Annotated in this window: 44 protein-coding genes, 2 tRNA genes and 3 rRNA genes; 17 read left to right on the forward strand and 32 right to left on the reverse strand. The window is 31.0% G+C overall.

Annotated features, from left to right (window positions below; translation table 11 throughout):
* Positions 1 to 103: 103 nt before the first annotated feature.
* From L8U98_RS06695 to L8U98_RS06720, 6 genes are all read right to left on the reverse strand, one after another.
* Positions 104 to 2,212, reverse strand: coding sequence for a polyribonucleotide nucleotidyltransferase (locus L8U98_RS06695; RefSeq protein ID WP_263725322.1), 2,109 nt, complete (start codon positions 2,210 to 2,212; stop codon positions 104 to 106).
* Between the two features lie 132 nt (positions 2,213 to 2,344).
* The gene (locus L8U98_RS06700; RefSeq protein ID WP_263683187.1) at positions 2,345 to 3,001 is read right to left on the reverse strand and encodes a phosphoribosyltransferase family protein; all 657 of its coding nucleotides are present in this window, start codon (positions 2,999 to 3,001) and stop codon (positions 2,345 to 2,347) included.
* Positions 3,001 to 5,037 carry an LPS-assembly protein LptD gene (locus L8U98_RS06705; RefSeq protein ID WP_263725344.1) on the reverse strand — a complete coding sequence of 679 codons (2,037 nt, stop codon included), beginning with the start codon at positions 5,035 to 5,037 and terminating at the stop codon, positions 3,001 to 3,003. Before L8U98_RS06705 ends, L8U98_RS06700 begins: the two co-directional genes overlap by 1 nt.
* Positions 5,027 to 5,485, reverse strand: coding sequence for an RDD family protein (locus tag L8U98_RS06710; RefSeq protein ID WP_263725323.1), 459 nt, complete (start codon positions 5,483 to 5,485; stop codon positions 5,027 to 5,029). Before L8U98_RS06710 ends, L8U98_RS06705 begins: the two co-directional genes overlap by 11 nt.
* Positions 5,482 to 6,732 (reverse strand): phosphoribosylamine--glycine ligase, encoded by a 1,251-nt coding sequence (gene purD / locus L8U98_RS06715; RefSeq protein ID WP_263725324.1) that lies wholly within the window; start codon positions 6,730 to 6,732, stop codon positions 5,482 to 5,484. The genes L8U98_RS06710 and purD overlap by 4 nt, the downstream gene beginning before the upstream one ends.
* A 261-nt stretch (positions 6,733 to 6,993) precedes the next feature.
* Positions 6,994 to 8,433, reverse strand: coding sequence for a hypothetical protein (locus L8U98_RS06720; RefSeq protein ID WP_263664185.1), 1,440 nt, complete (start codon positions 8,431 to 8,433; stop codon positions 6,994 to 6,996).
* A gap of 112 nt (positions 8,434 to 8,545) precedes the next feature.
* On the opposite strand from L8U98_RS06720, the gene L8U98_RS06725 reads away from it, so the two are divergent.
* Complete coding sequence (locus L8U98_RS06725; protein ID WP_263725325.1) at positions 8,546 to 9,097, forward strand: class I SAM-dependent methyltransferase; 552 nt, start codon at positions 8,546 to 8,548, stop codon at positions 9,095 to 9,097.
* Here the strand turns inward: L8U98_RS06725 and guaA are convergent, their stop codons facing one another.
* On the reverse strand, positions 9,098 to 10,633 hold the full coding sequence (guaA, locus tag L8U98_RS06730) for a glutamine-hydrolyzing GMP synthase (protein WP_263702981.1): 1,536 nt from the start codon (positions 10,631 to 10,633) through the stop codon (positions 9,098 to 9,100). It abuts the gene before it with no gap.
* A 9-nt stretch (positions 10,634 to 10,642) separates the two neighbouring features.
* On the reverse strand, positions 10,643 to 12,001 hold the full coding sequence (gene nhaD, locus L8U98_RS06735) for a sodium:proton antiporter NhaD (protein ID WP_263725326.1): 1,359 nt from the start codon (positions 11,999 to 12,001) through the stop codon (positions 10,643 to 10,645).
* Between the two features lie 134 nt (positions 12,002 to 12,135).
* Here nhaD and L8U98_RS06740 point away from each other — a divergent pair, with 134 nt between their 5' ends.
* The 3 genes from L8U98_RS06740 to L8U98_RS06750 are packed head-to-tail and all read left to right on the forward strand — an operon-like array spanning position 12,136 to position 15,399.
* Complete coding sequence (locus L8U98_RS06740) at positions 12,136 to 12,588, forward strand: hypothetical protein (RefSeq protein WP_263725327.1); 453 nt, start codon at positions 12,136 to 12,138, stop codon at positions 12,586 to 12,588.
* Positions 12,581 to 14,374, forward strand: a complete 1,794-nt coding sequence (uvrC, locus tag L8U98_RS06745) for an excinuclease ABC subunit UvrC (RefSeq protein WP_263725328.1) — start codon at positions 12,581 to 12,583, stop codon at positions 14,372 to 14,374. The genes L8U98_RS06740 and uvrC overlap by 8 nt, the downstream gene beginning before the upstream one ends.
* On the forward strand, positions 14,371 to 15,399 hold the full coding sequence (locus L8U98_RS06750) for a hypothetical protein (RefSeq protein ID WP_263725329.1): 1,029 nt from the start codon (positions 14,371 to 14,373) through the stop codon (positions 15,397 to 15,399). The genes uvrC and L8U98_RS06750 overlap by 4 nt, the downstream gene beginning before the upstream one ends.
* On the opposite strand, the gene recR is transcribed toward L8U98_RS06750, so the two are convergent.
* The 3 genes from recR to L8U98_RS06765 are packed head-to-tail and all read right to left on the reverse strand — an operon-like array spanning position 15,386 to position 17,860.
* Positions 15,386 to 15,958 (reverse strand): recombination mediator RecR, encoded by a 573-nt coding sequence (recR, locus tag L8U98_RS06755; protein WP_263679595.1) that lies wholly within the window; start codon positions 15,956 to 15,958, stop codon positions 15,386 to 15,388. The genes L8U98_RS06750 and recR overlap by 14 nt on opposite strands.
* A 1-nt stretch (position 15,959) precedes the next feature.
* Complete coding sequence (locus L8U98_RS06760; protein WP_263707213.1) at positions 15,960 to 17,192, reverse strand: ArsS family sensor histidine kinase; 1,233 nt, start codon at positions 17,190 to 17,192, stop codon at positions 15,960 to 15,962.
* Entirely contained in the window at positions 17,189 to 17,860 is a 672-nt protein-coding gene (locus tag L8U98_RS06765) for a response regulator transcription factor (protein ID WP_012661225.1), read from the reverse strand. Before L8U98_RS06765 ends, L8U98_RS06760 begins: the two co-directional genes overlap by 4 nt.
* A 113-nt stretch (positions 17,861 to 17,973) precedes the next feature.
* On the opposite strand from L8U98_RS06765, the gene dnaJ reads away from it, so the two are divergent.
* Positions 17,974 to 19,095 (forward strand): molecular chaperone DnaJ, encoded by a 1,122-nt coding sequence (gene dnaJ / locus L8U98_RS06770; RefSeq protein ID WP_263725330.1) that lies wholly within the window; start codon positions 17,974 to 17,976, stop codon positions 19,093 to 19,095.
* Here dnaJ and L8U98_RS06775 read toward each other — a convergent pair.
* Genes L8U98_RS06775 through gatC form a run of 8 tightly spaced genes read right to left on the reverse strand, consistent with a single transcriptional unit; the run spans position 19,092 to position 25,316 of the window.
* A complete protein-coding gene (locus L8U98_RS06775; protein ID WP_263725331.1) occupies positions 19,092 to 19,874 on the reverse strand; it encodes a shikimate dehydrogenase in 783 nt (260 codons plus the stop codon). The genes dnaJ and L8U98_RS06775 overlap by 4 nt on opposite strands.
* Positions 19,871 to 20,677, reverse strand: a complete 807-nt coding sequence (locus L8U98_RS06780) for an SPOR domain-containing protein (RefSeq protein WP_263725332.1) — start codon at positions 20,675 to 20,677, stop codon at positions 19,871 to 19,873. Before L8U98_RS06780 ends, L8U98_RS06775 begins: the two co-directional genes overlap by 4 nt.
* A 17-nt stretch (positions 20,678 to 20,694) precedes the next feature.
* Positions 20,695 to 21,240 carry a DUF1882 domain-containing protein gene (locus L8U98_RS06785; RefSeq protein WP_012661221.1) on the reverse strand — a complete coding sequence of 182 codons (546 nt, stop codon included), beginning with the start codon at positions 21,238 to 21,240 and terminating at the stop codon, positions 20,695 to 20,697.
* The gene (locus tag L8U98_RS06790) at positions 21,237 to 22,478 is read right to left on the reverse strand and encodes a serine hydroxymethyltransferase (RefSeq protein ID WP_263725333.1); all 1,242 of its coding nucleotides are present in this window, start codon (positions 22,476 to 22,478) and stop codon (positions 21,237 to 21,239) included. The genes L8U98_RS06785 and L8U98_RS06790 overlap by 4 nt, the downstream gene beginning before the upstream one ends.
* Complete coding sequence (gene lysS, locus L8U98_RS06795) at positions 22,479 to 23,981, reverse strand: lysine--tRNA ligase (RefSeq protein ID WP_263679600.1); 1,503 nt, start codon at positions 23,979 to 23,981, stop codon at positions 22,479 to 22,481. It abuts the gene before it with no gap.
* An 11-nt stretch (positions 23,982 to 23,992) separates the two neighbouring features.
* Positions 23,993 to 24,448, reverse strand: coding sequence for a Fur family transcriptional regulator (locus L8U98_RS06800; RefSeq protein WP_039617809.1), 456 nt, complete (start codon positions 24,446 to 24,448; stop codon positions 23,993 to 23,995).
* On the reverse strand, positions 24,438 to 25,007 hold the full coding sequence (locus L8U98_RS06805; protein WP_263702968.1) for a CvpA family protein: 570 nt from the start codon (positions 25,005 to 25,007) through the stop codon (positions 24,438 to 24,440). Before L8U98_RS06805 ends, L8U98_RS06800 begins: the two co-directional genes overlap by 11 nt.
* 21 nt (positions 25,008 to 25,028) lie before the next feature.
* Positions 25,029 to 25,316 (reverse strand): Asp-tRNA(Asn)/Glu-tRNA(Gln) amidotransferase subunit GatC, encoded by a 288-nt coding sequence (gene gatC, locus L8U98_RS06810; RefSeq protein WP_263664170.1) that lies wholly within the window; start codon positions 25,314 to 25,316, stop codon positions 25,029 to 25,031.
* A 149-nt stretch (positions 25,317 to 25,465) separates the two neighbouring features.
* Here gatC and L8U98_RS06815 point away from each other — a divergent pair, with 149 nt between their 5' ends.
* The 6 genes from L8U98_RS06815 to pyk all read left to right on the forward strand — a co-directional run bounded on the left by L8U98_RS06815 (position 25,466) and on the right by pyk (position 30,865).
* A complete protein-coding gene (locus L8U98_RS06815; protein WP_263725334.1) occupies positions 25,466 to 26,011 on the forward strand; it encodes a hypothetical protein in 546 nt (181 codons plus the stop codon).
* Entirely contained in the window at positions 26,008 to 27,003 is a 996-nt protein-coding gene (locus L8U98_RS06820; RefSeq protein WP_263707207.1) for a hypothetical protein, read from the forward strand. Before L8U98_RS06815 ends, L8U98_RS06820 begins: the two co-directional genes overlap by 4 nt.
* Before the next feature lies 1 nt (position 27,004).
* Positions 27,005 to 27,337, forward strand: a complete 333-nt coding sequence (locus L8U98_RS06825) for a hypothetical protein (protein ID WP_263679603.1) — start codon at positions 27,005 to 27,007, stop codon at positions 27,335 to 27,337.
* Positions 27,324 to 27,947 (forward strand): type III pantothenate kinase, encoded by a 624-nt coding sequence (locus tag L8U98_RS06830; RefSeq protein WP_263683203.1) that lies wholly within the window; start codon positions 27,324 to 27,326, stop codon positions 27,945 to 27,947. Before L8U98_RS06825 ends, L8U98_RS06830 begins: the two co-directional genes overlap by 14 nt.
* Before the next feature lie 107 nt (positions 27,948 to 28,054).
* Positions 28,055 to 29,401 carry an FAD-dependent oxidoreductase gene (locus L8U98_RS06835; RefSeq protein WP_263725335.1) on the forward strand — a complete coding sequence of 449 codons (1,347 nt, stop codon included), beginning with the start codon at positions 28,055 to 28,057 and terminating at the stop codon, positions 29,399 to 29,401.
* 12 nt (positions 29,402 to 29,413) lie between these two features.
* The gene (gene pyk / locus L8U98_RS06840; protein ID WP_263664164.1) at positions 29,414 to 30,865 is read left to right on the forward strand and encodes a pyruvate kinase; all 1,452 of its coding nucleotides are present in this window, start codon (positions 29,414 to 29,416) and stop codon (positions 30,863 to 30,865) included.
* Between the two features lie 7 nt (positions 30,866 to 30,872).
* Here pyk and gmhA read toward each other — a convergent pair whose 3' ends face one another.
* From gmhA to L8U98_RS06860, 4 genes are read right to left on the reverse strand one after another with little or no spacing between them, the layout of a single operon-like run.
* Complete coding sequence (gene gmhA / locus L8U98_RS06845; protein WP_263683205.1) at positions 30,873 to 31,433, reverse strand: D-sedoheptulose 7-phosphate isomerase; 561 nt, start codon at positions 31,431 to 31,433, stop codon at positions 30,873 to 30,875.
* Positions 31,423 to 32,796: a D-glycero-beta-D-manno-heptose-7-phosphate kinase gene (gene rfaE1 / locus L8U98_RS06850; protein WP_263725336.1), complete on the reverse strand. Its 1,374-nt coding sequence runs from the start codon at positions 32,794 to 32,796 to the stop codon at positions 31,423 to 31,425. Before rfaE1 ends, gmhA begins: the two co-directional genes overlap by 11 nt.
* Positions 32,789 to 33,742, reverse strand: coding sequence for an ADP-glyceromanno-heptose 6-epimerase (rfaD, locus tag L8U98_RS06855; protein WP_263725337.1), 954 nt, complete (start codon positions 33,740 to 33,742; stop codon positions 32,789 to 32,791). The genes rfaE1 and rfaD overlap by 8 nt, the downstream gene beginning before the upstream one ends.
* Entirely contained in the window at positions 33,739 to 34,254 is a 516-nt protein-coding gene (locus tag L8U98_RS06860; protein WP_263725338.1) for a D-glycero-alpha-D-manno-heptose-1,7-bisphosphate 7-phosphatase, read from the reverse strand. The genes rfaD and L8U98_RS06860 overlap by 4 nt, the downstream gene beginning before the upstream one ends.
* A gap of 130 nt (positions 34,255 to 34,384) precedes the next feature.
* Between L8U98_RS06860 and L8U98_RS06865 the strand changes: the two genes are divergently transcribed.
* A complete protein-coding gene (locus L8U98_RS06865; protein ID WP_039668143.1) occupies positions 34,385 to 34,690 on the forward strand; it encodes a cytochrome c553 in 306 nt (101 codons plus the stop codon).
* An 11-nt stretch (positions 34,691 to 34,701) separates the two neighbouring features.
* Here the strand turns inward: L8U98_RS06865 and ccoS are convergent, their stop codons facing one another.
* Together ccoS and L8U98_RS06875 are read right to left on the reverse strand one after the other, a co-directional pair.
* Complete coding sequence (ccoS, locus tag L8U98_RS06870; RefSeq protein ID WP_039668142.1) at positions 34,702 to 34,911, reverse strand: cbb3-type cytochrome oxidase assembly protein CcoS; 210 nt, start codon at positions 34,909 to 34,911, stop codon at positions 34,702 to 34,704.
* Positions 34,908 to 37,253 (reverse strand): heavy metal translocating P-type ATPase, encoded by a 2,346-nt coding sequence (locus L8U98_RS06875; RefSeq protein ID WP_263725339.1) that lies wholly within the window; start codon positions 37,251 to 37,253, stop codon positions 34,908 to 34,910. Before L8U98_RS06875 ends, ccoS begins: the two co-directional genes overlap by 4 nt.
* 175 nt (positions 37,254 to 37,428) lie before the next feature.
* Between L8U98_RS06875 and rho the strand changes: the two genes are divergently transcribed.
* Together rho and L8U98_RS06885 are read left to right on the forward strand one after the other, a co-directional pair.
* The gene (rho, locus tag L8U98_RS06880; RefSeq protein WP_039617780.1) at positions 37,429 to 38,733 is read left to right on the forward strand and encodes a transcription termination factor Rho; all 1,305 of its coding nucleotides are present in this window, start codon (positions 37,429 to 37,431) and stop codon (positions 38,731 to 38,733) included.
* Positions 38,734 to 38,735: 2 nt separating this feature from the next.
* Positions 38,736 to 40,268 carry a DNA polymerase III subunit gamma/tau gene (locus L8U98_RS06885; protein WP_263725340.1) on the forward strand — a complete coding sequence of 511 codons (1,533 nt, stop codon included), beginning with the start codon at positions 38,736 to 38,738 and terminating at the stop codon, positions 40,266 to 40,268.
* Here the strand turns inward: L8U98_RS06885 and L8U98_RS06890 are convergent.
* Complete coding sequence (locus L8U98_RS06890; RefSeq protein ID WP_263725341.1) at positions 40,265 to 42,358, reverse strand: TonB-dependent receptor domain-containing protein; 2,094 nt, start codon at positions 42,356 to 42,358, stop codon at positions 40,265 to 40,267. The genes L8U98_RS06885 and L8U98_RS06890 overlap by 4 nt on opposite strands.
* A 154-nt stretch (positions 42,359 to 42,512) precedes the next feature.
* Here L8U98_RS06890 and exbB point away from each other — a divergent pair, with 154 nt between their 5' ends.
* Genes exbB through L8U98_RS06905 form a run of 3 tightly spaced genes read left to right on the forward strand, consistent with a single transcriptional unit; the run spans position 42,513 to position 43,976 of the window.
* Entirely contained in the window at positions 42,513 to 42,944 is a 432-nt protein-coding gene (exbB, locus tag L8U98_RS06895; protein ID WP_149062773.1) for a TonB-system energizer ExbB, read from the forward strand.
* Complete coding sequence (gene exbD / locus L8U98_RS06900; protein ID WP_263702954.1) at positions 42,937 to 43,326, forward strand: TonB system transport protein ExbD; 390 nt, start codon at positions 42,937 to 42,939, stop codon at positions 43,324 to 43,326. Before exbB ends, exbD begins: the two co-directional genes overlap by 8 nt.
* Complete coding sequence (locus L8U98_RS06905) at positions 43,323 to 43,976, forward strand: energy transducer TonB (RefSeq protein WP_263725342.1); 654 nt, start codon at positions 43,323 to 43,325, stop codon at positions 43,974 to 43,976. The genes exbD and L8U98_RS06905 overlap by 4 nt, the downstream gene beginning before the upstream one ends.
* 10 nt (positions 43,977 to 43,986) lie before the next feature.
* Here L8U98_RS06905 and L8U98_RS06910 read toward each other — a convergent pair whose 3' ends face one another.
* The 6 genes from L8U98_RS06910 to L8U98_RS06935 form a co-directional block, all read right to left on the reverse strand.
* Complete coding sequence (locus L8U98_RS06910; RefSeq protein ID WP_263725343.1) at positions 43,987 to 44,439, reverse strand: DUF411 domain-containing protein; 453 nt, start codon at positions 44,437 to 44,439, stop codon at positions 43,987 to 43,989.
* Positions 44,440 to 44,802: 363 nt separating this feature from the next.
* A 5S ribosomal RNA gene (rrf, locus tag L8U98_RS06915) occupies positions 44,803 to 44,919 on the reverse strand.
* 281 nt (positions 44,920 to 45,200) lie between these two features.
* Positions 45,201 to 48,108, reverse strand: a 23S ribosomal RNA gene (locus L8U98_RS06920).
* Between the two features lie 457 nt (positions 48,109 to 48,565).
* A tRNA-Ile gene (locus L8U98_RS06925) sits at positions 48,566 to 48,642 on the reverse strand.
* A gap of 8 nt (positions 48,643 to 48,650) precedes the next feature.
* Positions 48,651 to 48,726: transfer RNA gene (locus L8U98_RS06930), tRNA-Ala, on the reverse strand.
* Between the two features lie 95 nt (positions 48,727 to 48,821).
* A 16S ribosomal RNA gene (locus L8U98_RS06935) occupies positions 48,822 to 50,335 on the reverse strand.
* The 16S, 23S and 5S rRNA genes sit together here with 2 tRNA genes alongside, the layout of an rRNA operon.
* Positions 50,336 to 50,617 lie beyond the last annotated feature (282 nt).

Here is a 50,617-nt window from a genome sequence, read left to right on the forward strand (position 1 = left end):
CTGAGCTAACGAGACAATCAAAAAACGAAATTATGCCAAAAGAATATTCTTTTGTCAAGATATAATATAAAATTTTGAGCATATTTTTTTATATACTCAAAATTTAGGCTAAGTCTAAAGATACTTTTCCGTTTTTGATTTCTGCAACTTTAACTTTAATTTCATGTCCCACTTCTAACTTTTCTTTAATCTTGGAATTATGTAATAAACCATCCACGCCTTCTTTAAGTTCTACAAAAACTCCAAATTCTACAACCTTTTGAACTCGTCCTAGAAATTCTTCACCGATATCAAATTTAGGCATTTCCTTTTTGTCACGCTTTTTGTTAGAACCTTTAGAGTGAAGTAAATTTAATATATACTCTTTACTTTGAGAAATCAAATCATGATCAATTCCTGCTATTTTAACCTCACCTTTATCTCTATCTAAATCAATATTAACTTCAAATTTTTCAATAATTTCTTTAATGGTTTTACCGCCTTGACCTATAATATCAGGAATTTTATTTGGGTCTACATTAAAAATTTCAATCTTTGGCAAAATAGCTTCATTAACAACTATGTTTTGATTAGCCTCTTCCATTAATTGCAAAATGTGCTCCCTAGCTTCTTTTGCTTGATATAAAGCCTCTTTTAAAACCTGTTGCTCTATACCACCAAGTTTTATATCCATCTGCAAAGCAGTGATTCCATCATAGCTTCCTGCTACTTTAAAATCCATATCTCCATCATGATCTTCAAGCCCCATGATATCGGTTAAAATAGCATATTTTTCATCTTCAAAAACAAGCCCCATCGCCACACCTGCTACTAGTTTTTCACTTTTTACCCCTGCAGCTCTTAAAGCCAATGCACCACCACAAACAGTAGCCATAGAACTAGAACCATTGCTTTCTAAAATTTCAGAAACCAAACGAATTGTATGAACATAATCTGTATCAACACTAGGATACAAAGCTCTTTTTGCTAAATTTCCATGGCCTAGCTCTCTTCTGCCAGGAGCTTTTATAGGGCTAGCTTCGCCCACCGAAAAACCTGGAAAATTATAATTAACCATAAATTTTTCACAAATTGGGTTTTTTTCTGTAAGCATATCTGACATTTGCGCATCATTATCATTTCCCAAGGTGGCCACAACTAAGGCTTGGGTTTGCCCTCTAGTAAAAAGACAAGATCCATGTGCACTTGGTAAAATATTTGTTTCTATGTCTATTTTTCTAACATCCTTTAAACCTCTACCATCTGCTCTTTTATTTTCATTAATAATTTGGTTTCTAATAAGTTCTCTTTTGCATGCATGTAAAGCTTTTTCAATATCTTCAAATTTCCATTCGTTTTCAATAGCTATAGATTCACTTTCAATCTCTTTTGCTATTTGTAAAATTTCACTTGCCCTTTCACTTTTTGCCATTTGATTAATAGCAATTTTGAGTTTTGTTATATAAGTATTTTTTATATAGTCAATAATTTGAATATTATCTGACTCTATTTTAAACTCAAGTTTAGAATTTTTTCTATAAGCAGCAAATGCTTTTTCATATTCATTGGAACCACGCAAGATTGCACTACTTGCAAAATCTAAAGCCTTTAAAGTATCATCTTCGCTAAGTTCATTCATACGGTGTTTATCATCTTGCTTGTTTGCCAAAGCTCTCATTTCTATCATTAAAAGCTCATCTTTAACGCCTGCTACATAAAGATCTAAAGTGCTATTTTTTAACTCGCTATTGCTTGGATTTAAAACAAAATCATTATTTATACGACCTATTCTTACACCACAAACAGGTGCTTTAATAGGGATATCACTTAAATACAAAGCAACGCTTGCAGCGTTTAAACTCATCACTTGCAAATCTACTTCAGGATCAGCAGAAAGAACCATTACAACAATTTGAGTTGGATATGCATATCCTTTTGGAAAAAGAGGTCTTAAACTTCTATCTATAATCCTAGCGCTTAATGTTTCATTGTCGCCTGGCTTAGTTTCTCTTTTTACATAACCTCCTGGAATTTTACCTGCTGCATAAGCTTTTTCTATATATTGTACTGTAAGAGGCAAAAAATCCTCTTCTACCATTTTTTCTTCTCTGGCTACAGTTGCCAAAACCACTGCATTTTTTTCTTGCATTAAAACTGCACCTGCTGCTTGTTTTGCCACTTTATCGGTATCAAATATTTCAAGGTGATTATTGATATTTATTTCATGTCGCATGATTTTCCTTTAAATTTTTATCATAGGCAAAACCAAATAAGCTTTTTAAATTTTAAAAACTAAAACTTAAAAAGCCTGTTTTTATTTTGCCTATAAATTTATATCTAAACAACTTATTGCTCAGATATAAATTTATTTTTTTAAAGGTAAATAATACCTACTTTCTTCTAAAATATCTAAAATTTCGTGAGCTTGCAAAATCGTTTTATTTTTAAAATAAAACTCAATATCTACAAAATGATCAATTTTTTGCACGCAATAAACCTCATCTGCAAAAACACTAATATAATCATATACATCACTTGGCATTAAAGCGGTGGCATAAATAATACTACTAACCTCTTCTTTTAACAAACTTTTTATACATGAAGAAGCAGTAATCCCACTCTCACACCCCTCATGCAACATTAAAATATTTTTTCCTTTTAAATCTTTTAAAAGATTACCTTTTCTATAACGATATACATTCTTTAAAATTTTTTCTTCATAAGTTCTATTTGCCTCACCATAAATATAATCTAAGCTTATATCAAAAGCCTTAACTAAGGCTTCATTGTAAACCAATTCTTTTGTTTCGCTAATCATAGCTATTTGACATTCATCATTATTAGGAGCTTTGATTTGCTCTGTAAATAAAAAATCATAGGGTATTTCTAATTTTTTTGCCAATACATCAACAAAAACTATAGATTTTAAAGAAGGAGTAATAATAATATAATCTTTTAATTTATTTAGTGGAAGTAAATCATATAATCTTTCAAGCGCATCTTTTTCATCTTCAAAAAACATTATATAGACCTTTCATTTTCTTCCAGAGAAAAATCATAAGATACACCGCCCAAAGGATAAAAATTAAACATAAAATACACACCACTTTGATCTTTAGCGCTAATCCCACCACTAGTAAGTTTAGGTGAAATATCCTTACGATACATCAAAGAATAATTCCAACACTTTCTTTGATAAGTATAACCTATCTCCCATTTTTCAGGATCTTTATTCAAATCAAACCACAAACCACCAAATATTTGATAGTTGGTATTTATATCATACTGAGCTTTAGTTCCTAAAAAATTATATTTTTCTTTTTCATATATTCTATAAGCATGATTTAAACTAACTTTCCACTCACCATAATCAAATAAGGCCTCACTAAATACTTTATCAAAGCGATTATCTACTCCTGAATATTCTGCCTCATTTCTTAAACTTATATAATCATTATAAAAATATTCCACAACATTATCAAAACCACCAAAACTACCTTCTTTGGTAAAATACTTAGCCTTTAAACTATGGTATAGCTTTTTTTTGCCTAAAGCACTATAAAAATACTGATACATCGAAAAATTAAACTGCCCAGGATCATCTTTTAATTCTATAAAATCTTCGGTAATTTTACCTGATTTGGCTCCAGGTATAAAATAATTAGCACCTAAATATAAAGTGTGATAAAAATTTTCATAAGGTTTAGAAAGATCTGTATATAAAGAAAAATTATGTGAATTTCTAAACAAATGCTCTTGATTTTTAATATCTGTATTAGAATAATCTACAAAATTTGCATAAACTCTTTCTGTAAAGGCAAAATTTAAAAAATCATCCAAAAAACTTGTATGATAAATTAAAGGCAAATCAAAATCTAAAGTTTTAGCATAAATACCCGTATGTCTATAATATCTATGAAAAGAAGCATCTAAACTATACTGTATATAGTTATCAAAAAAACCATTTAAATATCTATGATATTGAAAAGATGGATATTCTTGCATGGTATCTTTGTTGCTAATTTTAGAAGTGTCTATATAATACTTCGCATAAGCACCATAATAATTATCATCATCAGATAAGAAATAATTTATTTTTGAGGTAACCAAAGAAGCTTCAGTTTTTGCGCTAGAGCTTAAGTTCATATAATCTACATCATTTAAATAAGTAGCATCAATCCATAAGCCTTCTTGAAATTCATCACTCAAAAGGCTCTTGAATAAAGCTTCACTTGAATATTTAATCTCTAAACCATAATGTTCTTTATTTTTTAAATTTTCTTCTTTTTTGTAGCTTGATTTTTCTCCAAAAATACCACCGCTAATTTCACCTTGAGAATAAGGACTATCAATAAATCTTAAAGTTGAGTATAATCCATAGCCTCTTTTTGTCCTAATTTGAGGTTCAAATTGAATATCTGCATTATCATCAATAACATAATAGATTGGTTGGTTATAATATAACCCCTCGCTTTGTTTTAAAACCACCTGAGGAATTAACAAACCACTTTTCCTTTTAGTGTCTACACTAAAGCCAAAATACGGCAAATACATTACAGGGGTATTTTTTACATACAATCTTGCATTATAAAGATGTAAAAAATTACTCTCTTTATTTAATTTACCCTCATCAAAACGAATTTCCCAATCAGGATTTTCAACATTGCAACTAGAAACAACCGACTTTTTAGTTACAACAAACTTATCATTTAAATCTGCTTGATGACATTGCAACCAAACCTCTAAATCGTTATTTGAAAAAAATAAATTTTTAAAAGCTGTTGTGTTATCTTTAAGATTAATTTTAGTATAAGTAGAATTGGTTCTTTCTTTTTGCCCTCGTAAGATATTTACATCACCAAACAATTCTAAATCTTTAGTTGTTTCATTAAATTTAGCCTCGCTTGCGGTTATTAAATACAAATCAGAAACTACAACCACATTGTTTTTTGCTTCTATAATATCATTTGTTTTTACAACATCTAAAGCATAAATGTCTACCTTAGAAGCATACAAACTCCCTACGCAAGCTAAAGAAAGCAATATTTTACGCAAGATCTGTCACCACTGTTTTGGCTGCATAATCATGCCAAGTTTTCAAAACAATATTACTCAAAGCCCAAGCAAATCCTAAACCATACAACATATCACTAATTTGTCTTACACCTGCTCTTAGAGCGCTTTGAGTAAAATTTGGTTTATCTAGCAATTCTTGATCAATCACCATGATCTTCAAAAGCATTTTTCCTAAAGTTGCGCCATATAAATAAGTAAATAAACTATGGTATGCAAACTGTAAAATCAAAATCCCACCAGCAAAACGCATTAAAAGATTATGAATTTCTTCATAAGTTTGCATAGAATTAATTTTATCAAGCAAAATAATACTTACGATGCCCAAAATTACAAAACTATCAACAACATAAGCTAAAAATCTTTTTTTAAAACTTGCTATTTTTATTTCTTCTTTTTCTAGCTTATCAAATAATTCTTGATTGGTGCTCATTTAAGAACCTGAAAGGCAATATCTTTTCTGTATTGTTTTCCTTTAAAATGGACATTTTCACAAAGCATATAAGCGTTTTTTTGAGCCTCTTCAATGCTTTTGCCAGTTCCCACACAAACCAACACGCGACCACCGCTGGCATATAATTTATCATCTTCTAAATTCACACCAGCATAAGAAATATGAGAATTTTGTGGAATATCGCCTATCTCAATCAAAGCTTTTGGTGAGTCCTTGTAAGGATAATTTTTACTTGCACAAACCACACCCACAGCAAATTCATTTTTAATTTTTATATGAGTATTAGCAAGATTTTTATTCACACATGCTAAAAATAAATCCAAAGGATTTTCTATCAAAGGCATCAAAACCTCACATTCAGGATCACCAAAACGCACATTATACTCTAAAACATAAGGTTTATTATTTACAACCATCAAGCCTATAAACAACACTCCAACAAATTCAGCACCTTCTTCTTTCATGCCTTTAAGAGTTGGCGCCACTATATCTTTCTTCACTTGCTCTAACAAATTCTCACTTGCTAAAGTACTTGGAGCATAAGCCCCCATGCCACCCGTATTAGGCCCTTTATCATTATCTAATAATCTTTTATGATCTTGCGCTGCAGGCAACAATATAAAATCATTTCCATCGCAAACTGCAAATACGCTTAATTCAAAACCATCAAGATATTCTTCAATCACAACAATTTTTCCAGCTTCCCCAAAGCTTTCTCCACTTAGCATATTTTTAGTAGCTTCTAAAGCTTCTTCATGGCTTTGCGCGATAATCACCCCTTTACCTGCGCATAAGCCATCTGCTTTTACAACAATAGGAGGTGTTAAAGATGTGATAAATTTCTTAGCTTTTTCATAATCAGTTGTGTTTAAAAATTTAGCTGTTTTGATTTTATATTTTTTTAAAAAACTCTTCATAAAAGATTTTGAAGCTTCCAACATAGCAGCAGCTTTAGTAGGCCCAAAAATAGCAATATTGTTTTCTTTAAAAAGATCTACTATACCCTCTGCTAAAAAATTCTCACTCCCAACTATGCAAAGATCAATCTCAGTTGCTTTTGCATAAGCTGTAATCACCTTAGGATCTTTCATATTAAGATTTGTTCCTATTTTAGCAGTAGCACCATTTCCTGGAGCAAAATAAAATTCTACATTATCATTTGTTTTTTGAAGAGCCAAAGCGATAGAATACTCCCTAGCACCGCTTCCTAGTATTAAAATTTTCATTATTTTCCTTAAAAATATTACAAAAACCCAAATGGCCGGAGTATAAGTGTCTGACCCTCAAAAAGTCAAAGTATGCCATTAGGTGATTTTTAAAGGCTGCAGCTTCTCGCTTTTTTCAAAACTCAAACGAAGTCACAGAACACGGTAAATCACACATCACAGCTTATAATTAATGTGTTGGATCCTCTTTAATACCATATCGAACCATTTAGGCAGTATAATTATAACTAACAAAACTTAAAAATAGCGTTTAAAAGGTTTTTATAAAATCTTAAATTTTGTCTTAGAATCTTTCTTTAAAAAATATTTTCCTTCCAAAATAACATCAGCAACAGGCGCCCATATAGTCTTTTCATCGACATAAACTATATCAAATTCAGTATTTTTCATTAACCCTTGGTAATTTACTTTCTTAGGTGCATGCTTAACTACATAATAAGGATTCATTGCAAAAATTTGAATCTTCATATTAACATATAAATCAGGATTAGAAGTTACAACTAGGAAATTCTTTTCACATTCTTTTTTTACTTTCTTTACATATGAAAACAACAATTGATCATTTGGGTTTAAAGCATGTTTGTTTAGTCTGTTTAAATAAAGCTCAGCAAAAGAAAGCGTACAAAAAGAAATTTCACTTGCTGTTTTAAAATAAGAGTTTTTAATGCTTGTTGATTTTAAAGATTTTTTCCAAATTTCTATATCTAGTTTTGTTGCACATATATTTAAACCCTGCTTAATCTTTTCAAAAAGCTTTTCTCTTGCCATATTAAAACTATTACTAAAAATAGTAAAATTTTTTTCATAAAAAGATTTTTTTATCAACTCTAGTCTTTCTACGCTTTTAGTAAAATAATCAGCTTCATTTTTTAATTCTATTAGTTTTTGTTTTTTACCTTGTATCATTTCTTCTAGTTCATGGTGTTTTTTTCCACCTTCTGCTTCTAATCTTGCTTGTTTTGATTTTATATCTGTTATTAAAGTACTCATTTGACGATCAAGCGCTAATTTTCTATTTTTTCTATTATCGATCGAAGCTAAAAGCGCTTGGTAATGACACTGATGAGATAAAAAAACCTCTTCATATAAGCGTTCCATATTGATATGCTTTTGCTTGTCTTTCATATCTTTATATGACATTTCAAGGTGCACTATGATATTTTTCATTGCAGAAAAATCAGCTTGATTGATAGTATTATCCGAAAATAATAAAGTATCTAAAGCCTTATATAAAAAACGCTTCATAGCAAAAAAATCAATAATATATGGTACCTCATCTGTGTTAATGTCTTTTACTGCATTAATTGACAAAGTTTCATTATAAAAATATCTTTGAATGGCTTGTGGGATAGTTAAATTTAATGTGATTTTATCAAGATTATCATAATCTGTTTCTCTATAAAGTTCTTGAACATAAGCATCGCGTCTTGTCAGTCTTAAATCTTCTAATTCATCATCACTATCTGTTTTCCAGAAATCTCTTTCTTTGATAAAATCACCATCTGTAAATTCTTGAAATTTAGAAGGACGTAAATCGGTAATATGCTTTCCATCGGATCTAAATTCAACAAACATACCAACCGTTGGCATACTTCTTTTATCATGCCATGCGTGTTTATTAAATTCAAAAAATGTTTTTGCTAGATTGATTACTGTTCCTCTTCCAGTAGCATCCACATAAACCATTATTTTTCCGTGCATATCCAAATCCTTGATTTAAAGAAAAATTCAATTCTTATTTTAACTTTGTTTTCATAAATTTACAATTATATTTTAAAATTTCACAAAATAAACGTCTTTAGGTATTTTATTTATGTTTTTATATCAATATTTTAAAAACCCAAAACAAACAGGTGCGTTTTGCGCAAGCTCTAAAAAATTAAGTAAACTCATAACTTCTCATGTCCAACATGCAAAAAATATCGTTGAAATAGGGCCTGGTACAGGAAGTTTTACAAAGTATATCCTCAAACAAAAAAGCCATAATGCAAGTTTTTTTGCCGTAGAAATCAATCCTCAAATGGCAAAAAAATTAAAGCAAAAGATAAAAAATATAGATATAGAAGTCAACTCAGCAGAATTTTTACCAAATATGCTAGAAAAAAGAGCGATCAATAGTGTAGATTTAATTATCTCAGGAATTCCTTGGGCTTTATTAAATTCCAAAGAACAAGATTTATTGCTAAAATCCATTCATAATGCTTTAGAGGAAAATGGTTGTTTTGCAACATTTGCTTATATACTCCCAACACCAAAAGGGAGAGCTTTTAAGAAAAAACTTTTTGCCACTTTTAGCAAGGTAGAAATTTCACCTATCATTTGGCAAAATCTTCCCCCTGCTTTTGTTTATTTTTGCACTAAATAATCATTCCCATTCAATCGTTGCTGGTGGCTTGCTAGAAATATCATACACTACGCGATTGATTCCTTCTACTTCATTAATAATACGGCGTGAAATATTTTCTAATAATTCATAAGGTAAATGAGAAAAAGTTGCAGTCATACCATCGCTTGCATTAACAACACGCACGCAAACTGCATTATCATAGGTTCTATTATCACCCATTACACCAACACTTTGCACATTTAAAAGCACACAAAAAGCTTGCCATGTCTTATCATACCAGCCACTGCTTTTTAATTCTTCAATCAAAATAACATCTGCTTTTCTTAAAAGCTCCAAACTAGGCTCATTTACCTCACCCATTATACGTATAGCAAGGCCTGGTCCTGGGAAAGGGTGACGATAAACTACATCTTTACTTAAGCCAAGCTCCATTCCCAAAGCTCTTACCTCATCTTTAAAAATTTCCTTTAATGGCTCGATGAGTTTTAAATTCATCTTTTCAGGTAAACCACCCACATTATGATGAGATTTTATAGTCTTGCTAGCTCCTACAACCGAACTTTCGATAATATCAGTATACAAAGTCCCCTGTGCTAGATATTTTACATCTTTATGTTTTTTAGCTTCTTCTTCAAAAACTTCTATGAAAGTATTTCCTATGATTTTTCTCTTTTGTTCAGGATCTCTTACCCCTGCTAAACGACTTAAGAAAATCTCTCTAGCATCAATACTGATTAAATCAATGCCTAAGGTGTGTCTAAACATATACTCAACTTGTTCTTTTTCACCACTTCTTAAAAGACCATTATCAACAAAAACAACTACTACTTGATCTTTTATCGCACTTGCTAACAATGCAGCCACCACGCTACTATCAACTCCACCACTTACTGCACAAAGTACTTTATCATTTCCTACTTCTTCTTTGATTTTTTGTGCTTGAGTTTTTGCAAAAGATCCCATATTCCATACACTATCACAATTACATGCATACTTAGCAAAATTTTTCAAGATGCTTTTTCCAAATTCACTATGTTGCACTTCAGGGTGAAATTGTAAAGCAAAAAATTTACGCTTCTCATCTCCAAATACACAAAATGGACTATTTTCACTAGTCGCTAAAACCTCAAAACCTTGTGGCAAATTCTCAACCTTATCAGAATGGCTCATCCATACCGTTTGCTTTTTAGGTAAATTTTTAAACAAATCACTATCATTTTGAATATCTATAGTTGCTTTACCATATTCTTTATGACCTGCTGGGGCAACATTTGCTCCAAAATGATGTGCCATAAGTTGCATACCATAGCATATTCCTAAAACTGGTATATTTAAATCAAAAATACCCTTATCACAAAAATAAGCATCATTTGCATATACACTAGCTGGCCCACCACTTAAAATAATACCCTTAGGCTCTTTAGCTTTGATCTCATCTAAACTTACGTTAAAAGGTAAAATTTCTGCATACACACCTTGCTCTCTTAATCTTCTAGCAATGAGTTGTGTGTATTGTGAACCAAAGTCCAAAACTAAAATATCTGCTTTTTTCATCTAACTCCTTTACAAATTTAACAATTGAAATTGTACATACCAAACTATAATAGATATTATATAACCAACCAAAATCGTCCATGCGTATTTTAAATGAGCATTAAAAGTATAAATTCCTTTCATTTTACCCATTACTCCCACTCCAGCAGCTGAACCAAAGCTGATCAAAGACCCCCCTATTCCTGCTGTAAGAGTTACCAAAAGCCATTGAGTATCATCCATGCTTGGATTTGCCTTTAATACCGCACTCATAACCGGAACATTATCTACAATAGCAGATAAAAATCCTACTCCTATATTAATACTAGTAGCTCCAAATTTTGCATAAAGATCAGAAGCATAAGCAAGCCAACCAACAAAATGCAAGGCACCCACAGCAGATAAAATACCAAAGAAAAATAATAAAGTATCCATCTCAATACGCGTCATATAATGAAAAATATTTAAATCTTTTTTGCCTTGTTTTCTGTTGAAAAAATACATATACAAACTAAGCAATGAAAGGCCAAAAATCATACCCCACATTGCAGGTAAATCACAAATACTATGAATAAATACCGCCAAAGCTATAGTTAAAAAACCAAGCACAATAAAAACTTTACCACCTGGTTTAATCTCGACTTTTTCTAAATTATCTTTGTGAAAATTTGGCTTAATATTAGGCACATAACGTGACAATAAATAAGCTGTAAGCAACCAACCAATAAAAGAAGCAGGAAAAAGAGCGAAAAATTCAAAAAACGTGGCTTTTTTTGCTGTCCAAACCATCAAAGTAGTAATATCACCAAAAGGCGACCAAGCTCCACCAGCATTAGCTGCTACTACAATATTTATAGCACCTGGAATTAAAAATTCTTTATTATGTTTATCTATAGTTAAAAGCACAGTGGATAAAATCAAAGCAGTTGTAAGATTATCTGCAATTGGAGAGATAAAAAAAGCTAAAATACCTGTTAGCCAAAATAATTTTCTATAAGTATAACCCTTGCTTACAAGTTTGTATTTTAAAGTTTCAAAAACCGATCTTTCTATCAAGGCTTCTATAAAAGTCATAGCAGCTATTAAGAAAAACACAATTTGTGCAATTTCTAAAATAAGATGATTTACACTTTCTTCAAGTATTTGTGTGTCTAAATCATTCATTACCATATATATACCAATGATAATAAAAGAAAAGGTTCCTATAAATAAAGCAGGCTTAGTTTTATTGATATGATATTTCTCTTCTGCTGCGATAAAATAATAACCCAATATAAAAATTATTAAAATACCTATACCTAAAGCACTAAAAGCTAAATTTAGCTCATGTGTTTGACTAGCTAACAAAAAACTAACACCAAAACAAAGTAAAAAAAGTATTTTATTCATATTTCACTCTCCAAAGATTGGAATTTTTTTATTTCCTTTACACTACCATTATTATCTTTTATCTCATAAAATGGAGCATCCTTATAGCCACATGCATTTAGAAATATTAATAAAAAAAATGTTAAAATAATTAAATGAAAATTAAAACGAGTCATTACATCATCAACGAGCTTGCTGATTTTAAACATTATAAACCTTTAAAAATATTTTTTCAATATAAAGAGTTTTTAAATTTATTTAATCACAATCACCAACAAATGATTACTAAACTCTTTATAAAAAATAATACTTTGATTATTTTAGTTAAGCACCACATTGCATATATGGAATTAAATCACGATAATACCAAAAAAATGATTAAAAGTCTCATAAAAAACTATACTTTAGCTAGGCCAATGAGTAATTTTGCAAAGGTGAAAAACATAAAAATACTCAGTGATCAAAACTTTACTTCTAAAAACAAAACTTTTAATGAACATAAAAAAGCTCACTTAGAGCTTTCTAATGGAAATTTTAAAAATCATTTTGAAAATCCTATTTTATATGATAAATTTGAAGAACTGCGAAAGCTTATAAAAAATGCTTGAAAATGAACTCAAAACCTTGCCAAATTTACCTGGTGTGTATCAGTATTTTGATATTCAAGGTAAGCTTTTATATGTAGGTAAAGCCAAGAATTTAAAAAACCGCGTTAGAAGTTATTTTAACTTCACTCCAAATCTTTGCCCAAATCCTAACAATAGCTTGAGAATTCAAAAAATGATTAGCCAAACACATCATTTAGAATTTATCACTACAAAAAGTGAGGCTGATGCTTTAATATTAGAAAATTCTTTCATAAAACAACTTCATCCAAAATATAATATATTATTAAGAGATGATAAAACCTACCCTTATATTTATATAGATTTAAATGAAGATTTTCCAAGATTTGAAATTACAAGAAAAATTATCAAAAAAAACAAAATAAAATATTTTGGTCCATTTTTTAAAGGAGCAAAAGAGCTTTTAAATGCTTTGTATTTATCATTTGAACTAAGACAAAAAAAATCTTGTAAGGAGCTTTGCCTTTTTTATCAAATCAAGCGTTGCAAAGGTCCATGTGAGCAAAAAATTTCTAAACAAGAATATGAAAAAATTATCCAAAAGGCAACTCAAGCTCTTTTAAACCCCTTATCTTTGACAAAAAATTTAGAAAATAAAATGTTTGAATATGCAAAAAATGAAAACTATGAAGAAGCAGCTACTATAAGAGATCAAATCAAAACAATAGAAGATTTAAGTGTAAAAATACAAATAGACCTTGCAAAATTAGAAGATTTTGATGTTTTTGCCATACACCATGAAGCAAATATACTCTCTATGGTGCGTTTTGTTATAAATAACGGCAAGATAATCAGTTCAAACCATAAAGTACTAATTCTAAATCATCAAGATGAATTTGACCTAAATGCAATATATAAACAATACATATTAGAAAATTATACCCAAGATAGTCCAATAAATTCAACCCGAATCTATACGCATGAAGAATTTGAAGACATGAACCTTTTGCAAAATTTACTTAGTGAAAGGTTTTCTAAAAAATTTCATCTTAAAACTCCAAAACTTGGCGAAAAAAAAGCCTTATGTGAACTTGCACTAGAAAATGCAAAAATAAACATACAAAAGCACTTAAAAAGCGATAATTATTTATTTTTAAAAGAATTAAAAGATTTTTTTAACCTACAAAATTATCCTAATTATATAGAAATTTTTGATAATTCTCATATGCAAGGTGAAGCGAATGTCGGTGCTTTGGTGGCTTATAAAGATGGACAATTTGACAAAAGTTCTTATAGACACTACCATTTATCCTATAAAAATGATTATGATCAAATGCTTCAAACTCTTAGCAAAAGAGCTTTGTCATTTGATAAAAATCCCCCACCTGATTTATGGTTAATTGATGGGGGAGATACTTTATTAAAGCTAGCCAATGATATCATAAAAAGCTCTGGGGCAAATGTAGATATTTTAGCAATTTCCAAAGAGAAAATAGATGCGAAAGCTTACAGGGCAAAAGGAAGTGCGAAAGATAAAATTTATACTCAAGAAGGCAAAATTCAACTTTCTACTGATGATAAAAAATTACAATTTTTGCAAAAATTACGTGATGAGGCACATCGCTTTGCAATTAGTTTTCATCAAAAAACAAAAAGAAAGCAAGATTTGCAAAGTTCTAGATTAATACAACTTGGAATTTCTCAAGGATATATTAAAAAATTTTTAGATTATTATGGTAGTTTTGATGAGATTAGCAAAGCTAGTTTTGATGAATTAAAATCACTTTCCAATGCAAAAATAGCTAAATTAATCAAGGAAAATTTATGATATTATTTATTAGTGTTTTGACTTTAATTTTATGTTTTTTAAATTATTATTTTTTATATCCTATGGATCAAAAATTATTCTTCATTTATACTTTTATAAGCATTTTGATTTTTATTATTGCCTGTATTTATATAATCTCAAAAAATCATAAAATCAAAAAAGACAAAACCTTGATTCAAGAAATAGAAAAATATTTTTCCTTACCAAAATCAAACTCTTTAGAAGAATTAAAAGAAAATTTAAAATTATCGTTTGATTTAATGGGTAAAAAACTGCATGAGCAAAAAAAGGAAAACCTACATCTAGAACAAAATTATCAATATCTTGCCCACGGCTTGAGCTATCTATATCTAGATAATTCTGCTTATATATTAAAACCTTTTATCAATGATTATAAACCTAACTTAGAACATAGACACTTTAAAAACATACATGCAGGTATTATCAATAATAACAAAAATGAAAATTTTCTATTGCAGTCTATTTTGCTTAAAATGGGTATTAGTAGTGAAATTTTATACAAACATAACCAAAAAGATGATAAAAATTATTCTTTTATCATTTCAAAGGAAAAAATAGATGATGTTTTAAATTTCACTTTTGAAGAAATTCATATTGAGGAGATTGTTGATTTTTTAAATACTCATTTTAAACAAGAGTGTTACATTGCAAGAGATTGTTATAATGTTTTAATTTTTAAATCTTCTTACTTTGAAAATGATCTTATTTTAAACATAACCAATCAATTTTGTTCACATAATCAAACCATAGATAATTTAAGCGACTTTAAAAAAGCATTACAATTTAAATTTAAATTAATTTTAGTAGACTATGAGGTTATAAAATTTGACCTAATGCATATTAGTCAAATTTTACAAGAGTACAAGATAAAAAATCCACAAATTGCAATTTTGCTTTTTTCTAAAAACAGAGTTAAAGATTGTAATTTTGCAAATTTAATCTTAAATGATATTAATAAAAGTGAATGGCTAGCATTGTTAAAACAATATATCAATCAAGCTTAGTTCTATGATTTATAGCTTTATGCAAAGATATAAAATCAACATTTTCCAAACTAACACCACTTGGAATACCTTGAGCTATTTGAGAAAAACTCAAATTTAAATCTTTTAATTTTTCTTCTATAAAAAAAACAATGGCATCAGAATTTAAGCCTTGTGTGAAAGCAAAAAATATTTCTGTGGTTTTATTATGCTCAATCATGCTTCTTAATTTTATAATATTTTCTTCACTTGTATCATCAAGTACAAAATAAAGCCCATCATAACTTCCACTATCTTCTAAAACCAAAACATCTTTAGAATCTTGAACTATACAAATAATGCTATGATTTCTTTCTATATTAGAACAAACTTCGCATAATTCATTTTCACTTAAAGCACCACATTGTGTGCATTTTTTTATCATTCTAATTGATTCTTCAATATGATAAGCAAGCTTAGAGCCTAATAAAGGATCTTTTATGCAAACATGATATGCAAGCCTTAAAGCAGACTTTTTCCCTATAGTAGGCAAAGCGGAAAAGGCAGATACTAGCTCGTTAAATTTTTCCAAACCTTTCAAATTATTTTAACCTTGAAAAAACAATTTTAAAAGTATGATAGCCATCTTCGTAGCTGTAGGTTAAATTATAACCGTGAAGATTGCAAATATTATTAATAATATAAAGTCCTAGTCCCATTCCCTCTACTTGGGTATTTTGTTCTCTCACAAAAGGTTTTAAATAATAATCAAAAGTTTTTTTAAGCTGCATCCCTTTATTTCTAACAATTATATAATCCCCAGAGCATATAATCTCACACGCTTTATCATCTGAATACTTAATAGCATTATCAATTAAATTTTTAAGCATTAAAGAAAAGAGTTCTAGATCAGCAATTATCATAGTATCTTCTTTATAGGATATTTTTACTTTTTGATAAAAATCATCCCTCATTAAATAATCTTCAGCCTGCTCTAAAATCAAACTCAAATGATAGGTTTGCAAATTAAGTTGACAATTTCTTGATAAGACTTTTTCGATTTTCCCAAATTCATCAATCAACAATTCCAGTCTTTCAAAAATCGCTACTAGACGATCTTTTTGCTTTTGATTATCTAACATTTCACAAACTATTCTACCTTTGCCAATAGGTGTTTTAAGCTCATGCATAATCATTCTTAAAAAAAACTGTCTTGATTTTACAAGCTCTTGAATTTTATTGATAGCATGGTCAAATTCAAAAGATATTTCTGAAATTTCATCATTAATCTGAGAGTATTCAGATAAAGGTTCAATTTTACCTGCACTAATATTTTTAATTTTCTTTTTTAGAATTTTTAAAGGCATTAAAGATCTTAATACTGAAAAATATAAAAATATAATCAAAATCAAACTAAAAAAGAAACTTAATAAAAATAAATATTCTAAACGCGTAGAAGCATTTAATTCATAAAGATGTTTTGTATTTAACCTTTCTACATAGAAAAAAATTTGATTATGGTAAATAATAGAAGAAAAACTTCCATATAAAGAATTAATCCTAAATACCTTTTCACCTTTTGCAATGATATGTTTTGCACTGCGATCATTTTCAACTAATTTAAAAGATTTAGAAAGAAGATACTCATGTATTGAAAAATCTTCTTTTCTTTCTAGGTTGTATATTATTTTTTCTACAATTTCTTTTTGCCTTCCTTGTTCGTTAGTTAAATAAGAATCAATCTGAACCTTTCCTAAAAGCACAAACAAGGCACAAACAAATAAAAAAGCTGTTGCAAAAAGAACGGTGATTTTAAGATTAATAGTTACTTTCATCCTATTAATTTATATCCTATTCCTCTAACTGAAAAAATATGTTTTGGCGCTTTTGAGCTATCACCAATTTTAGTTCTAAGTCTACCAATAATAACATCTAAGCTTTTAGAGTCTTTATCTTTTAAACTTTTACAGTGATACACAAGTTGTTCTCTGCTAACCGAAAAACCATGTTGTCTTATCATATAGCTTAAAATTTCATACTCAGCAGGAGTTAAAACCAAAACCTCATCATTATAACTTATCTCATGTCTTTTTTCATCAATTTTAAATGCTGAATTGATTATTTTCTCAGGAGTTTCATTGGTTCGTTTAGAACGACGAATCAAACTCATAATTCTTGCGTGCATTTCTTTTGGATCATATGGTTTTGGCAGGTAATCATCTGCACCTATTTGAAGTCCTACAATTTTATCACTCAAATCACTTCTAGCTGAAGAAATAATAATAGGAATACTATATTTTTCTCTTATTTCACGACAAACTTCAAGACCATCAAGTCCAGGTAAAGTTAAATCAAGAATTAAACAATCATAGTTTTTTATACCAGCACTCATTCCCAAATATGGATCTTCATAATTAGTAACTTTTATATTAAACTGGGCCAAATATTCTGCCAAAAACTCTGCAAAATCTGGATCATCTTCGATCATTAAAACATTAATCATCTCTACCCCTTTAGTGAAAATATGTTACGAACTTAACATTATAACACATAATTTAACTATTCATTTATTTTTTTGCTAAAATTACAATATTAATTTTTCAAGAGAGGAAAAAAGTGGAACTTAATTATTATGAAATACTAGAAATTTCCCAAACTTCAGATAAAGAAACCATAAAAAAAGCATACAGAAAGATGGCTTTAAAATATCATCCTGATAGAAATCAAGGAGACAAAGAAGCAGAAGAGAAATTTAAGCTTGTAAATGAAGCTTATGAGGTGCTTAGCAATGATGAAAAAAGAAGTATATATGATAGATACGGAAAAGAAGGGCTTAAAGGTCAAGCCGGTGGTTTTGGTGGTTTTGGAGATGTTGATTTAGGGGATATATTCTCGAGCTTTTTTGGAGATGGATTTGGTTTTGGCAGCTCAACACGTAAAAAAGAAAAAGGAAATAACTATCCTCAAGATTTAAAAATAACGACAAAAATTAGCTTTAAAGAAGCTGTTTTTGGCTGTAAAAAAAAGATCGATTTTACCTATAAAAGTTTTTGTAAATCATGCAAAGGAAGTGGTTCAGAAAATGGAAAATTAGATACTTGTCCTCATTGCGGAGGAAAAGGGCAAGTTGGTGTTAGACAAGGCTTTATGACCTTTGTGCAAAGCTGTGATCATTGTAAAGGTAGTGGTCAGATTATAAAAGATAAATGCAAAACATGTCATGGTAATGGCTATGAAGAAATAAAAGATCATATAGAACTTGATATACCAGAAGGTATAGACAGCGGTATGAGTCTTAGAGTACAAAATAAAGCAAATGAGCTTCCAAATTCTCCTCAAAGAGGTGATTTATATATCAAAATCATCGTAGAAGATGATGATAAATTTATCAGACATGATGATGATATCTATACCATAGTACCTGTATTTTTTACCCAAGCTGCTCTTGGAAAAACTATTAAAGTATCCACTATAAGAGGAGAGGCTGATCTTAAACTTCCAGTCGGTGCAAAAGATAAACAAAAATTCGAATTAGCCAACGAAGGTGTTAAAAATATTCACAATGGAAAATTAGGCTCACATATTGTACAAATTGAAATAAAATTTCCAAAAACGCTTACTGATGAACAAAAAAATCTACTATTGCAGCTTGAGAAAAGTTTTGGCTTAGCAGATGAAGAAGGCTTTATAGAACAAGAAAGTTTGTTTGATAAAATCAAATCTTGGTTTAGCCACTAAGGAAGTTTTAAAGCCATTTTCATGGCTTTAAAAATTTCTTCTGTTTTTTGACATTCTAAAAACAACTCAAGAGCAAAAACACCTTGCCATAAAAGCATTTGCGTGCCATCTTTTATTTTTAATCCATTTTCTCGTGCCAACTGTAAAAAAGATGTTTCTCTACTATAAATAACATCAAAAGCATACTTAGCTTTTTGAAAAATATTTTTTAAAATCCTTTCTTCACAAGGTAAACTTTCATCATGTAAACCCACACTAGTCGTATTTATTACCAAATCAAATTGTGTATTTAAATCAAGTTGATTATATAAAAAACATGGATAGCTAGCTAAATTTTCAAATCTAGCACTAGAACGATTTGCTACTGTAACTTCAATATATATAGATTTTAAAGCATATGCTAAAGCTTTAGCTGTACCTCCAGCACCCAAAATCAAAGCATTTTTGATAAAAGAAAAATCCTCAATTGCTTTTAAAAATCCTAGATAATCTGTATTATAAGCATAAATTTTATTATCCTTATTTAATAAAGTATTAGCAGAGCCTATATGTATAACACTTTCATCTTTAAAATCAGCTATTTCACAAGCTACTTCTTTAAAAGGTATGGTGATATTAGCACCATCTAACTTTTGAATAATCTCTTTTAGTTTTGCTTTATCTTTTAGATGATATCTTGTATAAACTGCGTCTTCTTTGAGTGTTTGCAAGGCATTATTATGCATTCTTGGAGATTTAGAATGCATAATAGGATCACCTATAACTGCAAAAGTTTTCATTTTACTCTAAATGTAAAAGCACCTTTTGCAATTTTAGAACGTACTTTTTCTAATTCGGTCTTTAATTCACTCTCTTTATAAGGTCCAACTAAAACTTTCGTTAGCTCTTTGCCATTTACTGTTGTTTTATAAATTTTATAATCATATCCATTTTCTTTAAGTATATTTAATTCTTTTGATTTAGGATCTAAACTATTTAAAGAAAAAACTTGAATATAAGCACCTGAAGGAAGTTGTGTTTGAACATTTGGTGTTTTGATACTTTCAAATAATTCATTTGTATTGCTTTGCTCTGGAGCTTTTGGTTTTTCAACTATATTATTTTTTGGTTTTTCAGAAGGTTTTTGAGTTGGTTTTTCTATAGATTTTTCCATAGGTTTAATCTCTTCTTGTTTTTCTTCCACCTTAGCTGGCTCTTCTTTTGGCTCTATTGTAGTAATTTGATCTAAAACACTATTACTTGGAACTTCTTGCTTTTCTTCTATGGTAGTATTTGTATCATTCAAAGAACTCTCTTCTTTTAATTTTCTAGCTAAAGCTTCAAATTCATCCTCTTCTTTAGCACTATCTGTAATAGGCAAAGAATTAAAATTATTTTTATAAGCAGCTTGCTCTTGTGGTTCTGATGGCATTTGTAATGTTTTTTCTTCACCTGGGTCATTAATTAGCTTCATTACTATCATAACAACTAAAAATACAATGATTAAAATAATCGATCTAAGTAAAATTTTTTTAAGTTTTTCGCTTTTATTGCTTTTTTGCAAAATTATATCATCAAATTCGTTTTTATTGTTTTCTTCCATTTTTCATCCTTTCAAAATTACATATGTTTAGACCAAGAAGCACCGCGTTCTTTTTGATAAACTTCATAAGGCAAGGTTAATATATTAAATTCTCTAGGTATATCCATACTAGGAAAAACCTTCCACTCTACTGGCATCTTTTGAGAAAAAAGCAAAGATAGTTTTGAGCCCAAAGAACAAGCCTCGTTAAAAGTTGTGTGTCCTTTATGAATATACAAATGTAAATGATTATTAGTTCTTGTTCTATAAGCAGTAAAATTAATAAAACCTTCTTCTCTTAAAACAAGCTGCGCTCTATGCCAAAAACGCTCCGCGTTAAAACCGTTATAATCAAATACAATATTTTCAACCTTATCAAAACTATTGATCAAAGAATGCGCCACAATTATCTTTTTTTCCATATGCTCTTGTATAACACTAGCGGTTAATGGGGCATTAACTTTTTCAAATTTATCAAAGAAAATTCTACCCTTGTATTCGTATTTATTTACTATAGTATCACGCTTTATATAATAATGGCTTGTAACCATTTTAATTAAAGCTAAATCCATTGTTGTAATCAAAATAAAGCCCTTTCATAAATAATAAAATTACTTGCTAAATCCTTCAGTTTAACCTTAATTTCCTCTTGTAATTTTGTATTTTGTATATCATCTAAAATATCAGCTATATAATTTGCAACAATAGTAATTTGCTCTTCTTTAAAACCTCTTGCTGTTAAAGCTGCTGTTCCAAGTCTTAAACCACTCGTTACAAAAGGACTTCTAGTTTCACCTGGAACAGTATTTTTATTAGCTGTAATACCTGCTCTTTCTAGCGCTAAATCTGCATCTTTACCACTAAATTCTTTATTTAAAAAGCTTAATAAAATCAAATGATTATCAGTACCACCGCTGACTAAATCATATTTTCTATCTATTAAAACTTGTGCCAAAGTAGCAGTATTTTTGATGATTTGCTTAGCATAAATTTTCCACTCATCACTTAAATTATATTTAAATCCAACGGCCTTAGCAGCAATTACATGCATTAATGGACCACCTTGAATGCCTGGAAAAATTGCAGAATTTATCTTTTTAGCAATTTCTTCATCATTACACATGATAATCCCACCCCTTGGACCCCTTAAAGTTTTATGTGTAGTAGAACTTACAACATGAGCATAAGGAAATGGACTAGGATGCTCACCCGCTACAACCAAGCCTGCAATATGTGCAATATCAGCAAACAAGTACGCGCCAACCTCATCTGCTATTTCTCTAAATTTGGCAAAATCAATCACTCTAGGATAGGCACTAGCACCACAAACAATAAGTTTTGGTTTAATCTCTTTTGCTATCTCTCTAACTTTATCATAATTAATTCTTCCATCAAGCTCAACTCCATAAAAAAAGCTTTCATAAACCTTTCCAGAAGAACTTACTTTAGAACCATGAGTTAGGTGTCCTCCATGGCTTAAATCCATACCCAAAATTCTATCACCTGGATTTAACAATGCCATATATACACCTTGATTTGCTTGTGAGCCTGAATTAGGTTGCACATTGGCAAAATTACAATTAAAAAGTTTTTTACATCTTTCTATAGCAATCGTTTCAATCTCATCAACAAATTCACATCCACCATAATATCTTTTACCAGGATAGCCTTCTGCATATTTATTTGTTAAAATACTTCCCATTACCTCCATAACTTCTGGTATGGTAAAATTTTCACTTGCTATCATTTCAAGACCATCACATTGTCTTGCTAACTCTTTTTGGGTTAAATCAAAAATTTCTTTATCAAATTTTTCCAACATTTACTCTCCTTTTATCTCATTTTTAAGTGGCCTCATGGCTGGGAAAAGCACTACATCACGAATTGATTTTTTATTAATTAAAAGCATAACCAATCTATCTATTCCTATACCTTGTCCTGCAGTTGGTGCCATAGCATAACCTAATGCATTAACAAAATCTTCATCCATTTCGCATGCTTCTTCATCACCTGCATTTTTTGCTTCAATTTGCTTTAAAAATCTCTCATATTGATCTAGAGGATCATTAAGCTCATTAAATCCATTAGCAATTTCTCTACCTGCGATAAACAACTCAAATCTTTCAGCAATATCTGCATCTTTATCACTTCTTCTAGATAAAGGACTTATAGAAATAGGAAAATCTATCACAAAAGTAGGATCAATCAATTTATCTTCAACATAATTATCAAAAAGTTCAGCTTGCAAATGACCTAGTTCCAATTTTTCATTGGCTTCGAATCCATCTTTTTTTAGTTTTTCTAAGATTAATTCTTTATTGTTAATAAGCTCATCTTCCAAACCGCCATATTTTTTTAATGCGTCTTTATAAGTAATTCTTTCAAATGGCTTAGAAAAATCAATTATTTTTTCATCAAATTCAAGTTTTTTATCTAATTTTAATTTATCTAAAAGCATAGCAAAAAGCTCTTCTGTTAAATCCATTAAATCATGATAATTATGATAAGCCCAATAAAACTCGATTGTAGTAAATTCGGGATTATGCGTTAAATCCATCCCTTCATTTCTAAAACATCTATTAATCTCATAAACCGCCTCAAAACCACCTACAATCAAACGTTTTAGATATAATTCTGGAGCAATTCTTAAAAATCTTTCCACACCTAAAGCATTGTGATAAGTTACAAAAGGCTTTGCATTTGCTCCCCCTGCAATAGGATGCATCATTGGTGTTTCAACTTCCAAAAATCCTTTGTTATCAAAAAAAGATCTAATATAAGAAACAATTTTAGAGCGCAAAATAAAATCTTTTCTTACCTCACTATTCATAATCATATCAAGATATCTTTTTCTATATCTTTGCTCAATATCTGTCAACCCATGATATTTTTCCGGTAAAGGCACTATAGCTTTTGTAGCTATTTGAATTTGTTCCACATGAAGACTGAATTCTCCTGTTTTTGTCATAAAAGGAAAACCTTTAACCAAAACAATATCCCCTACTTCAAGATATTTTTTTAAAATGGCAAAGTATTCTTCCCCTAAAATGTTTTGATTAAAGTAAATTTGTAAATTATCTTGTTCATCTTCTATATTAGCAAATACTGATTTACCAGCTATCCTAAGAAGCTTTAATCTTCCTGCTAATACTCCATGAGCATTTTCATCACGCTGATTTTCTATATCTTTAATATAGGTGAATTTAGCCTTATATTCACTTATACTCATTTCTTTTTTTAAAAAGTGTGGATAAGGGTTGATTCCTAGTTCTTTTAACTCTTGCGCTTTTTGAATTTTTTGTTGCTCTAAAATATTATCAAACATTAAATATACCTTTATTTTTTACTACATTGTGGACATAGGCCATAAAGTTGCATTAAATGTCCTGTTAGTTTAAAATTATATTCTTTTGCGATTAACATTTGTTGCTGTTCGATAATAGGATTTTCAAATTCTACAATCTCGCCACAACTTTTACAAATCAAATGATCATGGTGAGGTTTATTTGCAAGTTCAAATTTCTTCCCTGAAGCACCAAAAGATATAGAAGTAGCCATACCAGATTCTTCTAATAAATTTAAAGTTCTATAAACTGTTGCAATGCCTACATTTAATTCGGGATTTTTTTGCTTTATTTCTACGTATAGACTTTCTGGAGTATAATGCATATCGCTATTATATAAAGTTTTTAAAAGCACTTCTCTTTGTTTAGTATATTTTAAACCATTATCTTTAAGTGTTTTTTTAAAACGCTCAAGCAAAACATCATATTCAATATTTTCAATTTGCATTATTTACCTCCGAATTTAGACTTAAATTAGAATCTATAATTTGTTCTTGTATTTTATCTAAACCATTTTGAGTAAAATCAGTATTCATTATAAAATCACCTGTTTGTCTAAGTAAATCTAATGTATAGCTATTTTTAGCATATTTTTCTAAGCTTGCATTTAAAAATTCTATATTATTAATACAAGCCACTAAAATTGCAAAAATCAAAAATATTTTAGCACTACCAAATAAAAATCCACCTATACGATCTATAAAACCAAGACCACTCATACTAAAAATCTTTGATAATATATTTCCCAAAGCCATACAAGCTACCCAAATTACAATTAACAAAACCAAAAATCCCGCAAAAATCGCAAGATTTTCATTTTCAATTGCATAAAAATTATTATTAATAATTTCTGCTATTTCTTTAGCATATCTTGAAGCAAGTAAAACCCCGCCAACTATGCCTAATAAACCAAAAATTTCCTTAAATAAGCCACTTACCAAACCTTTTAAACCTAAAATCGCAGTTAAACCTAAAACAAATACATCAAACCAAGAAAAATTTTCCATCTATATTAAACTCCAAATATTTTATTCAATTATCTTAGGGACTATAAAAAATCCATCCTGAGAATTTGGAGCATGCTTGCTAAGCATATCTATCACATCAGATTTTCTACTTTCATCTAGTCTAAATGGAGTTGCAGCATTTGTAGTGCTAGTCATAGCTTCAACATCATCAAGTTTTAGCTCATCTAATTTTTCTACAAAATTAACAATCTGACTTAATTGTTCTTCTAATTCTTGTCTTTTATCATCGGCAATTTTTAAAGCACTTAGCTTTTCAAGTTTGGTTAATAATTTATCATCAATTTGCATAATTTACCTTAATCTTAATTTTTAACTCAAGAAAACTCTTTTTAGGTTAAAAATTATAACATAAAATCATTTATTTTTTCATTTTTATATGTTACAATTATAGACTTAAAACAATAAATAATGTTTATTCTTGCTAAAAAAGGGAAAATATGGCTTTAAAAGAAAACCTAAAAGTGGTTCAAGCAGAATTAAGCTCTCAAGAGCAGATGATGGAAAATTTTATCAAATCTGAGCGCTTTATAAAAAAATACAAATACTATTTCATTGTAATCATTGTACTTTTAATCGCATATCTTAGCGGAAGTTATTTTTACAATCTAAAACAAGAAAGTAATATTCAAGAAAGTAATATAATTTTTAACAACTTATTGAAAAATCCTTCAAACCAAAAATTACTTGAAGAATTAAAACAAAAAAATGCAAATCTATACACCATATTCATGATGAATCAAAACAATCAAGATCTTAATCAAACTTTAAGCCTTAACATAGATCCTTTGTTAAAACAAATAGTGCTTGCTCAAAACAATCAAAAATCAGACTTTTTGAAAGATTATAATACCTTATTGGTAGGTTTTGATTTTCTAAAACAAAACGATTTTAAAAATGCAGATATAGAATTTAATAAAATACCTATAAATTCTCCCTTATGGCAGATTATTACAAGCTTAAAACATTATCAAGGAATAAAATGAAACACTTTTATTTATTTATCATTACTTTAATATTTTTTAGTGCTTGTGGCACAAAAAGGGAGTATTACCAACCAACGCAAGCAGAACAGCTTCCTTATAGCTCTCAAAGTATTAATGGTAAAATTATAAATTTCAATAACAATATAGCACAATTAAGCAATAATTCCTTTATAGATACTATGGGAAATATTATTAATTTTAAACTAGATAAAAATTATCATATTATAAATATGCAACAAGAAGAGGTTCTTATTGGCGATGATAATGGAAATTTTAAGATTTTAAATTTACAAGGTGATGAATTATTTTCTCATAAATTTAATGAAAGTGTAGTGAGTGCAAGTATAGATGGAGATGATATAGCTTTAATTTTAGCTAGCAATACCTTAGTATATGCAAATAAAAATCTTGGTATTAAAATGCTTCAAAATCTTGGCACAGCATATGCTCAAGATAGTCGTTATGCTAATCCTTATTTTTTAAATACCATTATTATATATCCTATGCTTAATGGAAAATTAGCCATACTTAATAAAAGCACACTAAAAGTGAGTAAAGAAATTTTAGTAAGTAGTGAGGAATTTTTTAACAATATCATCTATCTTCATGTTAAAAATGATACTATGGTTGCTGCAACTGCACAAAAAATCATCGTTGTTACTCCAAATAGAACCTTATATTTAAACGAAAATATTAAAGAAGTAAACACTAATGATAATGAAATTTTTGTACTAACAAAAGATGGAAGAGTTATTAAAAATGATTATAATCTTAGAAAAATCGATGAAGTAAAATTTCAGTTTGCTCTGTTTTCTAAAAGCACCTTGTACAATAACTCTTTGTATATTTTTGAAAAAACAGGTTATTTGATCAAGCTAAATACAAATTTGAAAGATTATACAGTATATAAACTAAGTGAAGCCGTTGATAAAAAAAGTTTTATGGCTAATGGTAAATTTTTCTTTCAAAATAAATTTTTACAATTAAACTAAAATGAATCAAGAGCTTAGTGATATTCTTATAAAATATGGGATTGTTTTAAAAAATACTAAATCCTTAGATATCCATGCTTTTAGTAAAAAGAAAAAATTAATTTGTATTTATGGAGAGAATACAAACAAACAGTGTTGTTTGATTTTATTTTCTTTTACAAAAAGTAAAATTTTAACAAAAGAATGTCTAGAATTTGAAAGTATTTTTCAAAATATAAACCAAACTCTAAACTTAAATTTTCAAAATTATTTTATATTTCACCAAGCTTTAATTTGTTCTAAAGCAAAAGAATATCTAGCTACCAAAGGGATTAAAAATTATGCTTTTATGTGATATTGGTAACACAACCGCTAGTTTTCTAAATGAGCAAAAATTTTATTCTATGAGTATTGAGCAGTTTTTACAATACGAACCTACACAAAAAGTATTTTATATCAATGTAAATCCAAATTTAGAGCAAAGATTAGAACAAAATCCTTTATTTATCAATCTTGCCTCATATTTTAATTTTGATACTATTTATGAGAATTTAGGGGTTGATAGAATAGCAGCATGTTACACTATAGAAGATGGTGTTGTAGTTGATGCGGGTTCTGCAATAACTGTAGATATTATTTCTAATTCTATTCATCTTGGGGGATTTATACTCCCAGGTATTGAAAGCTATAAAAAGTCTTTTTCCAATATTTCATCACGTTTAAGATACGAGCTAAACACACAGATTAATTTTGATGCTTTCCCTCAAAGAACCGTTGATGCTTTAAGTTATGGAGTTTTTAAAAGCATATATTTACTTATAAAAGATAGTGCATATGATAAAAAATTATATTTTACAGGCGGAGATGGGCAATTTCTTGCAAATTTTTTCGACTATGCAATTTATGATAAATTTTTAATTTTTAGAGGTATGAAAAAAGCTGTTTGTGAAAATTTTATACTTTAAAATTTATTTCTATACCCAAGCACTTGAAATTATAAAATTTATTTACTCAAAACAACTATATTTTGATATTATTAGCAAAATCAAACACACAAAAGGAATTGATAACAATGGATCAAAAACATTTTGATACCGTGGTAATTGGCGGTGGGATTTCTGGTGCTGCAGTATTTTACGAGCTGGCTAGATACACAAATATTCAAAATATTGCTTTGTTAGAAAAATACAATAGCGCTGCAACTTTAAATAGCCATAGCACAAGCAATTCACAAACTATCCACTGTGGTGATATAGAGACAAATTACACTTTAGAAAAAGCAAAAAAAGTTAAGACAACAGCAGATATGATTGTAAAATATGGTCTTTTGCAAAATGCACAAAATAAGTTTATGCACTCACACCAAAAACTCGCACTTGCAGTTGGAGACAAGGAATGTGAGTATATGAAAAATAGATATGAAGAATTTAAAGAATTATATCCTTATATTAAATTTTATACTAAAGATGAAATTAAGCAAATAGAACCTAATGTTGTATTAGGTGAAGATGGCATAAATGATAGAACCGATGAAGTAGTAGCTATGGGTGTAGAAGCAGGAGCGGTTTATACCACAGTAGATTTTGGCTTGATGAGTCAAAATCTTATAGAGCAAGCTTGCAAACAAGGAAAAAATACTCATGTTGCCTACAATCAAGAAGTTGTGTTTATAGAAAAAAAAGATGATATTTTTTATATTAAAACAAAAGATTTTAAAGAATATAGTGCGAAATCTATTATAGTAAATGCAGGAGCGCATTCTTTATTTTTGGCACATAAAATGGGTATAGGATTAGATAAATCTTGCTTTCCGGTTGCAGGAAGTTTTTATATGTCTAAAAGAAAAATTTTAAATGGTAAAGTTTACATGGTGCAAAATCCAAAACTACCATTTGCTGCGCTACATGGTGATCCTGATTTATTAGCTAATATGAATACACGCTTTGGCCCTACTGCCTTAGTTATCCCTATGTTAGAAAGATACCATGGTTTTAAATCACTACCTGAATTTTTCAAAACACTTAACTTAGACATGAATGTAGTCAAAATTTGCTTTAATCTTTTTAAAGATTCTACTATTAGAAATTATATTCTTTATAATTATTTATTTGAAATTCCTTACATTAACAAAAGACTTTTTGTAAAAGATGCAAGAAAAATAGTTCCTAGTTTGAAAACAGATGATATATACTATGCTAAAAATTTTGGCGGAGTACGTCCTCAAGTACTTGATAAAAAGGCAGGAGAATTAATGCTTGGTGAAGCAAGTATCACTGAAATTCCAGGTATAATTTTCAATATGACACCAAGTCCAGGTGCTACAAGCTGTCTTGGCAATGGTTATAGAGATGCAAAACTTATTTGTCAATACTTGGGTGCTAATTTTAATGAGGATTTATTTACTAGCGAACTACTATAAAAAGGATAAAAAATGCTAAAAAAAACAAAAATAGTTGCAACGATTGGACCAGCAAGTGAAAACGAAGCTACAATAAGACAAATGATTATTAATGGGGTGAATGTTTTTCGTTTAAATTTTTCACATGGAACCCATGAGTATCATAGTCAAAATCTAACTACTATTAGAAAAGTAGCAACTGAACTTAATGCAAGAATTGGAATTTTACAAGATATTAGTGGACCAAAAATTAGAACCTTAAAAATTCCAGAAGCTTTTGAATTAAAAAATGGAGATAGACTAGACTTTTACAAGGATACTTTTGAAGGAGAAAAACTTTCTAATGAACATTATAAAGTCTGTATTAATCATCCTGAAATTCTTTCAATGCTAAAGGTAGGAGAATACATCTATCTTTGTGATGGCTCCATCAAAACTAAAGTAGTGCAAGTTGAAAAAGATTTTATCCAAACCCAAGTAGAAAATAGCGGGGTGCTTAGTTCAAACAAGGGAATTAATTTTCCTAATACAAAAATTAATATCGATGTTATCACCCAAAAAGATAAAGATGATCTTGCATGGGGTATTAAAAATGATGTTGACTTTTTAGCCATCTCTTTTGTACAAAATGCTCATGATATTGATGAAGTTAAGAAAATACTTGATGAAAATAATGCCAAAATTGCTATTTTTGCAAAAATAGAAAAATTTGATGCTGTTGAAAATATCGATGAAATCATAAATTGCAGTGATGGTATAATGGTAGCAAGAGGGGATTTGGGTATTGAAGTGCCTTATTATAGAGTGCCAAATATACAAAAACTCATCATTAAAAAGGCTAACGAGGCTAATAAACCTGTCATCACTGCTACTCAAATGCTTTTTTCACTTGCAAAATCCAAAACTGCCACAAGAGCTGAAATTTCAGATGTTGCTAATGCTGTGCTTGATGGTACTGATGCAGTTATGCTTAGCGAAGAAAGCGCAGTAGGGATTGATCCGGCAAATGCGGTTGATATTATGACTCAAACCATTATAGAAACAGAAAAAAACTATCCTTATGAAAAATTTGAAACCTTTAAATGTTTCAATGAAACCGATATTATTGCTAAATCAAGCACACAACTAGCAACCGATTTAAATGCAAATGCAATTTTTACCATCACAAGTAGTGGTGCTTCTGCGGTTAAAACAGCAAGATATCGTCCAAAAATGGATATCATAGCTATTACTCATTCTAAAAAAGCTTTAAATTTTTTAAGTATAGTTTGGGGAGTTCAACCTGCTATATTAATAGAAAAACATGAAAATTTAACAGAGCTTTTAAGCAATTCTGTAAAACTTGGAGTCGAAAAAGGCCTTATGAAAAAAGATGGAGTTTATACTCTTACTGCAGGTTTTCCAATAGGTGTTGCAGGAAGTACAAATTTAATTAGAATTTTACAAAAAGATCAAATTGAATATTATTTAAGTTTGGGAAAATAACCCAAACTTAATATTCTTCTTCTATCAAATCACATAAACAATGTATAATTAAAATATGCATTTCTTGAATTCTAGCTGTATCATCGCTTGGAATGACTATATTATGCTCACATAGTTCATTCATCACTCCACCACCCTTTCCACTGAGTCCTATACACTTAGCACCAATTTCTCTAGCTTTTTCAAAAGCTTTAATCACATTTGGACTTTTTCCACTAGTAGAAATTCCAATCAACACATCATTATCACTAGCTAAAGCTTCAACTTGTCTTGAAAAAACAAATTCAAAACCATAATCATTTCCTATAGCACTTAAAGCAGAAGTATCAGTGCTTAGAGCAATAGCAGCTAAAGCCTTTCTTTCTTTTTTATATCTTCCGCTAAGTTCAGCTGCAAAATGCTGGCTATCTGCAGCGCTTCCACCATTTCCACAAATTAAAATTTTCCCACCACTTTTCAAGCACACTTTTAACTCTTGAGCAACCATAGCAATTTGCTCTTTTAAACTCAAACTTTGTTCTAAAGTTTTTTGATGTTGAATAAATTCCTTTTCGATTTTATTTATCATTTGCAATCCTATTAATTATATTGGTAGTGCTAAATCCATCTTCAAAGTCGATCAATTCTACTTTTTTTACTAAATTTGAACCCACTACCTCTTTGTCTTTATAATCAGCTCCCTTAACTAGCACATCAGGTTTTAAAAACTCTATCAATTCATAAGGAGTATCCTCATCAAAAATCACTACATAATCTACAAAATACATGCTCGCAAGCATACATGCACGTTGAAACTCTAAATTTATAGGTCTTGAATTTCCTTTTAGTCTTTTTACGCTTTCATCTGAATTTAAACCTACAACTAAGATATCTCCTAATTTTTTAGCTTTTTCAAGATATTTTATATGACCATAATGCATAATATCAAAACACCCGTTGGTAAAAACTACTTTTTGATCTTGTAGCAATTTTACAAGCTCTTCTTTGCTTTTAATTTTATCTTCAAAAGAAGCTTTTTTGAGGTTTTTTATCTCTTCTAAACTTACACTCACACTTCCTACTTTTGCTACCACAACAGCTGCTGCATCATTTGCTAGCTCGCACGCTTTTACAATATCAACTTTTAAAGCCAAAGCATAAGCAAGCATAGCTATAACACTATCTCCAGCTCCTGTTACATCATAAACCTCCAAGGCTTTTGCAGGAATAATATGTAATTTTTCATCAAAAAGTGCTATTCCTTCTTCAGATAAAGTTATAATAGAATAAGCTAAATTTAAATCATCTTTTAATTTTTTCAAAGCTTTTTCTAAATTATCAATTTTTTCTACACCCAAAGCTTGAATAGCTTCTTTTTTATTTGGAGTTAGCAAGGTTGCATTTTGATATTTGCTAAAATCACTTCCTTTTGGATCAATCAAAATAGGTAAATTTAAAGTATTTGCATGCTCTATCAAAGCTTTTGTTACTTTTGAAGTTAAAATCCCTTTGGCATAATCACTCAAAACAATCGCATCATAATCTTTTGCAATTTTTTTATATTCTTTGATAATTTCATCTTCTAATTTAGTATCAAAATCATTCTCATCATCAAGCCTTAAAACTTGCTGAGAATGTGATAAAACTCTACTCTTAAGAGGGGTTTTTCTATCTTTTTCTACTAATAATTTTGCATTTAAATTTTCTTTTAAAAATCTTCCACTCTCATCATCACCCACAAGTCCTAGAGCAAAAGCCTCAGCACCAAGACTTTTTAAATTTGCATATACATTACCAGCTCCACCTAGTCTTTTATCTTCTTTTTGTGATTTCATCACCATTACAGGAGCTTCTGGAGAAATTCTAGTACAATCACACCATATATAATGATCCACCATAAAATCCCCAACAACTAAAATTTTTGGCTTTTTAGAACTTAAAAAATCAAGCATTTACTTCCTTTTCATAAAGCCTTTTAATCTCATCTAAATAATCTTTTATTCCCTCTTCAAGACCAAATTTAGCTTTATATGAAAAACTCTCATCTAATTTTGCTTGAGTATGAAATTGATAAGCGTTTTTATAAGGATTGGGAATATACTCACAAGGATAATTAGTGTTTAATTCTTTTTGTAAAATATCAACTATATCTTGAAAAGTTCTTGCCTTACCTGTAGCTACATTATAAATTCCGCTTTTTGCTTCTAAAGCTTGCAAATTTGCACTCACAATATCTTTAATATATACAAAATCACGATAAATTTGATCACTTCCTTCAAATAAACGCGGACTTTTGCCCGCTAAAATTTGATGTCCAAATTGCAAAATCATAGAAGCAGTGCTATTTTTAAAAAATTCTCCCTTGCCATATACATTAAAATATCTAAGCCCGATTATATGCATTTTATCAAAGTATTTTTTTGCTAATTTATCCATCATTAATTTTGAAAATGCATAAGGGTTTTTAGGGGCTTCACTTAAATTTACAGTTTGCGGGCTTGGAGCATCTCCATAAACTGAGGCTGAACTCGCATAGATCAATTTTGCATTAAGTTCTAAAGCAAGTTCTATAAAATCTTTAAAAGTGTTTAAATTAGTCTTTAAAACTTTGTTTTGATCATAAACAGTTGTATCTGAAATTGCGGCCTTATGAAAGATCGCATCGGGTTTAAAATCTTTTATAACTTTTAAAGTTCTTTCATCATTAATATCACCCACATAAAGCTCACCTTCAAAATCTAAAATATTTTTAAAATGACCAAAGCTTTCTAAATTTCCATTTTCAAAAGTAGTGCTTGAACGCATTTTATCTACAATCAAAACTTCATGTTTATCTTGAAGTTCTAAAGCAAGTGCAGAGCCTATAAAACCTGCTCCACCCGTTATCACTATTTTCATTTTCTATCCTTTAAATAATGCAAAAGTTCTTTTAAATTTTTAAAGACCTTATAGTTTTTATCATCATTATAATTTTCATTAATCAAAAATAGATTTTTTACACCAGCATTAATTCCAGCTTGCATATCGCTTAAATTATCCCCTATAAAAAAAGATTGTGAAAAATCTATATCAAATTCTTGTTGTGCTTTTAAAAGCATGCCAGGTTTTGGCTTACGACATTTACAATTTTCTAAATGCGGGCAGTGATAAATTTTTTCTATTCTAATGTTTCTTTTTAAAAACTCATCCAACATATATGAACTTAAAATTTCAAAATCTTTTTCACTATAATAAGCTCTTGCAATGCCTGATTGATTAGTAGCTACAAAAATTAAAAAATTTTGCTTTTGAAAAAATTCGCAAAGTTCAAAAATACCATCACAAAATTCAAAATCACTGATCTTGTGAACGTATTTTTTATCTATATTAATAATCCCATCTCTATCTAAAAATAACGCCCTTGTTTTCATAAAAAAATTATAATGTATTTTTATTAAGATTTTTATAATTTATCAAGTAAAAAAGTTTTTTAAGCGACTTTAAATAAAAAAAGCTTATAATTCAAAACATTTTATTTTCAATTTATATAGGAGTGATACAATGAAAAAGCTACTTGTTTTATCAGCTTTAGCATGTCTTGGTGTTTCAGCTTTTGCTGCAGATGGTGCTACACTTTACAAAAAATGTGCAGTATGTCATGGTGCTAAAGCAGATAAAGTTTATCTTAACAAAGTTCCTGCTTTAAATTCTTTAACTGCAGCTGAAAGATTGCAATACATGAAAGACTATGCAGCAGGTAAAAGAAATGCTTATGGTCAAGGTGCCATCATGAAAATCAACCTTAAAGGTTTAACAGAAGCAGATTTCAAAGCAATTGAAGAATATATCGAAAGCTTAAAAAAATAATTTAACAGCCTTTATGGCTGTTTTTTGTTCTTTTCTAAAGCTTCTTTTTTTCTTTTTTCTAAAATCACCGCATCATTTAAAGCTTCTTCGCTATCATTTAAAGTAGTAAATTTATAATCATCATCAAATTGTTTATTCTTTATACCCCAAAGCAAAGCGCAAATTGCCAAAAACAAAGCAACCAAAGAAACGCCTATCATCATCATTAAAACACCGTTCATTTTTTAATCCTTAAAGCATTTAAAATCACTATTATACTACTAAAAGACATTGATAAAGCCGCGATTAAGGGATTAATCAAACCAAAAAAAGCTAAAGGCATGCTCAAGGCATTATAAAATAAAGAAAAAGCCAAATTTTGTTTAATAATTTGATAAGTTTTTTTAGCTATTTGTATGGCTTTTTGTAAGCTTTTTAGGTCATTTTTTAACAATATAATATCACTATTTTCCATAGCAAGCTCAGAACCTTCTTTTAAAGAAACCCCAACACCTGCATAAGAAAGTGCTAAAGCATCATTTACTCCATCTCCTACCATTAAAACCTTACCTGTTTGATTTAAATTAGCTATTATTTGCATTTTATCTTCTGGCATACACGAGGCTTTGAAATTATTTATTTTTAATTTTTCAGCCACCTTACTCACAGCAGATAAATTATCACCACTTAACATATAAATTTGCATTTTACATTCTTTCATAAATCTAATCAACTCTTCGGAGCTTTCTCTCATACTATCTTCTAACTCAAAAACTGCTAATATAATTTTATTTTTAGCAAATATAAAATGCGTGGTTTGAAATTCTTGTACTTGCATATGATTTTCTTTGAAAAATTTCTCATTTCCTCCCAAAAATTCATCTTTGCCCAAAAAGGCTTTATAGCCTCTTGCTTGAAAATTTTGAACTTTTTCAAATTCTATTCTGCCATCGATTTTTTCATCTAAAAATTTCAAAATGCTTTTAGCCACTGGGTGGTTAGTTAGGTGTAAGAAATTTAATAACTCATTTTTATCCAAACTCTCATCCAAAAAGCTTTTTTTAACTTCTAAGCTAGCCTTTGTTAAAACCCCTGTTTTATCAAACACAACCACATTACACTTGCTCAAATCCTCCACAACACCTGCTTCTTTAAATAAAATTTTTTCTTTCAAACCAGCACTAATTGCTACTAAAGAACTCACTGGAGTAGCCAAAGCTAAAGCACATGGGCAAGCTATAATTAACACAGAAACCATGCGTATCATAGCCTCTTCAAAACCCAAATTTAACACAAAAAAAGTAAAAGCAAAGCAAAGTAAAGCACAAGTTAAAATAATAGGTGAAAAATACTTACTTACTTGCTGTACCATTTTTTCTATTTTGGCTTTTTTTGAACTGGAGTTTTCAAGTAAATTAATAATCCTAGCTAATTTAGAATCCTTATAAAGTGCATTTGCCCTATATAAAGCATTCCCGCTTAAAACCAAAGAAGCAGAATAAATCATATCATCTTTTTGCACATCAAGTGGTAAACTCTCTCCACTTAAACTAGACATATCCAAGCTAATATTACCACTAACACACACTCCATCTATTAAAATTCTATCGCCTTCTTTTAATTCTATAATATCTCCTATTTGCACTTCTTCTACATCGATATTTTCTATTTTGTCATTTTTTAAAACCCTTACTTCACTGCTTAAAAACGATCGTAAATGATCAAGCGTATCAAGGGCTTTTTTCTTACTTAAAAGCTCTAAGTACTTTCCTATAAAAACAAAACAAATAATCATCGCTACAGAATCAAAATACACTTGCGAAGCTCTTGAAAACATTGCCCATATTGAATATATATAAGCTAAACTTGCCCCACTAATTACCAAAGTATCCATATTAACACTTTTAAATTTCAAAGCATAATAGGCATTTTTATAAAAAATCGAGCCTGTATAAAAAAGCACAGGAGTACAAAGTAAAAATTCAGCAAAATGTAAAATATCCTTAGTATCAGCTTCCATGCCACTAAAAAACCCAGCATACTTGGCTACAGATATCCACATGATATTCATCACACAAGCTATGGCAACTATTAATTTTGCATAAAAATCTCTTTTAGTTTGGGTTGCTCTTTGTTCATTCTTTGTAGGCAAATACACACTAGCTTTATAACCAATACTTTCTATGCTTTGGATAATTTTTGCTAAATTTATACTTTTTTCATCAAAAACAATTCTAGCTTTATGAGTAATAGAATTAATATCAACTTCTATCACCCCTTCACTTTTAATGAGAATTTTTTCATTAAGCCAAACACAGGCGGCACAATGAATTTCTTCTATAAGTAAAAAAATCTCACTAAAACCTTCTTTGGTTTTTTGTATGTATTTTTCATAATCTTTAACATTATGTTCTATTATGGCAGGAGTTAGGGTTTGATTGCCAAGTTTTTCATAAAATTCTTCCAAATTATTTTCTTGTAAAATCTCATAAACACTCTCACAACCCTTACAGCAAAAATAATTTCCATTTTTTTCTATCATTTGATCTTGTCTGAAACTTAATTGGCAGTGTTTACATTTCATCTTATACTTTCTTCAATAATTTTTTACAATATTTTATCATTTTTTTAAAATCACTATTTTAAAAATTATTTACAAAGCTATATTATAATTTTAAAAATTTGACAAAGAAGCATTTTTTTGAATAAAATCTCTTATTCATTATTAAATACTACATTTTCTACATTTTAGAGGATATATGGAAAATACAAAAGAAAAAAAACAACATCAAAGAACACACATTCCAGTGGAAGGTTATAAGATAGAAGATTTAAAGTTGCTTGATCTAGAAAGCTTAGTTAAAATTGCTAATGAAGCAGAAATAGAAAACCCAAGAGAATTTAGAAGACAAGATCTTATTTTTGAAATTCTAAAAGCACAAACCAAAAAAGGTGGTTTTATACTCTTTACAGGAATTTTAGAAATTTCACCTGAAGGCTATGGCTTTTTGCGTGGAATGGATTCAAATTTAAGCGATAGTGTAAATGATGCTTATGTGTCAAACTCACAAATTCGCAAATTTGCTCTGCGCGTTGGGGATATAGTTACCGGTCAAGTTAGAGAACCAAAAGATCAAGAAAAATACTACGCTTTGTTAAAAATTGAAGCGATTAATTATCTTCCATTAAAAGAAGCTAGAGAAAGACCTTTATTTGACAATCTTACTCCAATTTTTCCAACTGAAAAAATCAAATTAGAATACGATCCTTTAAAACTAACAGGTAGAATGCTTGATTTATTTGCTCCTATAGGAAAAGGTCAAAGAAGCTTAATCGTGGCACCTCCAAGAACTGGTAAAACTGAGCTAATGAAAGAACTAGCTACTGCTATTGCTAAAAATCACCCAGAGGCACATTTGATTGTACTTTTAGTAGATGAGCGCCCTGAAGAAGTTACAGATATGCAAAGATGTGTTAAAGGTGAGGTTTTTAGCTCTACTTTTGACTTACCTGCTTATAATCATGTTAGAGTAGCTGAGCTTGTTATAGAAAAAGCAAAAAGAATGGTAGAAACAGGCAAAGATGTCATTATCTTGCTTGATTCTATTACAAGATTAGCAAGAGCTTATAATACTGCTACGCCAAGTAGTGGTAAGGTTTTAAGCGGTGGGGTTGATGCAAATGCCTTACATAAACCAAAACGCTTTTTTGGTGCAGCTAGAAATATAGAGCATGGTGGCTCATTAACCATTATAGCAACTGCTTTGATAGAAACAGGCTCAAGAATGGATGAAGTAATTTTTGAAGAATTTAAAGGAACAGGAAATAGTGAAATCGTTCTTGATAGAAATATTTCAGATAGAAGAATTTACCCTGCAATTAACATCATAAAATCAGGTACTAGAAAAGAAGAATTGCTCCAAGGTGTCGAAAAACTTCAAAAAATTTGGGCAATTAGATCAGCTATTTCACAAATGGATGATATAGAAGCATTAAAATTTTTATACTCTAAAATGCTAAAAACTAAAAGCAACGAAGAGTTATTATCTATCATGAATGAGTAGCAATGCTTCAAGCTCTTGCTGTTAAATACAGACCAAAAAATTTCAATGAACTTGTAGGGCAAAATACTGTTTCTACAAGCTTAAAATATGCTCTTGAAAACAACCGTTTAGCACATGCTTATTTGTTTTCAGGACTACGTGGAAGCGGAAAGACTTCAAGTGCAAGAATTTTTTCAAGAGCTCTAGTATGCGAAAATGGACCAAGTGCTAACCCTTGTGGAGAATGTTCCCAATGTTTATCTTCGCTTAATGGCTCTAATATAGACATTATAGAAATGGATGCTGCAAGCCATAGAAGCTTAGAAGACATTCAAGAGCTTATCGAGCAAGTCAAATACGCTCCATCTTTAGCTAGGTTTAAAATTTTTATTATCGATGAAGTGCATATGCTCACCCCACAAGCAGCAAATGCCTTGCTTAAAACCTTAGAAGAGCCACCAAGTTACGTAAAATTTATACTAGCGACAACCGATCCTTTAAAACTTCCTGCCACAGTTCTTTCAAGAACGCAGCATTTTAGATTTAAGCAAATTTCTACCCATGATATCTTAAATCATCTTGAATGGATTTTGGAAAAAGAAAATATTAGTTATGAAAAAGAAGCTTTAAAACTCATTGCAAGAAGCGGAAACGGATCTTTAAGAGATACTCTAACTTTATTAGATCAAGCCATAGTGTATTGTCAAAATGATATACAAACACAAAAAATCACCGCTATGCTAGGCTTTTTAGATCCAGCTAAAATTGAAGAATTTTATCAAGCCATTTTAGCTAATGATAAGGATAAAGTTCTTGAGTTTTTAAAAGAATTTGAAGATTACGAAGCAAGCAATGTCATTGATGAGATGATATTTTTTTTAAAAGAAACATTTTTTGCCAAAAATAATCTTTTTTCTATGTTAATTTATGAAAGATTTTTTAGAATTCTTTCACGCGCTAAGACTATGTTAAATTCTAGTGATGATGATAGTTTTGTGCTTTGCGTTATGGCTTTCATGCTTATTGAAGCAACTTATCTAAAAAGCATTGATGAGGCTATTAAAGGTTCAAAACAAGATAGCATGCCAAATCCAAAACAACAAGAAATTCCTTCTATTCAACAAACCCCTAAAGAAGAAAAACTTAGTCCTTATGAAAATCTCTTAAAAGCAATATATAAAAGAGATTATGACTTAGCTGAAGTTTTCAAAAAAACCACACAGTTTGTTTCTTTTGAAGATGACATTTTAAGCATTAGCTCGCATGCTAAAGATGATGATAGAATGGTTTTAAACAATGGTTTTAAATTAATCAAAACATTACTTCATGAGCTTTTTGGAGAAAAAGCACAAATTAAAATCCAAAAAATAGAAACCATAGATACTCAAAAGCTGCAAGATATATTCAAAACTCCCATAAAACAAGAAGTAAAAAGCACTCCAAATCTAAATGAGCATTTTGAAAATTTTAAAAAAGACGCTAAAAAATACGACCCTAAAGACGAAACCAAAGAAGCTCTTAACAAGCTCTTTGGTTCCCCAACTATACAAAATTAAAAACTGCCGTTGATTGAAATATAAATTCTTCTTCCCTCTTCTATACGATTATAAGTATTTACCCAAACATCTTCATCATCTTTGTTTTTATAAGATTCCCAATCATTTGTAAAACTTTTATCAAAAAGATTATAAATTGCTGCATTGATGTTCCAATTTTTATTGATATCATAACGCACACCCATAGAAGCTAAAAAGACATCTTGATAGTATTCTCTATTAATATTTGTATCACCCATATAACGATCTATTTGCCACTCACCTTTTACCCATGGAGTGAATTTATTAAAGATATTATAACTTGCTTTTAACATGATATTGTGTTTTAAACTATCAATTTCTGGCTTTCCTATCACAGTCTTATCTTGTGCATCTTTTACTTCACTATCAAGATAAGTGTAAGCTAAATCTAGATTTAAATGTTCTATAGGAGTAATCCCTGCTCCAAGCTCTATGCCTTTGTATTCAACCTTGCCAAGATTTACATCCTTATAACATTTATAAGCTCCACAAGTACCAACACCTGGTATCATATCATCTTTTTTAAATTCTTGTTCTGAGATTTTATCTTTAAAATTTGTCAAAAACCCGGTTGCTGAAATATAAAATAAGTCATTATTGTAAACAGCAGCTAATTCATAATTAAGCGATGTTTCTTCTTTTAGATTTGGATTTCCATACATAGGGTACTTACCCTGTCCACTATAATTATAAGCACCTGCTATCAATCTATTAGCATATGGAGTTCTAAAGCCTGTTGAAACACCACCTTTTAAAGTAAGCTCGCTAGTAGGATTATAAACTAAATAAGCTCTTGGTGAAATATTATTTCCAAAAATTTCATGATGATTATACCTTGCACCGAAAGTAAATCTTAAATCATCTCTTATACTATACTCATCTTCTGCAAAAAAAGCTAATAAATACTGATCAAAATTCGTTGGATTAGCGATTTTATCTTGCATTTTTTCAAGTCTATATTCACCACCCACGCTTAAAATATGACTTTGGCCTAAAGGAATAACTGATCTTGTATCTACAATAATATCTTCAGCAACTATATCTCTATTTTGCCCTAAAAATGGCTGATTAGATAAACCAATAACCTCTCTCCCATCATTACTTACACGGTTATACTGCAAGGTAGAAGTAATCGAAAAATCTTCATACACACCCTCATGGCTTAAATAAGTTACTAATTTATCTACTTGCATAGTATCTTTATAGCCACCCTTTAACGAACCTGCGTCGTCTCCAGGCACAGTTAAATCACCTATTTGACCTCTATTATTATCATAGTGATTTCTTGAAAAATCAATATCAAATATCAAGGTATTATAATCATCTACTAAGTAATTTAGCCTAGTTCCTAAATTAAAATTATTAGCTTTTGTAGGACTTTGTTCCTTTTTTGCTTCGATTTCTTTTCCACCACCATCTCTATATTTTATATTAGATTGCTCCCTATAAAATTCTCTAAAACGCAAAGTAAGTCCCAAACGATTATTCATCAATGGGCCACTTGAATATATACTTGTACCATAAGTATTACCCCATTCTTTATGTGCATTAAAAATACTATCTAAACTAATTGATGTTTCCCATTTATCGCTTACTTTTTTTGTAATGATATTTACAACACCACCTAAAGCTTCAGAACCATATAAAGTACTCATTGGTCCTTTGATTACTTCTATTCTTTCTATACTAGAAATTGGTGGCAAAAATGAATTTGAAATTTCATTAAAACCATTAGGCCCTACTTCTCCACCTATCCCTTGTCGCCGTCCGTCAATTAAAATTAAAGTGTATCCTGTAATACCTCTCATGGTAATATTATAAGATCCAGTTTTTCCTTTACTAGCAAATAAATCCACACCAGGAATATCAGCAATAGCTTCGGCAACATCTCTATAAGGCTTACTTTCTAAATCTTTTTTGCTAATCACATTTATAGTAGCAGGGGCTTCTTTAATATCTTGAGAAAAACCAGAAGCGCTTACTATGGAGCTATCTAATAAAACTTCTTGCGATAAAGCATTGCAGACCAAAAAACTAGCAACACAAAACGATAAACAATGTTTTTTCATTATTTCCTTTCTTATAAATATATTTTCAAAACTGGAATATTATGATAATAATTATTAATTTAAAATAAATTTATTGTATCAATTATGATAATTGTTATTAATAAAAAATTTAATTTTTAGTAATATAATCACAAAAAAATAAAACGAGGATAAGATGGAATTTTTAAAAACTTACATTGACTTAATTATATTTATTGTTTTAGGAATAATGGCATTTATTGCTATATGGTGCACTATAGAACGTATATTGTTTTTTAGAAAAATTAAGCTAAATGATTATCAATGTCAAGAAAAATTTGATGATGCAATTAGTGAAAATCTCACCATGCTTTATATCATTTACACTAATGCTCCTTATGTAGGACTTTTGGGAACTGTAGTGGGGATTATGATTACATTTTACGACATGGGTGCAAGCGGGAATATTGATGTTAAATCTATTGTTATTGGTTTATCGCTAGCTTTAAAAGCTACAGCATTAGGAATTTTAGTTGCTATCCCTTCTTTGATGGCTTATAATGGATTACTTAGGAAAATATCAACCTTGAGTAATGCATATCGTATTTTTAAGGATAAAAATGCTTAAATTACCAAAAAATGAGGGTTTAAACATCATTCCTTTTATAGACATAATGCTTGTTTTACTAGCTATTATTTTAAGCATATCCACTTTTATCGCGCATGGTGAAATCAAAATCAATCTACCTCAAAGTGAAAATTCAAATTCCATAAACGAAAATAAAGACAAAGTGAGTATTTTAATCAATAAAGAAAATGAATTTTATATCGATGGAAAAACAGCTTCCTTAGAAGAAATAAAAGCAAAATTTGACACTATAGATTCTAAAACATTAGTAGAGTTAAAAAGTGATAAAGAAGCAAAATTTGAAAGTTTTGTAAAAATTATTGATATTTTAAAAAATAAAAATCATGAAAATTTTCAAATTTTAACAGAGCAAAAAAGATGAAAACATTTATAAACAATCATAAAAATCAATCCTTTTTTATCACTTTATTTCTCTTTTTGCCTTTATTTTTTATTTTTATTTATACTAAGAATTTTTTACATATACAACATAGTGCTTCAAAAGAAGAAAAATTTAATATAGCCATAAAACAATTTTTACAAGATTCCCCTAAAGTAAAAACCGAACAACCTAAACAAGAAAAAATAAAAAAACCAGAACAAACAAAAGAAAAGGCTATCATTCAACCTAAAAAAACAAATACTTTAACCAATACCAAGGCAATAAATCAATTAAATGAAAAAATAAAACCTCAAAAAACTATAGCACAAGAAAAAAACACTCCAACAACTTCTCAAGAAAGCATATCTTTAACTAATAACAATGAACTTTTAAAAGAAGTTAAACAAGCTATAGATGAAGCTTTAATCTTTCCTAGACAAGCCAAAAAAATGCGAATGAGTGGCGAAATTTTAGTAGAATTCACATGGACTAAAGATAAAAATCTATTAAACTTAAAAATATTAAAACCATCAAAATATAAATTATTAAACGATAGTGCCTTAGAAACTATACATATAGCGTCTAAGAATTTTCCACAATATGAAAAAACTTTTCATATAAGAATACCATTAATATATAAAATAAACTAAGCAAAATTGCTTAGTTTGTCTTGATTAAATTATATCCTTTGTAGATCCCATAAATTTTATAATCTCCATTTTTAAGCATTAAAACCACAGGATATTCTTCTTCATAACCTTGCTCCATCCCAGGACTTCCCTGAGGCATACCAGGAGCAGAAATACCTATAACATCTTCAGGTTTATTTTTCAAAAGCCAAGCAACTGCATCTTCAGGAACATGTCCTTCTATAGCATAACCATCAATTACGCCAGTATGGCAACTTTGATACATAGGCTGAATATTCATTTTTTCTTTTATTTTTAAAAAATCCTCGCTTTTGTGTATTTGCACTTTATAACCTTTATCTTTCATATAATCAGCCCAAAGATCACAACATCCACAAGTAGGACTTTCATAAATATTTAATAATTTTTCATTGGCCAATAAAGTAGCAAAACCCAGTGATAAAGTTAAAAATAATTTTTTCATATATCCTCCAAAAATAAAAAGATAAAATACATTATAAAAATTAATATTTTTATAAAACCTGTAATTTTTATTTGAAAATCTATCAAAATACAAAATTATACTCCTACTTCATTTAATAATACTTATTACAAATATTAACTTTACCTACAACTAAAACCCAAGCTATATGCCAAATAAAAACACTCAATGAATGATTTCAAACCAAATTTAAAAACTCTACTAAAAATACATAAAAAACCAATTTTATCAGATTAATAAAAAAACAAACTAATTTAAGGATTAAAGCAATAAATAATTTTAATAACTAACAATAAAAACAAACATAAGATTATATATAAAGTAAGAATAATAAGAGAATTAACAAGTCCGCAATGAGCTACTTTCCCCCTGCCAGTAAGGCGTAGTATCATCACCCACGATGTGCTTAGCTTCTTGGTTCGGGATGGAGCAAGGCGTCTCCACATCTGTATAATCACGGACATTGTTATTTAAATATTCTATTTAATATAGCATAATAAAAACAATCAATAAGATTTAAATATAAAAATCATTTTTATTTTTAGCTTTCATCTTATTCTTATATTTAGATGTTTTACTAAACTAAATCATTTTATTGTTTTATTTCAAGAATACTTAAAAAACAATGTTAAGAGCAAGTTCTAATATAAACTTTACTTGTAAGATTTTATAAGCTAATGTAGTTTTCATATAAAAACATTCAAAGCTTTATTAAAAACCTTAACAAGGAAGTGATGCTTAAATAAGATAAGCCAAACGCTCTATTAGTACTGGTCAGCTAAAGGACTTTCATCCATTACACACCCAGCCTATCAAACTAGTAGTCTTCTAGAGAGCTTAGAGAAGATTCATCTTAGAGTTGGCTTCACGCTTAGATGCTTTCAGCGTTTATCCGTTCCAAACTTAGCTACGCTGCGATGCTCTTGGCAGAACAACAGCTACACCAGTGGTTTGTTCAACCCGGTCCTCTCGTACTAGGGTCAAATCTCTTCAATCTTCTTACGCCCACGGCAGATAGGGACCGAACTGTCTCACGACGTTCTGAACCCAGCTCGCGTACCGCTTTAAATGGCGAACAGCCATACCCTTGGGACCTGCTCCAGCCCCAGGATGCGATGAGCCGACATCGAGGTGCCAAACCTCCCCGTCGATGTGAGCTCTTGGGGGAGATCAGCCTGTTATCCCCGGGGTACCTTTTATCCTTTGAGCGATGGCCCTTCCACACAGAACCACCGGATCACTAAGACCGACTTTCGTCTCTGCTTGACTTGTATGTCTTGCAGTTAAGCTGGCTTATACCTTTATACTCTACGAACGATTTCCAACCGTTCTGAGCCAACCTTTGTAAGCCTCCGTTATTATTTGGGAGGCGACCGCCCCAGTCAAACTACCCACCAGACATTGTCCCACTTGAGGATAACTCAAGCTGGTTAGCTACCCAAATAAGAAAGAGTGGTATCTCAACAACGGCTCATATACAACTGGCGTCATATACTCAAAGCCTCCCACCTATCCTGCACATTCTTATCCAAATAGCAGTGTCAAGCTGTAGTAAAGGTCCACGGGGTCTTTCCGTCTTGCCGCGGGTAGGAGGAATTTTCACCTCCACTACAATTTCACTGGATCCCTCTTTGAGACAGCTCCCATCTCGTTACGCCATTCATGCAGGTCGGTATTTAACCGACAAGGAATTTCGCTACCTTAGGACCGTTATAGTTACGGCCGCCGTTTACTCGGGCTTCGATCAAGAGCTTCGCTAATGCTAACCCCATCAATTAACCTTCGAGCACCGGGCAGGCGTCACACCCTATACATCCTCTTACGAGTTAGCAGAGTGCTGTGTTTTTGGTAAACAGTCGGGAGGGACTCTTTGTTGTAAGTTTCTTCGCTTTCGGAGTAAATCCTAATACGAAGCGAACCACACCTTATACCGAAGATACGGTGCTATTTTGCAGAGTTCCTTAAAGAGAGTTCTTCCACGCGCCTTAGAATACTCATCCCACCCACCTGTGTCGGTTTACGGTACGGGCAACATTAGCTAAACTTAGAAACTTTTCTTGGCTCGACGGCATCAGCAATTCTCCTCGCTGTCCGAAGACTTTGAAGAGCCTTTCAGTTCTCGGAGTATTGTTATACGGATTTGCCTATATAACCTCCTACGACCTTAGACTAGCACTTCCATCCGCTAGCTTGCTTAGCCCTAAGCGTCCTTCCATCGCACACTAATGTTGGTATTGGAATATTAACCAATTTGCCATCGTCTACCCCTTTCGGACTCGACTTAGGACCCGACTAACCCTACGATGACGAGCATCGCGTAGGAAACCTTGGGTTTACGGCGTTAATGATTCTCACATTAATTATCGCTACTCATGCCTGCATGCTCACTTCTATTCGCTCCAGCACTCCTTACCGGTATACCTTCGGCGCAAATAGAACGCTCTCCTACCACTTAGTAAAACTAAGTCTACAGCTTCGGTACTTACTTTAGCCCCGTTATATTTTCCGCGCAAAATCACTAGACCAGTGAGCTATTACGCTTTCTTTAAAGGATGGCTGCTTCTAAGCCAACCTCCTGGTTGTTTAAGTAACTTCACATCGTTTTCCACTTAAGTAAGATTTAGGGACCTTAGCTGGTAGTCTGGGTTGTTTCCCTCTTGACGACGGATTTTATCACTCGCCGCCTGACTGCTGTGATTACATATAAGGTATTCGGAGTTTGATAGGGTTTGGTACATTGGTGTATGCCCTAGCCCATTCAGTGCTCTACCCCCTTATACTACGACACAACGCTATACCTAAATATATTTCGGAGAGAACCAGCTATCACGAAGTTTGATTGGCCTTTCACCCCTATCCACAAGTCATCCGGGGGCTTTTCAACGCCTATCGGTTCAGTCCTCCACTAGTTCTTACACTAGCTTCAACTTGCTCATGGATAGATCACTTCGTTTCGGGTCTGCAGCATCTGACTTAAGCGCCCTATTCAGACTCGCTTTCGCTACGGCTTCGCGTGTGCTTAACCTTGCCAGACACCACAACTCGCAGGCTCATTATGCAAAAGGCAGTCCATCACACTGTATTGCTACATAGTGCTCTGAATGATTGTAAGCAAATGGTTTCAGGTTCTATTTCACTCTGATCACCTCAGTTCTTTTCACCTTTCCCTCACGGTACTTGTGCACTATCGGTCTGGTAGTAGTATTTAGGGTTGGATCGTGGTCGACCCAGCTTCAGACAGGATTCCTCGTGTCCCGCCCTACTCAGGATACTGCTAGCTAAGGTTTGGTTTTCGTATACGGGACTATCACCCTCTATGGCTACACTTTCCAGAGTGTTCTACTAACCTCACCTATTGCACATTGCAGTCCTACAACCCCCAGTGCAAGCACTGGGTTTGCCCTCTTGCGCTTTCGCTCGCCGCTACTGACGCAATCTCTATTGATTTCTTTTCCTGTAGGTACTAAGATGTTTCAATTCCCTACGTTCGCTCCATTATGGTAGTATATATCTCTATATACTGGGTTGCCCCATTCGGAAATCTACGGATCAAAGCTTCTTGACAGCTCCCCGTAGCTTATCGCAGTCTAGTACGTCCTTCATCGCCTTTACCAGCCAAGGCATCCACCATTCGCTCTTAATAGCTTACCTTTTAAATTCATTCTAAAACGCATCACTTCCTTGTTAAAGTTTTTATGATAAGACTTTACTATCTTAAGACGGAAAGCATTTAAACACTTAATAAAACTAAAAATATTAGTCTCACTAAGCTGTGAGTTTAAAACTTGTCTTTAACTAAAAGCTAAAGAAAAGATAGTTAGGTTTTATCCTTTAACAAGTCCTGTAAAATTGTTTTTATTAAAACTTGCTTGTGACTCTTAACAATGATAATTCAAATAACATTAAATAACTAATCTAATATATAAAATATTCTATTATTTATTTAGCTTAGGTCTTAAAACCTAAAGGAAGTATATATAAAGAGTTTAAATAATTTAAAAACATAGACAATAAAGTATTTTACTTTATTTACTGCTTTATTATTAGCTATATACTTGCTTTAAGTTTTAAAACTTTATTATATGATTGATAAACAAATCTTTTTTTATGGTGGGCCTAACAAGACTTGAACTTGTGACCTCACCCTTATCAGGGGTGCACTCTAACCAGCTGAGCTATAGGCCCTTAATAAATGGTGGAGAATAGCGGGATCGAACCGCTGACCTCCTGCGTGCAAAGCAGGCGCTCTCCCAGCTGAGCTAATTCCCCAAAATTAGCTTTTCATCAATCTTTGAAATCTAAACAAGGATGATTGAGTCTATATATGAACTGATAGTTGTGAGACTTATCAGTTTGTACTCTAGAAAGGAGGTGATCCAACCGCAGGTTCTCCTACGGTTACCTTGTTACGACTTCACCCCAGTCGCTGATTCCACTGTGGACGGTAACTAGTTTAGTATTCCGGCTTCGAGTGAAATCAACTCCCATGGTGTGACGGGCGGTGAGTACAAGACCCGGGAACGTATTCACCGTAGCATGGCTGATCTACGATTACTAGCGATTCCGGCTTCATGCTCTCGAGTTGCAGAGAACAATCCGAACTGGGACATATTTTATAGATTTGCTCCACCTCGCGGTATTGCGTCTCATTGTATATGCCATTGTAGCACGTGTGTCGCCCTGGGCATAAGGGCCATGATGACTTGACGTCGTCCACACCTTCCTCCTCCTTACGAAGGCAGTCTATTTAGAGTGCTCGGCCGAACCGTTAGCAACTAAATACGTGGGTTGCGCTCGTTGCGGGACTTAACCCAACATCTCACGACACGAGCTGACGACAGCCGTGCAGCACCTGTCTCTAAGTTCTAGCAAGCTAGCACCCTTTTATCTCTAAAAGGTTCTTAGGATATCAAGCCCAGGTAAGGTTCTTCGCGTATCTTCGAATTAAACCACATGCTCCACCGCTTGTGCGGGTCCCCGTCTATTCCTTTGAGTTTTAATCTTGCGACCGTACTCCCCAGGCGGTACACTTAATGCGTTAGCTGCATTACTGAGATGACTAGCACCCCAACAACTAGTGTACATCGTTTAGGGCGTGGACTACCAGGGTATCTAATCCTGTTTGCTCCCCACGCTTTCGCGCCTTAGCGTCAGTTAAGTTCCAGCAGATCGCCTTCGCAATGGGTATTCTTGGTGATATCTACGGATTTTACCCCTACACCACCAATTCCATCTGCCTCTCCCTCACTCTAGACTACCAGTTTCCCAAGCAGTTCAACGGTTAAGCCGTTGGATTTCACAAGAGACTTGATAATCCGCCTACGCGCCCTTTACGCCCAGTGATTCCGAGTAACGCTTGCACCCTCCGTATTACCGCGGCTGCTGGCACGGAGTTAGCCGGTGCTTATTCCTTAGGTACCGTCAGAATTCTTCCCTAAGAAAAGGAGTTTACGCTCCGAAAAGTGTCATCCTCCACGCGGCGTTGCTGCGTCAGGGTTTCCCCCATTGCGCAATATTCCCTACTGCTGCCTCCCGTAGGAGTCTGGACCGTGTCTCAGTTCCAGTGTGACTGATCATCCTCTCAGACCAGTTAAGCGTCATAGCCTTGGTGAGCCATTACCTCACCAACTAGCTGATACTATATAGTCTCATCCTACACCGAAAAAACTTTCCCTACTCAACTTGTGTTAAGCAGGAGTATAGAGTATTAGCAGTCGTTTCCAACTGTTGTCCTCTTGTGTAGGGCAGATTAACTATACCTTACTCACCCGTGCGCCACTAATCCACTTCTAGCAAGCTAAAAGCTTCATCGTTCGACTTGCATGTATTAGGCACGCCGCCAGCGTTCACTCTGAGCCAGGATCAAACTCTCCATAAAAAATAATTGGATAAGTTTAATCTTTTTCTTCAAAGAAAAAGTTGATTGTTAAGATTTAAAAATAAATCTTTCTGGCTCAATCGATCACTTATTTAGATTTCAAAGATTGACTATAAGATTTGATTAACAATATTAATAATTTAAAGAACAAATACTAAAAAATTAAGACAAAAAGTCTTAGCTTTTTAAAACCCTTTCGTTTAAAAAGGAAATGAAATTATAGCAATAAAAGCTTAAAGTTTTATTAACATAATTAGACATTTAAAGAAATTTGTTTTAGGG

Source organism: Campylobacter sp. RKI_CA19_01128, from assembly GCF_025771175.1.
Classification (GTDB): Bacteria; Campylobacterota; Campylobacteria; order Campylobacterales; family Campylobacteraceae; genus Campylobacter_D.

Excerpts from the sequence above, each read along its gene's own strand:
- L8U98_RS06725 (WP_263725325.1), top strand. The coding sequence starts at position 8,546 with ATGTTTTTATATCAATATTTTAAAAACCCAAAACAAACAGGTGCGTTT.
- L8U98_RS06790 (WP_263725333.1), bottom strand. The coding sequence starts at position 22,478 with ATGTTGGAAAAATTTGATAAAGAAATTTTTGATTTAACCCAAAAAGAG.
- ccoS (WP_039668142.1), bottom strand. The coding sequence starts at position 34,911 with ATGAACGGTGTTTTAATGATGATGATAGGCGTTTCTTTGGTTGCTTTG.
- L8U98_RS06830 (WP_263683203.1), top strand. The coding sequence starts at position 27,324 with ATGCTTTTATGTGATATTGGTAACACAACCGCTAGTTTTCTAAATGAG.
- L8U98_RS06740 (WP_263725327.1), top strand. The coding sequence starts at position 12,136 with ATGAAAATTAAAACGAGTCATTACATCATCAACGAGCTTGCTGATTTT.
- gmhA (WP_263683205.1), bottom strand. The coding sequence starts at position 31,433 with ATGATAAATAAAATCGAAAAGGAATTTATTCAACATCAAAAAACTTTA.
- L8U98_RS06825 (WP_263679603.1), top strand. The coding sequence starts at position 27,005 with ATGAATCAAGAGCTTAGTGATATTCTTATAAAATATGGGATTGTTTTA.
- purD (WP_263725324.1), bottom strand. The coding sequence starts at position 6,732 with ATGAAAATTTTAATACTAGGAAGCGGTGCTAGGGAGTATTCTATCGCT.
- L8U98_RS06710 (WP_263725323.1), bottom strand. The coding sequence starts at position 5,485 with ATGAGCACCAATCAAGAATTATTTGATAAGCTAGAAAAAGAAGAAATA.
- rho (WP_039617780.1), top strand. The coding sequence starts at position 37,429 with ATGGAAAATACAAAAGAAAAAAAACAACATCAAAGAACACACATTCCA.
- rfaD (WP_263725337.1), bottom strand. The coding sequence starts at position 33,742 with ATGAAAATAGTGATAACGGGTGGAGCAGGTTTTATAGGCTCTGCACTT.
- nhaD (WP_263725326.1), bottom strand. The coding sequence starts at position 12,001 with ATGAATAAAATACTTTTTTTACTTTGTTTTGGTGTTAGTTTTTTGTTA.
- L8U98_RS06865 (WP_039668143.1), top strand. The coding sequence starts at position 34,385 with ATGAAAAAGCTACTTGTTTTATCAGCTTTAGCATGTCTTGGTGTTTCA.
- L8U98_RS06775 (WP_263725331.1), bottom strand. The coding sequence starts at position 19,874 with ATGAAAACTTTTGCAGTTATAGGTGATCCTATTATGCATTCTAAATCT.
- L8U98_RS06910 (WP_263725343.1), bottom strand. The coding sequence starts at position 44,439 with ATGAAAAAATTATTTTTAACTTTATCACTGGGTTTTGCTACTTTATTG.
- L8U98_RS06815 (WP_263725334.1), top strand. The coding sequence starts at position 25,466 with ATGGCTTTAAAAGAAAACCTAAAAGTGGTTCAAGCAGAATTAAGCTCT.
- L8U98_RS06720 (WP_263664185.1), bottom strand. The coding sequence starts at position 8,433 with ATGCACGGAAAAATAATGGTTTATGTGGATGCTACTGGAAGAGGAACA.
- L8U98_RS06875 (WP_263725339.1), bottom strand. The coding sequence starts at position 37,253 with ATGAAATGTAAACACTGCCAATTAAGTTTCAGACAAGATCAAATGATA.
- L8U98_RS06700 (WP_263683187.1), bottom strand. The coding sequence starts at position 3,001 with ATGTTTTTTGAAGATGAAAAAGATGCGCTTGAAAGATTATATGATTTA.
- lysS (WP_263679600.1), bottom strand. The coding sequence starts at position 23,981 with ATGTTTGATAATATTTTAGAGCAACAAAAAATTCAAAAAGCGCAAGAG.
- L8U98_RS06750 (WP_263725329.1), top strand. The coding sequence starts at position 14,371 with ATGATATTATTTATTAGTGTTTTGACTTTAATTTTATGTTTTTTAAAT.
- L8U98_RS06905 (WP_263725342.1), top strand. The coding sequence starts at position 43,323 with ATGAAAACATTTATAAACAATCATAAAAATCAATCCTTTTTTATCACT.
- L8U98_RS06885 (WP_263725340.1), top strand. The coding sequence starts at position 38,736 with ATGCTTCAAGCTCTTGCTGTTAAATACAGACCAAAAAATTTCAATGAA.
- exbD (WP_263702954.1), top strand. The coding sequence starts at position 42,937 with ATGCTTAAATTACCAAAAAATGAGGGTTTAAACATCATTCCTTTTATA.
- L8U98_RS06765 (WP_012661225.1), bottom strand. The coding sequence starts at position 17,860 with ATGATTAATGTTTTAATGATCGAAGATGATCCAGATTTTGCAGAGTTT.
- guaA (WP_263702981.1), bottom strand. The coding sequence starts at position 10,633 with ATGAAAAAAGCAGATATTTTAGTTTTGGACTTTGGTTCACAATACACA.
- gatC (WP_263664170.1), bottom strand. The coding sequence starts at position 25,316 with ATGCAAATTGATGATAAATTATTAACCAAACTTGAAAAGCTAAGTGCT.
- L8U98_RS06805 (WP_263702968.1), bottom strand. The coding sequence starts at position 25,007 with ATGGAAAATTTTTCTTGGTTTGATGTATTTGTTTTAGGTTTAACTGCG.
- L8U98_RS06890 (WP_263725341.1), bottom strand. The coding sequence starts at position 42,358 with ATGAAAAAACATTGTTTATCGTTTTGTGTTGCTAGTTTTTTGGTCTGC.
- L8U98_RS06835 (WP_263725335.1), top strand. The coding sequence starts at position 28,055 with ATGGATCAAAAACATTTTGATACCGTGGTAATTGGCGGTGGGATTTCT.
- exbB (WP_149062773.1), top strand. The coding sequence starts at position 42,513 with ATGGAATTTTTAAAAACTTACATTGACTTAATTATATTTATTGTTTTA.
- L8U98_RS06820 (WP_263707207.1), top strand. The coding sequence starts at position 26,008 with ATGAAACACTTTTATTTATTTATCATTACTTTAATATTTTTTAGTGCT.
- L8U98_RS06695 (WP_263725322.1), bottom strand. The coding sequence starts at position 2,212 with ATGCGACATGAAATAAATATCAATAATCACCTTGAAATATTTGATACC.
- L8U98_RS06760 (WP_263707213.1), bottom strand. The coding sequence starts at position 17,192 with ATGAAAGTAACTATTAATCTTAAAATCACCGTTCTTTTTGCAACAGCT.
- L8U98_RS06860 (WP_263725338.1), bottom strand. The coding sequence starts at position 34,254 with ATGAAAACAAGGGCGTTATTTTTAGATAGAGATGGGATTATTAATATA.
- rfaE1 (WP_263725336.1), bottom strand. The coding sequence starts at position 32,796 with ATGCTTGATTTTTTAAGTTCTAAAAAGCCAAAAATTTTAGTTGTTGGG.
- pyk (WP_263664164.1), top strand. The coding sequence starts at position 29,414 with ATGCTAAAAAAAACAAAAATAGTTGCAACGATTGGACCAGCAAGTGAA.
- uvrC (WP_263725328.1), top strand. The coding sequence starts at position 12,581 with ATGCTTGAAAATGAACTCAAAACCTTGCCAAATTTACCTGGTGTGTAT.
- L8U98_RS06800 (WP_039617809.1), bottom strand. The coding sequence starts at position 24,448 with ATGCAAATTGAAAATATTGAATATGATGTTTTGCTTGAGCGTTTTAAA.
- L8U98_RS06780 (WP_263725332.1), bottom strand. The coding sequence starts at position 20,677 with ATGGAAGAAAACAATAAAAACGAATTTGATGATATAATTTTGCAAAAA.